Origin of the sequence: Rhizobium sp. CF142, assembly GCF_000281145.1 — a bacterium.
Taxonomy (GTDB): domain Bacteria; phylum Pseudomonadota; class Alphaproteobacteria; order Rhizobiales; family Rhizobiaceae; genus Rhizobium.
The window spans coordinates 1-56834 of record NZ_AJWE01000006.1 but is presented as its reverse complement, the minus strand read 5'-3'; the positions used below and the strand labels follow the sequence as shown (position 1 = coordinate 56834).

Sequence of the window (56834 nt, the reverse complement as noted above, 5' to 3'; positions counted from 1 at the left end):
TGTACTTCTTCCGAAATAGAAGGTGTCTTCCAATCGTTCCAATGACAGCATCAAAATTACGCACTTGCGGTCTTTTAGCGGCCATCTCTATGCAATTGAACGGTCACGGCGGCCAGCTATCGCACCGTTATTCGAAAGTGTTCACGCCCTCCGCGCAATCGGGCTGTTTTGCCGTACCAGCGCCATCAGCATCGGACCAAGCGAGAACTCTCCTCGCGCTCCCTTACGGGTCAGGTCACGCAGATAACCGCCTGGTGAGTTGATATGGGTTGCCCGTTCCAGCATGCAGGCGATAACGACAGCGGCATTTTCCCGACCAAGGCTTTCGCAAGCTGCCTGATAGGTCTCTGGAGTGATCCCAAGCATGGACCGTACGGTGACGGCAGCGGTCATGAGATCTCGCCAGCCCCTGATCGATCCTCCCTGAGCATAATCGTTGATTTGAGGGCAGGCCTGCAGGATGAGGGCAAGAGGGAATATCTTCTGGGTCCCGTTCAGATGAACCGTCCCGGATGCAATCGGTAGCGTTTCCACTTGCACCACCGGTAAAGATTCTAATTCGAGAGAGTCTATCTCTGAATTCTGTATGTGCGGTTCATTTTGGACCACACTGGCGGTCGTTTTTTTGAAATTATCGAAGTTCGTCAACAGATTGACGATGTCGGTGCGTAGTTCTTCGAACTTCAGCCGCACGCTGTCCAGATCGGAAGCTTTGGGATTGCGAGGCAGGCATGCGAGGTGATGGGTATAGGCAGCCTCGATCTCGTCCCAATTGCCGGGAACGGCGTCCCCGATTGCGGCATCGATCAGTTTGCGGACATCGCGGCGGCAGATCGTCAGTCGCTCGCGCGCTCGCCGGAGTGCTATCCGGTCGGCTTCGATCTTTTGAGCCATGGCAGCCAGTTCCTCGCTGCGGGCAAGAAGCGGCGCCAGGCTGAAGCCATAGGCATCCTCCAGTTCACCGGAGGTCTTGCGGCGGGCAAAACGTTTTCCGTTGGCACTGTCCTTGCGGATGATCAGCCCGGCGTCGACAAGAGCCGCCAGGTGCCGGCGCAGCGTGGTGACTGCAATACCGTGCGCCCGCACTATCAGCTGCCGGTTGGATGGAAAGACGACCATGCTCGCCTCACCGGAGAGATGGTTCTCAGGATAGAAGGAGAGAAGGGCGTTCAACACAGCGAGTGTGCGGTCAGAAATGTCGAGCAGTGGACGTGCTTCGCAGACGTCGCGAAACACCTTCCACTTGTCGACGGACTTATCTGGTTTAACTGATTCGGCCTGAAGCTGACCTCTCATCAAGGCAAGCGACATCGGCCGCCGCCCGAAAGGCGTCGTCACAAATCCCGTATTCATCGTGGTTCACCTTATACAAAGGCAAATCATCGGCGCCCGCCAAAACGGCGTTCAAAAACCTTGACAGCGATTCCGGGAAGTGCGATTCTCTAGGTGCTAAACGAGAGAAGAGGGCTTCCGGATGTTTGTTCGGGGGCCTTTTTCTTTGCCTATTGGCTCCTTTTCCTAACAGTCAAATCCTCGTCAGCGGCTTAACCCGCCAACGGTTATCGTTGTGGCCTGACGGCGCCGAACTCGTCGAAGAGCTCATCCAGCCGGGTGGTGAGATAATCGGCAAATTCAGGCACCATGCGCTCATCGAAAGTGATACGCGTCTTGTTGCCGGAGCGCTCGATTTGCGCTGCCTTCTGTCCTTGCCGTGTTTTCCAGATATCTCCGGCAGCTTTCTTCGCATCGCGCGCTGCCATTTTCGACAGCACACGCTGCAGGCGCTGATCACTGTCGAGATCGGCAAAGGCATCATCCTCAATGATCGCCTCGACCTTCTTCGGTGAGGAAGAGACAGCATCGACAAGTGCCAACCATCGGGCGCGGCCTGCCTTCGGTGCCGGCCCGATCGCAAGGATCACTGTCTGCGGTACGCCACGGGCGACCGAGATGTAACGGCTGAGATCGGCCTTGTCGGTCGAGAGTGCCGCTATAATGACATCACGGGGGTAGCCTGCTTCTTCCAGACGATGGGCAAACAGCGCCTTCTCGATGAAGGAGAGATCCTGCCGGTCGAGATTTTCCTTGCCCTGGGCAATCACCAGTTCGTTGTCGCTCAAGCTCTGGACGATCGCCTTGACCTTGAGCCCAAGCTTTGCCGCGGCACGCAGACGGCGACGGCCATAGGCAATCTGGTAGTGCCCTTCCACTTCAGGGTCGGGACGTACCAGGATCGGCACCTTCTGGCCGTGTTCGGCAATGCTTGTTACCAGTGCATCGAAATCGACATCGCGCTCGACCGGGATACGGTCGCTGATCGAGGAATTGGAAATATCCGCTGGGTCGATTTCAAGAACGGAAAACCCGGAGGAAATCTGCGCCTGCAGCCGGCCGGCGGCACGCGCAGCTTCCGTCATTTCCTGCAGCGATGCACCCATGGCCGAGACGGCGCCGGTGCGAACGCGGTCCGGGTTCTTCTCGACGCCGGCGGAAGGGGCCGGCGTATCAGTCTTGCGCATGAAGATCGAATTGACGGTATCGCGTCGGCTCATCAATTCTCTCCTTTCCAGTCAAAAGCGGGCAAGCCGGAAGAGCGCAGTTGGGAGCTCCCAACACGCTTTTGGGCTACCGATAGATGGAGGGATTTTTGCCAGGCGCTCACACGGCGGCTCCCTCTGTTGGGAGCTCCCAACAGGCCGGGTGTACCGCTGAAACCTAATAGACCGGTATCGGTCAGGGAGAACGTCACGTGCGCCCCCATGCTTGCCGGATCAGCGTCTCGACCTCGCCATTGACAGCATCAAGGGCTTCCATCGCCCGGTCATAGGTCGAGCGTGTCAGGTTCTCGCGGCCGATCTCGTAGAGCGTTTGCTTGGTGAGGCCAGCATCAGAGACCGCTGCCGATTTCACCATCGCATTGATCATGACGTGATCGTCGAACAGATTGCGCAAGAGCGCCGCGACCTTTGTCTGCGGCGCATCCTGCGGCTCGTAGCGAGTGAGCAGATATCGAATGAAATCGTAATTGAGCTCGCCGCCGGCTTCGCGCACGACGGAGAGAAGGTCATGCGTCATCAGCAGAAACTGGCTCATGGAGGCCACGTCCAGCATCTGCGGGTGCACGGTCACGATCATCGAGGTTGCTGCGCAAAGGCCGCTCAGCGTCAGGTAACCAAGCTGCGGCGGGCAATCGAGGACAACGACGTCGTAGTTCTCGGCAACATCGTCGAGCGCCTTGGCGACGCGCATGAAGAACACGCCTTCGCCATCCCGGGAGCCGCGCATCAGCGCGCGCGGCGTCGTATGCTCGAACTCCATGAGTTCGAGATTACCGGGGATGAGATCCAGGCCGTCGAAATAGGTATTGCGCACGACCTCGGAGAGGGGACGCCGCTCCTCATCGTAACGGATTGCCGCATAGAGCGTCTCGTTGGAACGGACATCGGTCTCGGGCATGACGCCGAGCATGGCGGACATGCTGGCCTGTGGGTCGAGATCGAGAGCGAGCACGCGGTAGCCTTGCAGCGCAAGATATTGCGCAAGATGCACCGATGTCGTGGTCTTGCCCGATCCGCCCTTGAAATTGGTGACGGCGATGACCTGGAGATGTTCGTTCTCCCTGCGGCGCGGCAGGAAGTCATACGCCTCGCGACCGCGCGCAGAGGCGGCAAGCAAGGCACGCAGCTCATTGAGCTGGCGCAGAGAATAAAGGCGCCGGCCGTTGCTGCTGACATCGGGCTGCGGGCCTTCGCCGGCAAGCGTCATCTTTCGCAAGGTTGAATCTGAGACGCCGATCAGCTTGGCCGCCTCGCCGGATGTGAAGCGGCGCAGCGTCTTGCTCGCGGTCGGCGGAAACAGGGCTTCGCTGATCGCCTGCAACTGCGAACTGATCGTCGACGCGTGGGCGCCGATCGTCTCATCGACGCTACGCTGAAGGGTCCGAGAAGTCCTTTGTGGCTTGCTCACGCTCTAATCTTTCATCACGGAAAAACACCAGAAACGGCTGTTTATCCGTGACGATTACCGATCGCAGCGATTCTGGCAAGCTACTCCAACAGAACAGGGCTGTAGCGGCAGCGGCCACGATCATGAGTTTACGACAGAAGGAATACAATTTCCCCTGATATCTCCGCCAGTTAACAGAAATCCGGCTCGCCTTGCAAATCTGTGCCATCCACACATCATTTTTTCGATCGATGCGGCAAAGCTGATATTTTGATCCCGCAGACGGCCTCTGGCGCATCCCATTGAGAAGAATCAGCTATTACCGATTCCTAATCTTTGCCGGCAAAGGATCTGATCACGAAGGGCGAGGCGGCCCTGTTGCCGCGATCCCCTGGGCGTTGACGAAGACGGAAGGCGCGCTTGTGTTTTCGACATCCGGAAGATGAGATCGCGCGAGGCAATGCCCGCCTGGAAAGTGAATACAAGCGAAAGGCTGCCTGACGCCGTTTTCGACGACAGGACGTCCCAAAATCGAACAGGGGTGTGACGGAATCGATCTGCGAAATAGATTCCGTATCGATGAAAAATGTGAGAAAAAACAGCGAGTTGAAAACGCACCAATCAGGCTATCCGAAGCTCGCAAAGATGGCTCTTTCGAGCCCATCTTCATACACCTTACTTATAAAGCATCCGGGACGTTTCTGCAATGATCGGCATACTTCCATCCCCGGCAGACAGCCGGGGAAGCCATGCATGTATGATGCCGTTTGCCCTAGCCGCGGAATGTGTAGCCGGCAATCGAGGCCGGTTTCATCTCAATCGAGAAGCCTGGCAGGGTTGGCGGCATATAGGCCGCGTCCTTGATGATGCAGGGATCGAGGAAATGTTCATGCAGGTGGTCGACATATTCGATGACGCGGCCATCCTTGGTGCCTGACACCGCCACATAATCGATCATCGACAGGTGCTGCACATATTCGCAGAGCCCGACGCCGCCGGCATGCGGCCAGACCGGCAGGCCGAATTTCGCCGCCACCAGCAGCACGGCCAGGACCTCGTTCAGCCCGCCCATGCGGCAGGAATCGATCTGGACGATATCGATCGCGCCTTCTGCGATGAACTGCTTGAACATGATACGGTTCTGGCACATCTCGCCGGTCGCTACCTTGACCGGGGAAATGGCCTGGCGGATCTTGCGGTGGCCGGCAACATCGTCGGGGCTCGTCGGCTCTTCGATGAAGAAGGGCTTGGCGAAGGCGAGTTGGCTGACCCAGTCGATCGCCTGGCCGACCTCCCAGACCTGATTGGCGTCGATCATCAGGTAGCGGTCCGGGCCGATCACCTCGCGGGCGATCCTGAGGCGGCGGATATCGTCCTCAAGGTCGCGCCCAACCTTCATCTTGATGTGGTTGAAGCCGACATCGATCGCTTCCTGGCAGAGCCGGCGCAGCTTCTCGTCCTCGTAGCCGAGCCAGCCGGCCGAGGTCGTGTAGCAGGGATAGCCTTCCTTTTCGAGCGTGGCGATGCGCTCGGCCTTGCCGGCTTCGGCCTGTCTCAGGATGGCGATCGCCTCATCGCGCGTCAGCACGTCGGTGAGGTAGCGGTAATCGACGATATCGGCGATCTCTTCGGCAGGCATGTCTGCAACGAGGCGCCAGACCGGCTTACCGGCCTCCTTGGCAAGCAGATCCCAGACGGCGTTGACGATCGCGCCGGTCGCCAGATGGATCGCGCCCTTTTCAGGACCGATCCATCGAAGCTGGCTGTCGCTGGTCAGATGCCGCCAATATTTGCCGGGATGGGCCAGCACCTCTGAAAGTTCGGTGCCGACGACGAGATGCCGCATCGCCTCGATCGCCGCACAGCAGATGTCGTTGCCGCGGCCGATGGTAAAGGTCAGGCCGTGGCCTGCAAGACCGTGCTTGTCGGTTTCCAGGATCACATAGGCGGCGGAATAATCCGGATCCGGGTTCATCGCATCGGAACCATCGAGGCTTTGCGAGGTCGGAAAGCGAAGGTCGAAAACGCGGAGGTCGGTGATGCGGGTCATGATGTTCTTCCCGTTGAGGGGCCGGCATCCTTCCTTGGAAGAAGCCGGCCATGCGAAAGCTCAGATCGTCCAGCCGCCGTCGATGGCGTAGGCTTGGCCGGAGGTGTAAGTCGCACCGGCGAGGTAGACGGCGAGATCGGCGATCTCCTCCGGCGTGCCGAGGCGGCCCATTGGCTGGCGGGCGATGAAGGCGGCGCGCGCCGTGTCATAATCGCCCTGAGCGCGCATGCGGTCCTGCAGCGAGGGGCTTTCCACCGTGCCGGGGCAGATGCAGTTGCAGCGCACGCCTTGCGTCACGTAGTCGGCAGCGACGGACTTGGTAAGCCCGATCACGGCAGCCTTGGTCACACCATAGGCAAAACGGTTCGGCACGCCTTTGATGCTGGATGCGACCGAGGACATGTTGATGATCGCGCCATCCTTGCGCTCCAGCATGCCCGGCAGCACCGCGCGGATGGTGCGGATCATCGCCTTGACGTTGAGATCGAAGGCAAATTCCAGATCGGTATCCTTCATGTCGAGCACGGAGCCGTTATGGACGGTACCGGCGCAGTTGAAGAGCACATCGACGGCGCCGATTTCGGCCACCAGCGCCTTGACCGCCTCGTCTTCGAGCACGTTGAGCTTGTGGGTGGAAATCTTGCTCTCCGCCGCAAGGGTCGCCAGCGCGTCGGTATTGATGTCGGTGGCATGCACCTTGGCGCCGGCAGCGGCGAAGGCAAGCGCGGAGGCGCGGCCGATGCCTTGACCGGCTGCGGTGATGAGGACGGTCTTGCCGGAAAGATTGCTTGTCATGTCATGGCCTCTTTGGGGATTTTTCGCGCGCTGGCGTGGTAATGAAATCTATCTCAAAAGGATCGGTCGGGATGAAGGCCGCGTTCGGCCACGTGCCTTGCAAGGCGCTGTCACCTTTGTGCAGGCAATCACGATGCCCATGCATTGCATGGCCTTCCTCCCTCTCCCGTTATCTTATTTTTGGCTCGCCTTGGCGAGCCTTTCCGGGGATTGCGATCGTCCGGCGTGAGAATATGCCGAACAATGTCCTCACATTTAATTTGTCTGTTTATAGACAAACAGACGATATCCTCATGGTCAAGCGCGAACTTTTTCTTTTCCGTCTGCCCGTGTGCGTATATGCAGAATGATATTCACAGGAGGGAAGAATGGAGACCGACGAGTCAGATCGCTATCGCGCTCCGGCGCTCGACAAGGGTCTTGATATTCTCGAACTTCTGGCAAGCGTCGACAGCGGCCTGACGCAGGCGGAAATCGCCAAGCGGCTGGAGCGCAGCCCGAACGAATTCTACCGCATGCTCGACCGTCTCGTGAGGCGCGGCTACGTGACGCGGCTCGATGGCGACCGTTATTCTCTCACCTTGAAACTCTTCGGCCTGGCGCAGCTGCATGCGCCGGTGCGCCGGCTTGCCTCCTATGCGACGCCGCTGATGCGCGATCTCGCTCAGCGCTCGCGCCAGGCAAACCATCTTGCCGTATTCGACCGGGGTGCTGCCGTCGTCATCGCCCAGCAGGAGGCGCCGGACTATTGGGGCCTGTCGATCCGCGTCGGTTCCCATATCAGCCTCTTCGACACCGGCTCCGGCCACGTGCTGCTTGCCTTCCGCAGCGACGAAGAGCGCGAGATGATGATCTCGGAACATGTGCGCAGCCGCAAAGACGCCGATCTCGGCCCGGAATTTTACGAGCGGCTGAACCAGATCCGCGAGCGCGGCTATGAAATGATGGCAAGCGTCCAGACGGCAGGCGTTTATAATCTCTCGGCACCGATCCTGGGACCGGACGGGCGCGGTATTGCGGCGCTGACCTGCCCCTACATCGCGCTGGTGAACGCGCCGGCAGCGCCCGATATCACCCAGGCGATCGGTATGGTGCAGAAGACGGCGGCCGAGCTCTCGGCGCTCGCCGGCGCAACGATTGCCGTGCCGGGTTAAGATCCAGCAGAATTTTTATTTGAATAATCCATTCACCAAAGATAGGTTGCTGCCAACCACTCTTTGGAGGAGAAGAGCGTGTTCATCGATACCCATCTGCACGTCATCGACCGGTCGGCGCTGAATTATCCCTGGCTTGCCGATGTGCCGGCCCTCGACCGCGATTTTCTCTACGAGACCTATGCGACCGAGGCCAAACGCTGCGGCATCACCAAGGTGCTGCACATGGAGGTGGATGTCGATCCAGTCATCATGCAGGCCGAGACCGACTATGTCAGCCGCCTCGGCGATCTGGTTGCTGGCGCGATCGTCTCCTGCCGGCCGGAAGAAGAAGGTTTTGCCGCCTATCTGGAGCGCCAGAAGGCCGATCCCTTCGTCAAGGGCTTTCGCCGCGTGCTGCATGTGGTGCCTGACGATGTCTCGGAAGGTACGCTCTTCCGCGAGAATCTCAGAAGGCTCTCCGGCGCCGGCCTGACCTTCGACCTCTGCACGCTGCCGCATCAGGTCAGCAAGGTTGTGGCGCTCACTGACGCCGCCCCCGATGTGCAGTTCGTGCTCGATCATTGCGGCAATCCGGATATCAAGTCGAACGCCTTCGAGCCCTGGAGCCGCGGCATTGCCGAAATCGCCCGCCGGCCGAATGTCGTCGCGAAGATTTCCGGCATCGTCACCAATGCCGATCCGGCAAGCTGGACGGCGGAAAACCTGCGGCCCTATATCGAGCACGTCATATCGAGCTTCGGCTGGGATCGTGTGGTCTGGGGCAGTGACTGGCCTGTCTGCACGCTGGCGAACGGCCTTTCTACCTGGGTCGCGGCCACCCAGGCGGTGCTGTCAGGCACCGCGGAAACGGAGCGTTCGAGGCTCCTTCACGGCAATGCACAGCGTCTGTGGACGCTCTGAGTTTCACTCAGCCTCGCCCTTTTAGGGTTCAATTCTGCCGGATTCTCGCTTGAAGTGATCTGTCGCTACGTGCAATCCGTAGGGGCTCTCGGATGGCGCGATGTTTTGGCCCAACCTAAACTACATCCAAGCAATTGCTAGGTTGAACTAACTCGGCTAAAAGTTGTTGTTACCGGGCGTGTAAGTTGTCGGTCCGGTTTTCGCAGGAGGGAATATCAGATGAAAGAAGAACCGCATTCCGTAGATGTTCACGTCGGCAAGACGATCCGTATACAGCGCCTGCTGAGAAAGGTTTCTCAGACGGAGCTGGGCGATCGTGTTGGCGTGACCTTCCAGCAGATCCAAAAATACGAAAAAGGCTCCAACCGCGTCTCTGCCAGCATGCTCGTCGAAATCGCCGGCGCACTCAGCGTCGATGTCAGAACATTCTTCGACGATCTGACGGCACCCGCCGCCAACGCAAACGATAATCCCGCTCCGAGCGAAGAATTCATCATTTCGCGTGAAGGCGTCCAGCTCAACGCTGCCTTTTTCTCGATCAAGAACGAGCAGCTCCGCAAGAAAATCCTCAAGCTCGTCCAGGCGATTGCCAGCACCGAGCAGGCTGAAGTCGACGCTGCTGAATAACGCGTCGGCCTGATTTTCTAGCGCTCCGTCGCACCCTGCATCAGGGCTAATGGCGATCGATCACGATCAGATTTTCGCCAGCGTCCTTCATTGCGATCTTGGCTTTGCTGCCGACGAGTTTTTCGAGGTTCGCATCGAGTTCCCTATCCGGATCGATGCCGTCCCAATCGATGACGACCTGCAGCAGCGCCATGTTTGTCAGGTGCATGAGATTGCGCAGCTGAAGTTTTTCAGCCTCGTCCTTGGCTGCCGACAGCAGCCGGAAGAGTCTTGCGTATTCCCTGCCTGCACCTTGGTCCCTTTTTTCGAACATTGTTTTGGCCCTCGACAACAGTCATATCCCCACGCAGATTACCTTGGGCTTGGAACCGTTATTCGAGCGTTACAGGCTGCGTCTGCTGCGTGACTTCGGCCTGCAGCACTTCGAAATGCGAGGTCGCAGCAAAGCTCCAATCACGCTTCGCTGACGCAAACTCTCCCTTTTGCAGCCATTCCAGCACGAGCCTTGCGTCGGTACGCTTGCGTTCGACGCGATTGGCGCGGATCGCCGCCAGGATCTGCTCGCGCCGCGGTTTGCGGGCAAAGTGAGACTCTTCGACCACCTTGGCATAGGTCCGTTCCGAGAAATGCAGGAAGCGGCCAGCGAGCAGCAGCTTCTTGCGTTCGCTGATGGTAATCTCACCCTTCGCATAGAGACCTTCGATCGTGGGCTCGAAATCGACCCAGGGAACGGAAAGCGGCAGCCAGCCAAGTTCCTGTGGTGCATGGACGAGCGCCACTGCCTCGTCATCGATGAGATCGCCGGATTCGTAATCGTCGAAGATCGAGCCGATGCCGACCATGCCGAAGGCGGAGCATTCGGCAGCGCGCAGCGCGCCCATGCTGGAGCCTCCGGCAACGGCAACGCCCTTTTCCAAGGCAAAGAGGATTTCCTTGTGCCAGACGGAGGGCAGATCGCCAAAATAGCCGTCGATCAGGCCGATTGCGGTCGCCCCCTCCTGCACGGCTTTCAGAATGTCGCCGCAAGCGGCAGGCGGGCGGAAATCAATATCGGGATGCTGCTTGCGGGCATCCGCAATCTCGCTTGCAAGGCTCGGACCGACGAAGAGGATCTTCATGCCGCGGCCTCCCTGATGACGTTGACGGCGCGCAGGCCGAGCTGGATGTACTGGCCGCTGATATCGACCTCGAGGCCCGGCACGATGACGCGCACGACCGAAACCGGAAGGGTGGTGTGTGACAGCGGCACGGCGATGATCTGGCCGATGCCGGCAGCCCTCAGCCGGCCGGCAATGTGGCGGATCGTATCCTGGATCGTCATCGGGCGCTGCGGGCGCATGGGGAAGGGTTTCAGCGCCGCATCATTGTTGCAGAGATCGACGACCTGGCGCATGCCCGCGCTGCGGTCGATCCGCTGGTAGATCCTCGGCGAAAAATCGTCGCGGCTGCCGGCAATCGCTGTCAACCGGCTCTGGGCAGCCTCGGTGATGGCGCGAAGAGCTGCGCGTATTGGATCAGGATGGCAGCCGCAACCGCCGCAGACCTGGGCCCAGCGGGCATCGACGCGATCAGAGAGATTGCCGGGAATGATGACGGCAAGAAAAGCCGGGACACCGATATCGGTGGTCATGTCGATTAGCAGCAAGCGCATGCCGGCTTGGCGGATGCGATCGACCAAGACGTCAATCACGGCATCGCCGAAGGCGAGCGGATCGATGCGGTTCTGCTTGAGCTGTTCAGGGGATTTGAGCTGGGTCAGCGCCCAGGCATCGCGCTCGACAAGTTCGCAGAGTCCGTGCAACACGGCTTCGGCAGGCGTATTGCCCGAGGCCAGGCCGTCACTCGATTGTTCGAAGCCCGGCGGGCGTTCGCCGCGATGGTCGAGGCCGACCAGCCACCAGGGCACGAAAGCGGTGCTGCCCGAAAGAAGATCGAAGCCGGAGCACCAGGGGATTTGACTATCGCCGATCTCGTCGGGCGCACAGCGCGCCACGCTGTCGAGGTCGATCATGGCGGCCCGTTCGGCCTTCATGGTATCGAGGCTGGCGAGCGTCAGATCGGCAGGCGCAATTTCAGCGATGCGGGTCTCGATCGCCTCCATGGCGGCAGAGGTCATCGCCGCTTCCTTGTCGATACCCTTGCCCTGGAAGACCGACAGCGTGTGGCTGTTCGGCCTTGTGGCGAAGGCAACCGGAATGTTCAGCACGTCGAGGCCGGTCAGCAGTCCGACGCGGGTGATGCCGAATTCGCGCAGATGCGGTTTGATCGCCGCAAAGGTCTGCGCCGGAGTCATCGACCGGTCGTGGTAGCTGTTGATGCCTGCCGATGATCTGTTGAGGTCAGCGGCAAGCGTTTCAAGGTCGGCCAAAGCAGACATGCTGGTCGATTCCTTAGCGGAACCTCAGTGCATGCGTCAGGCTTTCAAGGCCATTTGCCGAAACGTTGAGTTCGTCCTGCTTGACGGCTGCCTTGGCAGCAGCAGAGAAACGGAGTGCGGGAGCCTGGATTGCAGCGTTGGTTTCAACGGTTTTCATGATCTCTCTCCAAATGGTTGGGCGGCTGACCGCCGTTAACCATTCAAAAAGAACATTGCCTGCGTCATTTAAGCGTTACAGGCTTCGTTAAAAGGCCGTGTATCAGGGAAGACCGGCGAGTTGCAGGCCCTTTATCAACGGATCGGTGAAGGCCGGATCGCGATCGGGGACGAAATGACGGATCTCTTCGCTACGGAAATCGGGGAAATTTTCCAGCACGACCCGAGCGTAGTTCCTGGCTTTTGCGGCATCGCCCGCCATGGCATGGGCAGCTGCGAGCAGGCGCGCCGTCGCCTGTTTTGACTTTACCGGCTCCAGCGCATCGATCGCCATTTCATACTCTTCGCGCATGAAATGGATGCCGCCGAGGTTCCAGTAATAATAGTCCGGTGGCAGCGGATTGAGCTTGAAGGCAGCGCGGCTGAGCTCGAGGGCCCGATCGAAATCGCCGTCATGGGAAAGTGCGTCGGCGAAATCGGCCAGGATGTCGGCATCGTTGGGATTGAGATCCTGAGCCTGCTGGAATGAATCGAGGCTTTCATCGAACCGGCGGCGATAGAGCGCCACGAAGCCGAGTTCGCGATAGGCCCGGCCGCTGTTCGGGTCGGTCTGCCGCGCCATCCTTGCGGCGCTGTAGGCTTCGTCCAGCAGTTCCCGATCGCGCATCCCTCGGATCAGCCATTCCATGCCGAGGGCGCGAGACATGCCGGCATGAGCCGGCGAGAAATGTTCGTAACGGCTGAGCGACGACTTGAACCATTTGCGCGCCTGGCGCAGGTGCTGCAGGTCGGTCTGCGAAATTAGCCGCTTGCCTTCGAGATAGAGGCGATAGGCGGAAGCCGGCACGTCGCCGAGCGGCATCGCCAGTTCGTAGCGCTCGATCGTATCGGCAAGCGTCATCACGATGCGCCGGGTCAGCTGGCTGAAGGCTTCGCTGATCCTCTGCATCGCAAAAGGAATTTCCACCGCCCAGAGCACTTCGGAGGTCGCCGTGCGCGTCAGCCGGCAGGTAGCATAGACATCCTCGTCGCGGCTCTGGATCGTCACATAGACGGCATAGTCGAAGGACAGGTCGAGCGGACCGATGGTTGGGCGCGTCGGGTCGAGCGCGCGGCTCAGCATTTCCAGGCTCGTATGCGCGGCAATCACCTTGAAGCCGCGCTGCTGGCTGAGGCCGATCGTGACATCTTCGAGCAGCGCTCGGCCGACGCGCTCCATCAGCGGATCGGTAAAGATGCTTTCGGGCGGCAGGATGACGATGCGCGGCTGGCCGGCCGGATCGATCAGCAGTTCCGACACCGGATGCGGACGTTCCGCCGCCGCCGGATGTGCTGCGGCCAGGATGCCGAGTTCGCGGGCAAGGGCCGTCGTCGCCTCGTCCGGCTCAATATCGAAATCGTCCTTGAGCTGGCTGCGGCATTTCAGATAGGCCTGACGCGCCGCCGGCAGGTCGTTCATGCGAGCATGGGCGCGCATCAGCGCCCGGCAGGCGATCTCGTTGGCGGGATCGAGCTCGATCAGCCGCTTGGCGAAGGCGATTTGTTCCTCGTCCGGGCGCTCGTCTTTAGTTTCCAGCAGGCGGACAAGATGCGCTGAGCGCGCTTCGTTAATCCGCTGGCGCTCGAACGTCAGCCAGTCCTCGGCACCCTGTGTTGGTGATTTGACGCTTTCGAGCAATTCTCCGAGCAGGATGCTGCTTTCGTCCGGCCCCAGCATATCCTTCTGCTTGAGGATATTGAGGTCGATCTCCCAGCCGGGCGCGAGGCCGAGATGGGTGCGCGTGGCAGTAAGCAAGGGCGGCAGGCCTTCGGGAATGCTCTGTTCGATGCGCGACAGAAGCTGGCGTAGGCTGCCGGCCCGTTTTTCGGGAAGTTCGGATTGCCAGAGCTGGCATCGGATGGTTTCGCGGTCGACCAGCGGTTCCGACGACAGCGCTAACATTGCCAGCAGGAAATAGGACTTTTCGGGCAAGGGAAGCTCAGTCCCGGCGGCCAACAATCGCGGCCTGCCGAGCAGACATAATCTGTTCGCTTTCACTTCCCCGGTTGACCCGTCCATCACGGTTCTCACCTTCAAAAGCCGGAACGCTTGGAACGGACCGACCGATTACATGATGTTAGAGTGAATAGCGGGCAACGGGAAGCGCTTTTGCTTTGCTGGAGGAAGATTTTCATCGAATATTTACGCTCCGGCCGGTGCTTGCTGCCAACACACTTTACGAATACTGCATATGGCCGTGAGACGCCGCTCTATTTCGGAGCATCACCCCGCCATGCGAACCGGCGCTGCCGCCATGTATTCGTCCAGTGCCGCCGCTTCCTCGACCGCGCTCGACCCGGTCGCACGCAAGCGTCGGTCGCCGGAAAAACCTAGTCCCACTTCGGGCCCCAGTCCGGATCGACGACGCGATGATTGCGGTCGATGGTTTCGATGCGGGCGACTTCGTCAGGCGAAAGCCTGATCGAGCTTGCCTTGAAGTTCGAGCGGATGCGCTCCGGCCGGCCCGATGTGGGGATGGTGCAATAGCCCTTGGCGAGTTCGAAGGCGATCGCCACCTGTTCCGGCGTCGCATCGTGTTTTTCACCGATTGCGCGCAGCACCGGCTCGTCGGACAGAATGCCACGGGCGATCGGCAGGTAGCAGGTGACGAGAATTCCCTTTTCCCGGCAGTAGTTTGTGAGCTTCTTGTTCTGCAGGATCGGGTTCAGCTCGAACTGGTTGTTGGCAATCCTGCCCTTGCCGAGCAGTGCTTCGGTCTCTTCCAGAAGGGCGATCGTGAAGTTCGACACGCCGATCAGCTTCGTCAGGCCGCGGGCCTGCGCTTCGGCAATCTGGGTGATGTAGACTTCGAGCGGAATGCGGCCATTGGGCGAGGGCCAGTGGATCAGCGTCAGGTCCACCTGATCGACCTTGAGCGCTTCGAGGCTCTTTTCCAGCGAAGGAACGAGTGCGCCGGGACCGAAATTGTCGGTCGAGATCTTCGTCGTCAGGAAGACCTCGTTTCGGTTCAGGCCAGAGCGGCGCAGTGCTTCACCGACTTCGAATTCGGTGTCATAGGTTTGCGCGGTATCGAGATGCCGGTAGCCGGTTTCGAGCGCGCAGAGGATCGCATCGATACCATCCTTGCCGTTGCGCCCAAAGGTGCCAAATCCCATCAACGGAATAACATCATGTTTTTGCAAATCTATTGCCTCCAATTCGCCTCGCTCCTCCAGCGAGCTTACGGAGCTTTGCAATAGCTTGAGGCTGTGTCCAGCGAAAAACGCCGATAGAATTTCGGGCAAATCCCGATGGCGGTTTAAAGAAAATACGGGCGTGAATTTGGGCGCTGATACGGCAGCCGGCCGAGGTCGGCTGCTGCATCATCCTCGCGGTTTGGCGGCCCGAAAAAACAAAGTCATCTTAGAAGGCCTGGGCAAGCCGGCGCAATGGTGTCGCGCTTTCGGCAGCGGCTTCGACGAAATCAAGACCGATATCGAGAACCGGGGCGCTGTGCGTCAGCCAGCCGACCGAGATCAGGTCGACGCCGGAGGCGGCAATGGCAGGCGCGGTTGCCGGCGTCACGCGGCCGGAGGCTTCGGTGATCGCCCGTCCGGCAACGATGCCGACGGCCTCGCGCAACTGATCGGGCGTCATATTGTCGAGGAGGACGGCATCGACCCCTTCGCCCATGGCCTCGTGCAACTGATCAAGCGTGTCGACCTCCACCTCGATCTTGACCATGTGGCCAACGCCGGCCTTGGCGCGGCGGATCGCTTCTGCCACGCCTCCGGCAATGGCGACGTGATTGTCCTTGATCAGCACCGCATCATTGAGCGCAAAGCGGTGGTTCATACCGCCGCCCGCCCGCACGGCATATTTTTCGAGCGCCCTAAGGCCGGGCGTCGTCTTGCGGGTGCAGACGACGGAGGCCTTGGTGTTGCGGATCGCCTCGACGATGCCTGATGTCACTGTGGCGATGCCCGAGAGATGGCCGAGGAAATTCAGTGCCGTGCGCTCGGCCGTCAACAGCCCGCGCGACGGGCCTTCGATGGTGGCGATCAGGCTGCCTGGGTCTACGGCGGCACCGTCAGACAGATGCCGCCTCATCGTGATGGCGGGATCGACGAGCTGGAAGGCAAGGTCTGCGGCGTCGAGACCAGCAACCACACCCGGCTGGCGGGCGGCCATGACGACCGTCGAGCGATGCTCTTCCGGGATGACAGCTGCCGAGGTGATATCACCGGCAAGGCCGAGATCCTCGGCAAGGGCTGCGCGCACTAACGGCTCGACAATGATACGCGGAAGGGAAGCGAGGTTCATCTCAGGCACTCCTTGCAAGGGGATGGGAAGCGGTCGCCCGGGCAATCTCCAGGACGTCACTCAGCGTCATTTTCCGCCGTACGGCTTCGGCCCGCTTCAGCGGAAAATCGGTGCGCGCATGGGCTCCGCGTGATTCCGCTCGAAGGCTCGCGAAGACGGCAATCAACAGCGCAACGATCGCCGGATCGGAAGCCGGCCCCTCGGCCTCGACTAGCGGCAGCAGGCTTGCGATGGCGCCATGGATGGCGCCCGCATTGCGCAATACGCCGAGATGGCCCGAGACGATCGGTCGGACGGGCGAAGGATCGGCCGCCGCGGGCAGCGTTACTACGGATTTAGCTGTCGAGGATTTTTCGGTTGGGGTCGCAAGAATGTCACGTGCCGCACGCATTCCCATGATCGCGGCTTCCAGTAGTGAATTGCTGGCGAGCCGATTTGCGCCGTGCAAGCCGGTTGAGGCCGCCTCGCCGGCAACCCAGAGGCCTGCAATGGAGCTGCGGCCGGCAGCATCGGTCGCTACCCCGCCCATGTGATAATGGACGGCAGGGCGCACCGGGATCAGCTGACGCGAGGCATCGAGGCCGGCTTCCCGGCACAGAGCGTCAATGACCGGAAAACGCGTGGCGAAACGATCGCCAAGTGCTGCGCGCGCGTCGAGGAACACCCTGCCGCCACGCGCGAGTTCGGCGCTGATGGCGCGGGCCACCACATCGCGCGGCGCCAATTCAGCGCCCGGCACGCCGGCCATGAAACGGTCGCAGCCCTCATTGACCAGTACTGCACCCTCCCCGCGGACAGCTTCGCTCACCAGCGCCAGTGGTCGGCGGCGGGAATCAAGAGCAGTCGGGTGGAACTGCACGAATTCCATGTCGGCAAGTTCGGCTCCGGCGCGCGCCGCAAGCATGATGCCCTGCCCGAAATTGCCGGTCGGATTGGTCGTCGCCTCATAGAGCCCGCCAATGCCGCCGGTCGCCAGCACGATCCGCCGCGTCGGAAGGATGACGGCGCCATTCTCGCGGGCGCAGACGAGGCCGTTGACACCGCTCTCATCCGTCAGGATACGGCGAGCCTCCAGCCCTTCGAGCACGGTGATGGAGGGTGTCGCGGTAACGGCTGCGACCAGTGCACGGACGATCGCCGCACCCGAGCCGTCGCCTTGCGCATGCACGATGCGGCGGCGGCTATGGGCGGCCTCAAGCCCCAGCGAAAAGCTGCCATCCGCCGTCTTGTCGAAGCGGACCCCTGCCCGCTCCAGCGCGACGATCGCGGCCGGCGCCTCGGCGACGATGCCGGCAGCGATAACGGGATCGCAGAGCCCGTCGCCGGCGGCGAGCGTATCGGCCAGATGCAGGTCGGCGCTGTCATCGGCGCCGAGACTGGCGGCAATGCCGCCCTGCGCCCAGGCGCTCGACGTTTCAGAGCCGAGAGCGGCGCGGGTGACGATGACAACGGGCTCAGGCGCAAGTGTCAGCGCTGTCATCAGTCCTGCAAGGCCGCTGCCAACGATGACGGTGCGGCCGGTGAGTTGGTCAGCAATCTCGCTCATATTGCCAGCATCCTCTCGACAGCCCGGCGGGCAGCGACAGCGACCGCGGGATCGACGGTCACTTCGTGGCGGTTTTCTTCCAGTGCCGCGCGGATATTGGAAAGCGTAATGCGCTTCATGTGCGGGCAGAGATTGCAGGGGCGGATGAATTCGACATCGGGATGATGCACGGCGACATTGTCGCTCATCGAGCATTCGGTGAGCAGCACGACGCGGGCCGGCTTCTTCTGCCCGACATAATCGGACATGACGGCGGTGGAGCCGGCGAAGTCAGCCTCAGCAACGACATCCGGCGGGCATTCGGGATGGGCAAGCACCGTCACGCCGGGATGGTTTTCCCGCAACTGGCGCACGTCCTCCGCAGTAAAGAGCTCATGGACCTCGCAATGACCATGCCAGGCGATAATCTCGACATTGGTTTCCTTGGCGACATTCTGGGCAAGATACTCGTCCGGGATCATTAGCACCCTGGGCACGCCGAGGGATTCAACCACCTGTTTGGCATTGCCCGAGGTACAGCAGATATCGGAGGCGGCTTTGACGGCAGCCGACGTGTTGACATAGGTGATGATGGGCACGCCGGGATGAGCCTGGCGCAGCAGCGCGACATCCTCGGGCGTGATCGAGTCCGCCAGCGAACAGCCAGCACCCATATCGGGGATCAGCACTGTCTTTTCGGGGTTCAGGAGCTTTGCCGTCTCGGCCATGAAATGCACGCCGGCCAGCACGATCACGTCGGCATCGACCTCGATTGCTTTTCGCGCCAGAGCCAGGCTGTCGCCGACGATATCCGCCACGCCATGGAAGATTTCCGGCGTCTGATAGTTATGCGCCAGGATGACGGCGTTGCGCTTGCGTTTCAACTCGAGGATCGCATCGACATCGTCCTGGAACATCATCCATTCGGCTTTGGGAATGACGCGGCTGACGCGATCATACAGGGAAGACGCGGATACAAGGTGGTTCATGGCCGGCTCCATCAATTATGCTCTATTTGAGCATATCATGCGCAAAGAGATATTCTCACGGTGAGCATATGTCAATTGCGGGAGAGCGGTAATTTCGTTCCGGCGAGCGCGCGCTCTTCGAGAATGGTCTGGCGGAAGCGGAAAAGTTTGGCCGGCCGGCCGCCGGTTTCGCTCGTCGCCTCGCCGGTTTCCTCCACCAGTTCCTGCTGTTCGATCAGGCGGCGGAAGTTCTGCTTATGCAGCGTCAGGCCGGCCAGAGCTTCGACCGCCCGCTGCAATTGCAGGAGCGTGAAGCTCTCGGGCATAAGTTCGAAAACGACAGGGCGGTATTTGATCTTGGCGCGAAGCCTTGCAATGCCGGTTGCGAGAATCCGTCGGTGGTCGGCAAACATCGGCCGGCCGAGATTGTCGTTCTTGCTAGCGCCGGCTTCCGTAACAAGGCCCGCCTCATAGAGCAGCTCGTAACGCTGCAATGTCAGGTCTTCGTTCCAGCCGCCGCCATCGAGTCCGAAGGTGAAATCGGCGCGGCGGTGGCGATATTCGCGCCTGGCAGGATCGGCATCGGCCCACAGGCGCAGGCGTGCGATCAGCTTGTCCATGACCGCCGGCCGCCCGTTGCGATGGTCTTCCCAGGGGAAATATTCATACCAGCCGTGCCAGCCCGGCCGTCCGGCGCCAGTCTGTTCGTAAACGAGGCCGAGATAGCTGATCGAGATGGTGCGTCCGCCCTGGATATCGTTGTTCCGGTCGCGGTCGGCAAATGTGTAGAGCTGCTCAAGAAAGCCGACGGGATGGGCGGTCTGTTCCTGGATCCATTCGCGCAGGCCAGATTGCAGCGTGCGATGGCCCATTTCGAAGGGGCCGGACGGAAGTGCATCGCCACTCTGGATCGTCATGACACGCGGTTCATCGCCCGTCACCGCGACGAGAACCGCGATCAATTCCGCATGTGCAAAGCCTATCGTCACCAGAGCCTGAGAATCTGTTCCTGATGGCTCTATTCTCTGACATAGGCCGGCATCGATGCCAATGGCGGGTTCCCCTTCTCCCCAGCGACCGGGGACCCTCTACCCCTCGGCTTCTAGCCGATGCAGGAAATTGCGCAACTCGGCCTCGTCGATGCCGACGAGATGGCGTTTTTCCGGATAGGCTCCCGAGCGGATATCCTCGACAAATTCGCTGAAGGCCGCGATGCGCTCGCGCTGTAGCCGGTCATATTCGGCGGCGAAGTTGCGATAGACCTTGGCGTGGCGCGGGGTATGGTCTCTGGTCGTGCCGAGCACGTCGTCGGCGAAGAGATATTGCGCATCGCAGCCGCGCCCGGCGCCCATGGAGATCATCAGCATCGAGGTTCGGTTGGAAATCGCCGCTGCGACATCGCCAGGAACGACCTCGATCTCGGCTGCGAAGGCACCGGCATCCTGAAGCGCTTTCGTCTGGCGCCAGACATCGAAGGCGCTGGCAGCCGTCTTGCCGACGGCGCGAAAACCGCCGGTCCAGGTTGCCTTGGAAGGGATCAGTCCGACATGGCCGCAGACGGGAATGCCCTCGTCGCGCATGCGTCTGATAGTCTGCAGGCTTGCGGCGCAATAGACCGCGTCGCCGCCCGCCTTCAGCGCCTTGAAGGCCTCGCGTATATAGTCCTCGGCCGAGACGTGGTCGCCATATTCGAGGCCGGGAATAGCAAAGGGTGTCGGGGCCGCCTCGCGAAAGACCGGTCCGAGCAGGGCCGGCGGCACGGAGACCATGTCGATGCCGGCTTTTTCCGCCGCTTCCGCCTCATCAAGCGAGGTGACGCGCAGCATTGTGAGCTGCCGTTTTCCCTTGAGCGCCAGGATGTCGGCGACCGTGGCGCGGTTGTGCTTTTTCATTGCAGTATCCTTTGTGCCAGTATTTGGGAGGCGATCAGGCGGCGAGAAGCGTCTTCAGCTTGACATTACTGGCTGTGAGCGCGGCTGGGTTTGGATGGGCGCGTGCGGCAATCAGCATTTCCGCCAGCCGGATATCGCGGGCGACCGTATTGCCTGGCCCGATGCCGCTTGCGGCGATCAGCCGGCCCTCGGCATCGAGATGGAAGAGGATGAAAGCCCCCTCGCCGAGATCGCGGCGCAGATGGGCGACCGCGCCATCGGCAAGCCCTGTTATCTGCAACGTCATCTCATATTGATCCGACCAGAACCACGGCACGGCGGAGACCGGCTCATCGGCACCGAGCATGTTGGCGGCGGCAAGCGTGCCCTGTTCCTGCGCATTGCGCCAGGATTCCAGCCGCACGCGCCGGCCGCCATAGATTGTGAGCGGAAAGGAGCAGCAGTCGCCGGCAGCGAAAATATCGGGGGCGGACGTGCGAAGCCGGTCATCGACGGCAATGCCATTGTCGATAACAAGTCCGGCCGATTCGGCAAGCTCGGTATTCGGCCGGGCGCCGATGCCGACTAGCGCCAGATCGGCCTCGATCGCCTCGTCGTTGGAAAGCCGGATGATGGCCTTGCCGCCCTGTTCCGTTAGGGATTCGATGGAGACACCGCAGCGCAGATCGACGCCCTCGGTGCAGTGGCGTTCGGCGACAAGATGGGCAATGTCTTCGGGAACACCACGTTTCAGCACCCGCTCCAACCCTTCGACGAGGATGACATCGGCGCCGAGCTGGCGCGCGGTTGCCGCAACCTCCAGGCCGATGAAGCCGCCGCCGATGACGGCAATCCGCTTACCCGGCTGCAGCACGGCGCGCAGCGTCACCGCATCATGATACGTGCGGAGCGACCGGATATGGCGACTTTCAGCCGGCGCATTGGGAAAGGCGCGCGCACTGGCGCCCGTCGCAAGCAGCAGCCGATCGTAGCTGAGGTCGCTGCCGTCGGACAGGGTAACAATATGGGCCGCGGCGTCGAGGCCGGTCGCAGTCACACCCCTCAGCAGGCGGATATTGCCGGTCTCATAGCTTTCTCGTGCCGCGATGAATTTCGGATCGACATTGCCGACAAGGCCGGCCTTGGAGAGGGGCGGGCGCTCATAGGGCGCATGCGGCTCGGAACCGACGAGCGTGATTTTGCCGTCAAATCCCTTTTCCCGGAGCGCGAAGGCGGCACGCGCCCCGCATTCCCCTGCGCCAATGATGACGAAATGGGCCATGGCAAACCTCAGATCGCAATGAAGACGGCGCCGTCTTCGATCTTGACGGGATAGGTCTTCAAGTTGATGCAGACGGGAGCCCCCTTGGCTTCGCCGGTCTTGTAGTTGAAGCGGCCATTGTGCTTCGGACATTCGATGATCTCGTCCATGACGAGGCCGTCGGCGAGATGGATCTGCTCATGGGTGCAGAGCCCATCAGTCGCAAAGAACTCATCGTCCGGGCTGCGATAGACCGCGAAGGTGCGCCCGCCATGGTCGAAACGGATGACGTCTTCCTCATCGATCTCGTCCTTGCCGCAAACCTCGATCCAGTTTCCGCTCATCTCTTTTCCTCCCTCGATCTTGTTCTATTGAGCCGCCTATTGGGCTGCAGGCGCCAGTTCGGCGTGGAATTCCTCGCGATAGGGCCGCGCCGTTGCCGGCAGTTCCCGCTTCAGGAAATAGTCTTCGTTGCGAAGCTGGCGCAGGAAAGCCGGGATCATTTCCCGGTAGCCGGACCAGATCGACGGATTGGGCGCCGGCAGGTCATGCTTGATCATCACATGCAGCTTCGGCAGCGCGTGGTAGGGCACCATCGGGAACATATGGTGCTCCACGTGATAGTTCATGTTCCAGTAGATGAAGCGGCTGATCGGGTTCATGTAGACCGTGCGGCTGTTCAGCCGGTGGTCGATGACATTGTCAGCAAGCCCGCCATGCTGCAGCAGGCCGGTCAGCACGTGATGCCAGGCGCCGTAGAGGCGCGGCAGGCCGATCAGCATCAGCGGCAGGATCGAGCCCAAGTAAATGGCGAACGCTATGGTGACGGCGTAGACCGCGAGCCAGATACGGGCAATGCGGATCGCCTTCGGCTGCTCCATTTCGGGGATAAAGGTTTTCTCCTCGGCGCTGATGACGCCCGCCGAATTTCTGACCATGTCGATGACGGCATGCCAGGCATCGAGAATGCCGAAGAAATTGAGCACCAGCCGGAAAAGATCCGGCGGGCGCATGACGGCAATCTCAGGGTCGCGGCCGACAATGACGGTGTCGGTATGGTGGCGCGTATGGCTCCAGCGCCAGGTCACCGGATTGCGCATGATCATGAAGCAGGCGATCTGGTAGACGACATCGTTCATCCAGCGCGTCTTGAAGGCAGTGCCGTGGCCGCATTCGTGCCAGCGGCTGTCGGAGGCCGAACCGTAGAGCACGCCATAGGCCAGGAAGAAGGGTACGGCGATCCAGGAGCCCCAGAAGAAAATGCCGAGCGCGGCAAAGATCACCATGCTGCCGAGCCAGAGCGCGGTGTCACGGATCGCCTGGTCGTCGGAGCGCTGCATCAGCTCCTTCATTTCTTTGCGGGCAATATCGGTGTGATACCATTCCGCGGCTGCCAGCCCGGTTTCGACCGCCGTGCGGCCGCTCTCTCCCAAGAGGCTGTAATCGCGCTTTGTTGCCTCGCCAGCCATGTGTTCCTCCTCATCAGCTCTTGGATCAGGAGAATAGGTTGACTTCGAAAGGCGCTCAATGCAGGCTTGATATATTCTATCAAAAGCCATCAAAAATGGCTTTCATTCATGATTGAAAACTATCAGGAATTGCTATGCGCCGCCCGACCATCTCCGATCTCGCCCAGGCCTCCGGCGTCAGCGTTGCGACTGTCGATCGCGTGCTGAATGGCCGCCATCGGGTGCGCGAGGAAACGGCGCGGCGGGTCTATGATGCCGCCCAATCGATCGGCTATCATGCGGTCGGTCTGATCCGCCAGCGCGTCTTCGAGGATCTGCCGCAATATCGGCTGGCCTTTCTGCTGCAGAAGCCGACGCAGCCGTTCTACCAGGCCTTCGCCCGCGAGATTGAAACGGCGGCGCGCAATGTCACGACTGCGCGGATCCAGACGCAGGTGGAATATCCATGCGCAGCGACGCCCGCCGCCATCATCGAAAAGATCAAGCTGCTCGGCGCCCGAAACCAGGCGGTCGCGCTTGTCGGGCCGGATTATCCGGCCGTGACGGCAGCGGTCGAGGAATTGAAGGCGCGTGGCATTCCGGTCTTCTCACTGCTCTCGGATCTCGCGACCGGGGTGCGGGACGCCTATGTCGGCGTCAACAACCGCAAGGTCGGCCGCACCGCGGCCTGGATGATCGCCAAAGCCGCCCGCCGGCCTGGCAAGGTTGCCTGCTTCGTCGGCAGTCACCGTTTTCATGGTCACGAACTGCGCGAAATGGGCTTCCGCTCTTACTTTCGCGAGGAGGCGCCGGATTTCGAGGTGGTCGAAACGCTGATCAATCTGGAAACGCCCGAAATCACCCATGAGGCGACGTTGACGCTCCTGCAGAAACATCCCGATCTCGTCGGCCTCTATGTCTGTGGCGGCGGGATGGAAGGGGCGATCTCGGCATTTCGTGAAGAAGGGATCGGCGGCCGCATCGTGCTTATCGTCAACGAGCTCACCGCCGACAGCAAGGCCGGCCTTGCCGACGGCATCGTCACCATGGCGATCGGCACGCCGCTGCCGGCGCTGTGCAAGGAGGTGGTCTCGCTAATGACGGGCGCACTGGAAAATGGCGAGATCGCCATTCCCGGCCAGTCCTTCCTGCCCTTCGAGATTTTTCTGCCGGAGAATATCTGAAATGATGGAATTCTATCATTAGTCCGGAAAATCTAGCAGCGATGATAGAGTTTGATGCCGTGCAGTGGATGGATTGGCCAGCGAATTCCAGTAGAGATTCGATCAGACATTCATAATGCTTCTCACTCACGAGGGGCGAGGAGGAGACTTCGCATGGCATCCATCCGTTTCGCGCTGAACCATATGGCGACGCCCTCGCTTTCGATCGAGGATTTCTTTGCGCTTGCCGCCTCACTCGGCATCGATGCGGTGGAGATCCGCAATGATCTCACCGGCAACGCTATTCTCGATGGCACCAAGCCTGACGTCATCAAGGCGGCCGCCGCCCGCTATGGTGTTGCAATCATCTCCATCAATGCGCTGCAGCGCTTCAACGAATGGAACGCGACGCGTGAGCGGGAAGCTCGCGAGCTGATCGATTATGCCCGGGCTGTCGGCTCGCAGGCGCTGGTGCTGGTTCCCAAGAATGACGGCACGGGACGCGCCGATGGCGAACGTCAGGCCAATCTCCGCCGCTCACTCGAAGAACTCCGCCCGATGCTCGATGCCGCCGGCATTGTTGGCCTCGTCGAGCCGCTCGGCTTCGAGATCTGCTCGCTGCGGTCCAAGGCAGAAGCGGCGGATGTTATTGAGACGCTGGGCGCGCAGCCGACTTTCCGGCTGGTGCACGACACGTTCCACCATCACCTCGCCGGTGAAACGCCCTTCTTCCCGCATCTGACGGGGCTGGTGCATATTTCCGGCGTCAGCGATCCCGCCGTTTCCGTCGCAGATATGCGCGATCCGCACCGTGTTCTCGTCGATGCCGATGACCGGCTCGGGAATGCCGCCCAGATCCGCGCATTGCTGCAGGCAAACTACAAGGGGCCTTTCTCCTTCGAGCCCTTCGCGTCCGAAGTTCATGAGCTCAAGGATCCCGGCGCTGCGTTGAAGGCAAGCATGGATTATCTCGCGGCGAAGGTCTGAGCGACTATTAGCGGCCGCGGAAGCGGCGCTGGTAGGCAGGGTCGTAGAGTGAGCTTTCGCGGAAATCGTCTGCTCCGAGCGAGCGGCCGACGAAGATGATGGCCGTGCGCTCGATCGGCTCCGCCGCCACCTTTTCCTCGATATCGGCGAGCGTGCCGCGAAGGATACGCTCGTCCGGCCAAGTGGCTTTCACGACGATGGCGACCGGGCAATCGGCGCCATAGAGCGGCGTCAGTTCCGTAACGACCTCAGCCAGTGCGTGGATGGCGAGATGGATCGCCAGCGTTGCACCCGTCGCGCCGAACTTCGCCAAGGTTTCCTCGTTCGGCATCGGCGAGGCGCGGCCCGATACACGCGTCAGCACGAGGCTTTGCGCCACGGCGGGGATCGTCAGCTCGCGGCCGAGTGCTGAGGCCGCTGCCGCAAAGGCTGGAACCCCCGGCGTCATCGTATAGGCGATGCCGTGCTTCTCCAGCCGGCGGACCTGCTCGGCCACCGCGCTCCAGACAGAGAGATCGCCCGAATGCAGCCGCGCCACATCCTGGCCGGCATTTGCGGCATCAAGATATTCGGCTTCGATCTCGTCAAGCGACATCGGCGCGGTATCGATGATGCGCGCCCCCGGCGGGCAATATTGCAGGAGCTCGGGCGAGACGATGGAGCCGGCATAGAGGCAAACAGGGCATTTGCCGATCAGGTCGCGTCCGCGCACCGTGATGAGATCTGCTGCACCCGGTCCGGCGCCGATGAAATGAATCACCATTCTTCTATTCCTTGATCCAGCGCCACTGCGTGACGGGCATGGCCGGCCGCCAGCCGCTCATGCCGCCGACGGGGGCGGCGCGCGCGATTTCGATTTTCGTCAGCAAGCCGCCACGTGCCGCATATTCGGCCAAGAGCATCGCTTCCATTTCCAATGTCACGGCATTGGCAACGAGCCGCCCTCCTCGCTTCAGTGCCTTGATCGCCGCATCCATGACACCGGCCTCGCTGCCGCCGCCGCCGATGAAGATCGCATCCGGTGCGGGCAAGCTGGCGAGCGCAACAGGTGCCGTCCCCTCGATGAGGGCAAGTTGCGGCACGCCGAATGAGACGGCATTGCGGGCAATGCGGGCAGCCCGTTCCGGCGCCTGTTCGATGGCGATTGCTTTGAGCGACGGATCGGCCAGCATCCACTCGATACCGACAGATCCGGAACCGGCGCCGATATCCCAGAGGAGTTCGCCATGGCGCGGCGACAGCGCCGAGATCGTGACCGCGCGGATCTCCCGCTTGGTGATCTGTCCGTCATGCTCGAAGAGCGCGTCGTCGAGACCCGAGGCATAGGGCAGGATGCGTGCTCCCGGCCCTGCCACAATTTCGATCGCGCAGACATTCAGAGGGTCGATCGTGTTGAGATCGAATCCCGATGCCATCATACTGCGGATGCGCTCCCGCCTGCCGCCGAGGGCTTCCAGAACCGTCAGGCGTGTTTCGGCAAAGCCGTTGGCGACAAGCAGGTCGGCGAGCGCCTGCGGCCCCTTCTCGTCCGAGGTCAGCGCCAGAATATGCCTGCCGGCATGCAGATGCGGGCGGATGAGATCGAGCGGGCGTCCGTGCAGCGAGATACAGGCCGTCTCCTGCAGCGGCCAGCCGAGACGCGCCGCAGCAAGGCTGAACGCGGAGGGTGCCGGGATGGTGTGCATCTCGTGTGCCGCGATGCGGCGCGACAGCGTCGCGCCGACGCCGTAAAGGAAGGGATCGCCTGAGGCCAGCACGACGACCGGCATGCCACGCCGAGCTACGATCGCCTCGACCGATTTTTCGAACGGGCTCTGCCAGGCGAGACGCTCGCCTGTGATCAGCGCGTCGGTAAGTTCATGATGACGGGCGCCGCCGAAGACGGCGGGTGCGGCAGCAATCAGGCGCTTTGCCTCTTCGCCGAGTCCGTCTGGACCATCTTCGCCGATGCCGATAAGAGTGAGCCAGCGCGGGCCGGATTGGGAAGTGTCAGACATGGAGAAGACCCGTATCCTGATCCTCGGCGGAACCAGCGAAGCGCGCAGGCTTGCCGAAGAACTTGCCACACGGGAAGATTTCGACATTCTCCTGTCGCTGGCAGGCCGCACGCAGGCTCCCGCCCAGCAGCCGGTTCCCGTCCGTATTGGCGGCTTCGGTGGTGCGGAGGGGCTTGCGAGCTTCCTGACGGGAGGAGGCTATCACCTGCTGGTCGATGCCACCCATCCCTTCGCCGAACGCATTTCGGCCAATGCCGCCATTGCTGCTGAACGCACCGGTATCGACGCGCTTGCCCTCGTTCGCCCTGAATGGGTGCCCGAACCGGGCGATCATTGGCATAGCGTCGCCGATATTCCGGCGGCGATCGCAGCCCTTGGCCCCGTGCCGCGCCGCGTCTTTCTGGCGACCGGGCGTCAGGGCGCCCATCACGCCGAGGTCGCCCCACAGCATTTCTATCTGGTGCGCAGCGTCGATCCCGTCGATCCGCCGCTTGCCCTTGCCGATGTCGACTATGTCCTCGACCGTGGCCCCTTCACGCTCGAAAGCGAAATCGACCTGATGCGGAAGTATCGTATCGATGCCGTCATCACCAAGAACAGCGGCGGCACGGCGGCCTATGCCAAGATCGAGGCCGCCCGTCTGCTCGGTATCAAGGTTGTCGTGATCGCCCGCACGCCCGCTGCCATCATGACGTCGGTCGAAACGGTGGAAGCAGCGCTCGAGGCAATCGATCATTTCGTCTCCCCGGCCATGAAGCGCGGCGTATAGATCAGATCCGGCTGTCCTTCACGGGCAATCACCCGGGTCTCGGGCGAACCGATGATCACGCAGGTCGCCATGTCGGCAAGAGCGGCATTAGCCTTTTCAAGCGGCTGCACGGTGATCCGTTCGTCGGGCCGCCCAGCCGCACGTCCGAAGATGACGGGCGTGGTTGCCGGTAGATGTTGGCGCAGCAGTTCGAAGGCCGTGCTAAGCTGCCAGGGTCGAGCCTTGCTGATCGGATTATAAAGGGCAATGACGAAGCCGGCTTTTGCCGCAAGCGCCAGGCGGTTTTCGATGATGGCCCAGGGCTTCAGATTGTCCGACAGCGACAGCGCACAGAAATCATGCCCGAGCGGTGCACCGACGCGCGCGGCAACCGCCAGCATGGCGGTGATGCCGGGCAGAACGGTGAGATCGACGCCGCGCCATTCCGCCGGCCCCTTGTCGATCGCTTCACAGACGGCGGCGGCCATGGCAAAGACGCCGGGATCGCCGCCGGAGACGACGCAGACATCAGCACCTCTGGTGGCGAGCGTCAAAGCAGCCCCTGCCCGGTCCAGTTCCTCGCGATTGTCGGAAGCGTGACGGGTCTGATCGGCGCGCAATGTCAGGCGATCAAGATAGGGACCGTAGCCGAAGAAATCAGTGGCCGTTTCCACGGCGGCCAGCGCTTCCGGGGTCATCTGCTCCGGATTGCCGGGACCGGTGCCGATGACGAATAGCCGCCCGCTCATCGGTTGGCCTCCCAGCCGGGCACCAGCACCAGCGAGAAATAGGGCGCATCGCCCTCGCCCCGTTGGGCAAGCTTGACCATTGCGGCATTTGCCATGGTGCCGCGTTCGACATAGAGCGCGTCGCCAAGACGTCCGGCCGCCTCCAGAGCACGGCGGATCTTCGGCAGGTTGCGGCCCACTTTCATAATGACGGCAGCCTCGGTATCGGCGAGGCGGCGGGTCAGCTCCTGCTCGCCCATCGTGCCCGGCAGGACGGAGAGCACGTCGTCGCCCTGGACGATCGGCATGCCCGCCAGCGACCAGCAGCCGGACATGGCGCTGATGCCGGGAATGACTTCAGTCGGATAGCGCTGCGACAGCCGCACATGCAGATGCATGTAAGAACCATAGAAGAGCGGATCGCCTTCACTGAGGACGGCGACCGTGCGGCCTGCCTCGAGATGAAGGGCAACGGCATCGGCGGATGCATTGTAGAAATCTGTGATGCGGCTCTGGTAGATCGGGTCGTCTTTGTTGAGTTCGGTCGTGACAGGATAATAGAGCGGCAGAAGCTCAATGCCGGGCTTCAGCAAATGTTCGACGATTGCCTTGCCATTGCCGCCTCTGCCCTGCTTGGCGAAATAGGCAATCACGTCGGCACCCTCGATGGCGCGCACCGCCTTGACGGTCAGGAGCTCTGGATCGCCGGGTCCGGTGCCGACGCCGATCAGACGGCCGCTCATAGGCCGGGCCTCGAAAGCGCATTGATGGCGGCGGCCGTCATAGCGCTGCCGCCGAGCCGGCCGCGTACGATCGCATAGGGAACACCATAGGAATTTTCGGCAAGCGCATCCTTGGATTCGGCAGCCCCGACAAAGCCCACCGGCATGCCGATGATCGCCGCCGGCTTCGGCGCGCCGTCGCGCAACAATTCGAGAAGATGAAAGAGGGCCGTCGGTGCGTTGCCGATCGCAACCACGCTGCCGGCGAGCCGGTTGAGCCAGAGATGGATAGCGGCAGCCGAGCGGGTATTGCCGGTCTGATGGGCAAGCTCGTGGGTGCGCGGATCGTGCAGAGTGCAGATCACCTCGTTCTGAGCCGGCAGCCGGGCCCGCGTCACGCCATGCGACACCATCTCCGCATCGCAGAAGATCGGGGCGCCATCCTGCAGGGCGATGCGCGCGGCATGGACGAAATCGGGTGAAAAGACGAAGTTCTGTACGGCTTCGACCAACCCGCAGGCATGAATCATGCGGACAGCAATATCGGCTTCCTCTGGCGAAAAACGCGAGAGATCGGCTTCGCTGCGAATGATTGCGAAGGAGCGCTCGTAGATTGCGTCTCCGCTGCGGATATAGTCGTAGTCTGGCATTGCTATTCCTGTTGCAGCGCCTCGGCGAGGCCGTTGGGCCCAAGCCTCTTCAGGCAATCGGCACTCGACTCGCTGGCGCCTCTTTTGTCTTTGATCAGCCGGGCGAGCCTCTCTATAGCGAAATCGATCCGTTCGCCAGCAATCCTTGCAGCCGGTCTGTCTGCCGCGAGCCCGTTGACGATGAAGTCGTAACCTACGGCCGAACCGACAATCGCGAGAGCCGCGCGCCGATGCGCGCAACCTTTCGCACAGCCGGAGAGGTGAAGCTTCAGCGAGCCGTCGAAGAGCGCGGGAATTTGGTCGATCAACTGGTTGGCGAGAGCTCTGGTATCGTAGAAGGCCGAGGCACAGGCCCCTGCCCCGGCGCAGGCAGCGATCTGCTCGGTCGGCTCGTTCGCCGTGACGCTGAAGCCATGATCGACGGCTACTTTTTGAATAGTCAGCATTGCCGTCTCGGCCAGACCAATCACGAAGAAACCACGATCCGGAGCCAGCCGGATTTCCCTTGCGCCAGCGCTTTCGGCTGAAGTGAGAAAGGAGAGCAGATCGGCGGCCCTTGCCTGACCGAACTTCAGGCGCACCCCGAATACCGTGCTGCCATTCCCCAGTCTCGTAACACCGACGAAGGACGATTTCCGTTGCGCGGAACAGGTAGATCGGATGCTATCGATCTGCGGATAATGGGCGCGCAGTATTGCTGCGTCGATGTCGCGGGCGCGAGCGCGCCTGCCGCGCGTAATCAGCATCTGGAGCAAATCGCCGACCGCATTGACGGTGGCATCCGCATTGCCGAGGGCCAGTGGCGTCGCGCCCGCATCATCGCCGGCGATTGAGACCAGCCATTGTCCGGCGGGTTGTGCTGCGATGCGGATATCGGCAACGAGCGCGGAAAGTGAAAACTCACCGCCCCCATCGATCAGGATGGAGAGTTTCGGAGCAAGGTGCGGAGAGCTCAGAAGGTCGCCGAGCTTGCTGCGCAGTTCCGCTTCCATGTCCGCCGCATCGGCGATCTCGTCGGCATCGACGCCGTGCAGCGGCGACATCTCAATCGCAACGCCCTCAGGCACAATGATGCCGGCGGCATCGATCTCCGCCGCCAGCGGCCCGACGGAACCGGTCTCAAGACCCCGGATCTGCAAATTGCCGCGGGCGGTGATTTCAAGAATACCGTTTCCATGTCGCGCCGCTGCCGAGACCAACTGCCGGAACTGGGAGATAGTGAGTGCGCCGCCCGCTGGCCGCAGGCGAACGAGCAGACCATCGCCGGTTTGCATGGGGGCTGCGAGCGCCGGGCAGGCGCCACGGTGCATGCCTGTTATATCAGGGCTTTCTGCTTCCAAGATCTTGCCGGCAGCGCTGCGCATTCAACCATCCTTTGGCCCATGTCTTACATGATCGCGCCGGATGCAGCAAAGCGAGATCGGGGTTGGATATGGGGACGGCTACTCTTCGAAGTCCCGTCCCTTGCGCAGGAGATAGATATCCATGATCCAGCCATGCCGCTCGCGCTCTTCGGCCCGGAGCCGGAGGATGTCGTCAGCGATATCGCCAAGCCGGCCCGAGCGGATCACTTCGTTCTCCGTGCCGAGATAGGCGCCCCAGAAGATCTCCGCCTCGGGATCGTCGATCTTCGAGAAGGCCTGTTCGCCATCGAGCATGACGACGGTGCTCTCACGCGTCAGCCCCGTTTCAGCCAGCCGCCGGCCGGTGGTGATCTCGACCGGCTTGCCGACGAGATTGACAGGGATGCGATGGCTTGCGGCCAGCGCCTGGATGCTGGTGATGCCGGGAACGACATGATAGTCGAAGGAGCAGGCACCGGTGTTGCGCACCCGTTCGACAATGCGGATCGTGCTATCATAGAGGCTCGGATCGCCCCAGACGAGGAAGGCGCCGGCACCGTTTTCCGGCAGGTCGCCGATCAGTCCTTCATAGATATGGGCGATCGCAGCATGCCAGTCGTCTACGCTCTGGACGTAACTCCGGTCCTGGGTCACGCGCTTCGGTACCTCGAATTCAACGATGCCCACACCTTCGCGGGTCAAATATCGCTCGCAGATTTCCCTGCGAACCTCGGCAAGATCCGCCTTCGCGGCACCCTTGGTCGGGATGAACACGACGTCTGCCGCGTTCATGGCGTTGATCGCCTGGATGGTCAGATGTTCGGGATTGCCCGTTCCGATACCGATGATGTGGATATGCCGCACGCTTTCTGCCTCGCGATTTCCAGCGGTTTGTGCCGCCAAAGCAAGCCTTTGGCAAGGGCGGACCCGGAAGTTGGCCGCGGCCAACTTTCTATCTGTGTGGTTAGCGAACCGTTTATTGTCGCTATCCCCGAATCATGTCATCTTCGATACGCTTTTTGACGCTATGTTGACAGAAAAGCGCTTTAAGAAGGGGCAAGTGTTTTGGACAACATTAGCGTATCGACGACGGACGTTCGCATCGAACGGCACGCCATGCAGCTTTCACGCCAGCTGAAGCTGCTGCGAGAAAGGCTCTTCCCGCCGCTTTCGCAAAAGACGCTGCGGACATTCACCTCGGGTGAGGCGGCGCAGATGATCGGCGTCTCCGATGGCTATCTTCGCCAGCTTTCCTTGGACGGTAAGGGTCCGCAGCCGGACGTCTCGCAGAATGGCCGCCGCTCCTACACGCTCGGCCAGATCAACGAGTTGCGCCAACATATGGCGAAGATCAAGCCGAAGGATGCGCTCTCCTACCTGCCCTGGCGCCGCGACAGCGAGAAGCTGCAGACGATTGCGATCACCAATTTCAAGGGCGGTTCGGCCAAGACGACGACGACGCTTTATCTGGCGCAGCATCTGGCGCTGGAAGGCTATCGTGTTCTGGCGATCGATCTCGATCCGCAGGCCTCGCTCTCCTCCCTGCTCGGCGTTCAGCCGGAATTCGATCTCGGCGATGGCGACACGCTCTATGGTGCGATCCGCTACGATGCGCAACGACGCCCGTTGAAGGATATTATCCGTAAGACCTATTTCGACGGTCTCGATATGGTCCCGGGCAATCTCGAACTGATGGAGTTCGAGCATGAAACGCCGCGTGCCTTGAATGATCGTCAGAAGCCGGAGGAGCTATTCTTTCGGCGCGTCGGCAATGCAATCGCCGAGGTTGAGGCGGATTACGATATCGTCGTCATCGACTGCCCGCCACAGCTCGGCTATCTCACGCTCGGCGCCGTCTGCGCCGCCACCTCGCTTCTCATCACCATCCATCCGCAAATGGTTGATGTCGCCTCCATGTCGCAATTCCTCTTGATGACGTCCGACCTCTTGTCGGTGGTGCGCAAGGCCGGCGGCGACCTGCAGCATGATTTCATCAAATATGTCGTCACCCGCCATGAGCCTTTTGACGCGCCGCAGTCGCAGATCGTGGCACTCTTGCGCAGTCTCTTCGGGGATGATGTGCTGACGGCGACCATCCTGAAATCGACGGCAATTGCCGATGCGGGCCTGACCAAGCAGACCCTTTATGAAATTGAAAAGGGGCAGGTTCGCCGCTCCACCTATGACCGGGCACTGGAATCGGTTAACGCCGCCAACGGCGAAATTATCACCAGCATCCATAAAGCATGGGGCCGCACATGAGCAGACGAGATCGACTGAAGGGATTGTTCACCGACACGGCGCAGGAGTTGGCCGCGGCCAACTTCGAGGAAACCGCTGCGCGCGGTGCAGCCGGTCCGGTGCGCACCATGGCCCTGACACTCGGCCGCATGGAGGAAGAGAGCAGGGCGATGGAGGAGGCCCTGCTGTCAGGCGAACATATCGTCGAACTCGACCCTGAGCTGATCGATTCGTCCTTCATCCGCGATCGCCTCGCTGATGAGCCGCTCGATCTCGAAGACGAACTCGTGCAGTCGATCGCCGAGAACGGCCAGGAAGTGCCGATCCTGGTGCGGCGCAATCCGCATCACGACGGGCGCTACCAGGTCGCCTATGGCCATCGCCGCCTCCAGGCCGTCAAGCTGCTCGGCCGCAAGGTGCAGGCGGTCATCCGCAAGCTCGACGATACAGATCTCGTCATTGCGCAAGGCATCGAAAACTCTGCGCGCCGCAATCTCTCCTATATCGAGCGCGCCGCCTTCGCGCTCAATCTCGAACTGAAGAAGTTCGATCGCTCTGTTATCATGAAGGCGCTCTCGACCGACAAGACGGAACTGTCGAAGCTCATCTCCGTGGCAAAGGCTATTCCCCCCGATATCATCCAGGCCGTCGGTGCCGCACCTGGCATCGGCCGTAGACGCTGGATGGCGCTTGCCCAAGACTGGACCGAGGCTGCCGTTTCACGTCTGACCAAGCTGATTGGTTCGTCCACATTCAACGCTGTGGAGAGCGATCGCCGTTTCGAACTTCTTGTGGCCGAACTCTCCAAGAAAGATGAGGTCAAACCCGAGAGTGTCGAGTATGACTGGAAGCCTGCAAGCGGGGGCAAGATCGCCGGCCGCATCAAGAGTTCCGGCACATCCTTCACCATCGCCCTGAAGACCGGTGACGCGCCGGATTTCGGTGCCTATCTTTCGGACCGCCTCGACGAGCTCTATGAAGCCTACAAGGCCGGAAAGCCGGGAGGCGGCGGGAAGTAGGCCGCAGAGGGAGCTCCGAGCCGGAGCGGGGATCGCGACGAAGCGCACTGGTCGATGGTACGACTTCACCTGACAGTTGGAGCGATTGTTCCGCGCATCGACAAAGACATATGATCCTATCCGAAAAACCGGGTGAAAACCTTGAGCTGGCCAGCCATGACGTTGTTCGCATGCTTCCGTCATGCGATAACTGACGGAAGCAAATGAAGGTTTCGCTTCCCTTTGTGAGAATCCATTAAGCCTAACAATGCGCTACGATATAGACGCTGCAACGCTCCAGACGCTGCTTCCGGCCATCGCCGGAGCCGAGGATGCACTGGCGCGGCTCGATGAGCGGGCGGCCCGTTCCCCGGTGGGACAGGGCTTTGCCGCGCGCAGCCATTTCTTCGATGCAGCCGGCGCGCTGTGGGTGGCGGGCGAGCTCGTGCATATCGAGGATCTCGTCCTGCACGATGCCCATATGGACAGCCGCGCGCCGAGCCATGAGCTGACGATCGCCCACTCTGTCCTGCGCACACGGCGGCGGATCGAGACGGCCGATTCCGGCTGGGCGCTCAGTGCGACGGGCCTCGGCGTGCTGACCGCGAGCCCGCTGGAAGGGGAGGAGATGGCGCCGGAGTCGACAGGTCCAGCACCCATCGGGCACGAACCTGACGATGAGGATGAAGAAGCGCCGCTTGCCGCCGAAATCGCCGAGCTCGATGCTCTGCTCGCCCGCTCGCAACAACTTCTCGACCGTCATGCCGGAAAGCCTGTTGCGGAAGAGCTGGAGGGAGCGGCGCCCTTGCAGCGCGATGACGATCCGCTCGGCTTGTTCGGCGACGACGAATGGAACGAGGAGGAACGGCTTCGGGAATGGCGTGGTCTGATCGCGCTCGTCGAGGACCTGCCGCCCAGCCTAGCCGCAGCCATCCTCTTCGACGCCTGGGAACGGATCGAGCCGCTGCGCCGGCAGCATTGGCTGGGTGGCCTGCTGATTGCCAGTAGCCTGCGTCTCAGAGGCAAGGTCACCTCGCATCTCTTTTCTTTTCACACCGGACTGAAGCAGATTCGTCACGAACGCCGGCGCTCGCGTGATCGCGTCGCACGCCTGCAGGCTTTTCTCGATGCGATGCGAGAGAGTGCGATCACCGGCCTCAAGGAGATCGACCGCCTGTCGCTGGCGCGCACGCAGATGGAGCTGCGCTTTCGTGGCCGCCGCTCGAACAGCAGCCTGCCACAGCTTGCCGACTTCATCCTGTCGCGGCCGATGGTGTCGGCCGCCATGATCGCCCGTGAGCTTGGCGTCACGCAGCGCGGTGCGCTGAACCTGATCAACGAGATCGGCATCCGCGAGATCACCGGCCGTGGCCGCTACCGGGCCTGGGGCATCATTTGATCCGACAGCCGATCTCAGGCTGTAGCTATATCGGTTTGTGAGAAATCATTACCTTTATAGAGCAAAGGTTCCTGTGTGACGCTGGCAAGGGCATAAGAAAAGCAATCGCCGAAATTCAAGCCGGCTGGATGACGTCCCTTACCGAAGCGACGCCAAGCACGGCGAGCTTGATCCGTCTGGTCGGCGTCAACTGCAATGATCTCGACGCTGGCTTTATAAAGCCAAAGATCGAGTTCACTACCGCCTCCTTCCCCAAGCCGCGTTTCGAGAACCATGGCCGCCTCGAGAAGTGTAGCTGCCGAGATCAGGCGAACCGGATCGTCTGCTATGCGCTGTTCGAAAGACGCTGCGTCAGGTTCGTTAAGGGCGATTGCGACAATGGCCGAAGTGTCGATGACCATCAGATCGGCAGCCCGTGGTCATCGTAGCCGATAATATCGTCTGCGCTGCGAGTATCTGCAATCGCCATCGCACTCCAGCGCTTTCGGCTGGCCGCAAGATCCTCAAGGAGGGCGGCTTTGCGAATATCGGCTCCAGAGCGACGAAGGCGATCTTCGAGTGCCCGTCGTGTCGCGACGGTAATCGTTTCGCCGGTTCGTTCCGCTAGCAGACGGGCTAACCTCTCCGTCTCCGGGTCTTTGATACTTAAAGCCATGAGAAGGCTCCCAGGTTCCTACTTGTCGACAATCTACCTCATATAACACTTGCAGTAACCGATTGCACTATTAGGTATGTGAAGTAAGACAAACGAAAACGGCCGGGCATCAAGCCCGGCCGTTTCCTTTAGGGTGAGCACCCGATCCGCCATCCTGTCACAGATTTCGAACCGGGCGCTCTGCGCTTCCATTGCCCCCAGAAGCGCGATCCTTATTCCCGCTCGCCCGTGAAGTTGAGCAGAAGCTGGAAGATGTTGACGAAGTTCAGGTAGAGCGAGAGCGCGCCGAAGACGGCCAGCTTCTGGTTCGATTCCTGATCGTAGTTTTCCGAATACTGTTCCTTGATGCTCTGCGTGTCGTAGGCGGTTAGACCGACGAAGACGACGATGCCGATCACCGAGATGGCGAATTGCAGGGCGGACGAACCCAGGAAGATGTTGACGATACCGGCGATGATGATGCCGAACAGGCCCATCATCAGGAACGAACCCATCTTCGAGAGGTCACGCTTCGTCGTGTAGCCATAGAGGCTGATTGCGCCGAACATGGCAGCAGTGATGAAGAAGGTCTGCGCGATGCTCGTCTTGGTGAAGACCAGGAAGACGGAGGCGAGCGACAGGCCCATCACGGCGCAGAAGGCCCAGAAGGTCATCTGTGCGGTGCTCGACGACATCGACTGGATGCGGAACGAGAAGAAGAACACGAAGGCGAGCGGTGCCAGCATCACCACCCACTTGAGCGGCGTCTGGAAAATCGGCACGTAGAGCGCCGGGGTCGAGCCGACGATGAAGGCAACGATGCCGGTGATGACGAGGCCGAGCGCCATGTAATTATAGACGCGCAGCATGTGCTGGCGCAGGCCTTCATCAAAAAGAGCCTGTGTCTGGGCGCCGGAGCCGTAACCATAACGGGGATTGATCGGGTTCATAAACTGATCTCCTCGGTTGAACTAGTAGAGCGATCGGGCCAGCCGTTCGGCTGCCTGATCGAGATTGGTGCCGCTGTTGTCGGCGATAAGCGCGTAAGCAACGTCGCCGATCTGCCAGTAGGCGGCTTCTGTCTTTTCAAGGGCAACGTGGCTGACCGGCTTCACCTCGAAGGCGCCCGGCCGCACCGCAAAGAGCGACAGGCGCTTGCCGTCGGTCTCCTCGATTGCCATTTCGACGCTCGGGCCAAAATCCGACGGGAAGATTTGCACATCGGCAACCTTCCAGTCCTTTGGCAGTTCGGGCATCACGATTGCGGTCGCAGCGCGGATTTCCTCTGCGCTGTAGGCCGGCGCCGTCTGCGACGGGATGGTTTCACGAAGCGCTGCCGTGCGATAGGCGCGCACTGCATCCTCGACATAGGCCGGTGCTGGAACAGAAGCTGCGACTTCCGTTGCCGTAAAGGCGCCGAAGGAATTATGCGCCACCCAGCCGGCGGCAAGCAGAACACCGACAGCAGCGATGCGCTGCACCGAATGCAGGATGCGACCATAGGAAAGACCGCGTTCCAGCTTTCGGGCGGCATCGCGCGTTTCGGGGCGGCCAAAGGCGCTTTCGCCGGCCAGCGCCAGGCGCAACTCGCCCTTCATGCTGAGATCGGCCATGACCTTGGCGGCGATCGCCGGATTCTCCGACAGATAGGATTCCACCTGGATACGCCGTGCAACATCGAGCTCGCCGTCTACATAGGCGTCGAGATCGGCATCGATGATTGGATCAATCGCCTTCATTGCCGTTCCCTCCAACTAATTTCAGATGCGCAATGCGCGGCATCTTCTCTTCGAACTCGCGCAACTGGGCGCGAGCGCGAGAAATACGCGACATCAGCGTGCCGACAGGAATGCCGAGCGCATTGGCCGCTTCCTGATAGGACAGATCCTCGATCGCCACGAGATGCAGCGCTTCACGCTGCTCTTCCGGCAGATCGAAAAAGGCGTTGCGCACCTGCTGCAGGCGCACCGCATGCTCCTGTCCGGCCGGCAGCGACTGCTCCGCCTCGACCGCCGCCTCGTCATGGCGGCGCGTCAGCGAGCGGGTCTGCCGCACGCGGTCGATATGCGCGTTGTGCAGAATGGAAAGCAGCCAAGTGCGCAGGTTTCCGCCGCTGCGGAAGCTCTTGCGCTTCTCGAAGGCCCGGACCAGCGCGTCATGCACAAGATCCTCCGCCTCGTCCGAATTGCGCACCAGCGAGCGCGCGTAGCGACGAAGCGCTGCGAGCTGACCGATGACATCGAAGGGGCGTTCTTTCCGTTCCATGATTGAGTATACGAAAGCATCGCAGATTTTATTCCGAGGCGACGCAGATTTTTTTGTATAGGCCGGAAAGGGAGTGCCGGTTTTCGGGCAACGTCAAAAACCTCCGCCATTTGCCATGGCGGAGGTGGTGTCTCGCAGCCTTAATACAAGGGATCAACCGTTAGGCATGATACCCCGGGGTCAGCCCTTGGGCATGATCCCCGGCTGGTCGGAAGGGAATTTCGCAATGTCCTGGACGCTGACATTGAGATGTTGGGCAACGAGGGCGGCCGGCGTATGCGTGAGCCACGAAGAGAGCCCGACTTCCTGATATTCGGCGACCTTGAAGACGGCGACGAATTGCAGATCGGTCTTGCCAGTATTCTCAATGATATGGCCCTGGCTGCGTTTGACATAACCAATATCGCCGGGTCGGAAATCGGCGGTCTGGCTGCGCGGGCCGGCGTCGAACACCGTCATGCGGCCTTCGCCCTTGATCCAGTACTGCCATTCGTCGGCATTCGGATGCCAGTGCATTTCACGCACGCCACCCGGCTTGATCGTCTCGATCGCCGCAGCGATCGTCTTGGAGACCTTGAAGATGCTGCTGTCGGCAAGCTGGATCGTGCCCGACGCATTCTGCTTCAGCGGTGCCGATGCCGTCAGCCGGTAGGTGAAAGGGTAGGGCGGCAGGCCAGCAGAAGCAACGGCTTCCTGGTCAGCCGAAAGCGGACCTGGTTCCTTGCCCTGGAAGATCCAGAGATCCTGCAACGGGATGTTCTTGAAAATGTCCTGCGGCACGCCGAAGTTCTTGGCAAGCAGCTCCGGCGACGTATGTGCCAGCCAGTCGGTCAGGAGCAGCGTGCCGTATTCGGATTGGTCGCCCTCGTCGAAGACGAGGACGAATTCGGCGCCCTCGGGCCCAAGGCCCTGCAGTGAATGCGGGAAACCGGCTGGAAAATACCAGAGATCACCTGCCTCGACGTCCTGCACATAGGGGCGGCCCTGCGGATCAAGCACGGTCACCCGGCAGCGGCCATTGGTCATGATCGCCCATTCGGAAGCCCGGTGCCAGTGCATCTCGCGGATGCCGCCGGGACCAAGGCGCATGTTGACGCCGGAGACCGCTTCGGAAATTGCAAAATCGGCCTTCGTCACCTGCCGTGCCCAGCCACCGTTCTGGATGCGCTTGGGCGCATTGTTGAATGATCCCCAGAAGAGCTGCATGTCGCCGACATCAGTTGCCGGCGGATTGCCGAATGAAGGAAACTGGTCGTTGATGGCAGGGTTCTTCGGGCCGGGATCGGAAAGGCCGGCTGGATTGGCGTTGATCGCACCCTCGGCCGGCTGGTCGGGATTGCCGAAACTCGCCGCGCGCGCAGCACCAGCCGCAAGTGCCGTTCCGCCCATCGCTCCGAGGGCAAGGACCGTGCGTCTAGAGAGAGGTTCCATTGTTTTACTCCTTTCGTGTCGATTGGGTGGATTATTCCGCCGGGGCATCTGCGCCGGCGATGGCGGGTCGTTTGCGGCTGACGAATTCGCTCAGCTTTTCCAGGTAGAGGTAGACGACCGGAGTGGTGTAAAGCGTCATCACCTGGCTGATGAGCAGACCGCCGACCATGGCGTAGCCGAGTGGCTGGCGCAGTTCCGAGCCGGTGCCGTGGCCGAGCATCAGCGGCAGGCCGGCAAGAAGTGCCGCCGCTGTCGTCATGATGATCGGGCGGAAGCGCAGGAGACAAGCCTGACGGATTGCGTCTTCCGGCGACAGTCCCTGCTCGCGCTGGGCGGCGATGGCGAAGTCGACGATCATGATGCCGTTCTTCTTGACGATGCCGATCAGCAGGATCACGCCGATCAGCGCGATCACGGTAAAGTCGAAGCCGAAGGCCCAGAGCATGGCGAGAGCACCGAGGCCCGCGGAGGGGAGCGTCGACAGGATCGTCAGCGGGTGGAAATAGCTCTCGTAGAGTACGCCGAGGATCAGATAGATCACGGCAATCGCTGCAAGCACCAGCAGCGGTTCGCTTGAGAGCGAGCTCTGATAGGCCTGAGCGTTGCCCTGGAACGTGCCGATGACGGTTGCCGGCTTGCCGAGATCGGCTTCAGCCTTGCTGATCGCGGCAACCGCCTGGCTGAGTGCGGTCCCCTTTGCAAGGTTGAAGGAGAGTGTAACGGCCGGAAACTGGCTCTGGTGGTTGACGGCAAGCACGGCCGTCGGTTCCGTCGTCTGCTTGACGAGCTGGTTTAAGGGAACCTGCTCGCCGGTCAGCGGCGATTTGATGTAGAGGCCGTTGATCGCCAGCGGCGACTTCTGGAACTGCGGCGCAAGCTCGAGAACCACATGGTAGCTGTTCAGGTCGGTGAAATACTGGGTGACCTGGCGCTGGCCGAAAGCATCGTTAAGCGTATCGTCGATCATCTGTGGCGCGATGCCGAAGCGCGATGCCTGGTCACGGTCGATTGTAAGCGTCACGGTGGCGCCGCTATTCTGCTGGTCGGTGGCGACATCGGTCAGCTCCGGCAGCGTCTTGAATGTGGCGAGCAGCTTGGCTGCCCAGTCGTCCAACTCGTCGGCATTGCCGTCCTGCAGCGTATATTGGAACTGCGTGGCCGAGGCGCGGCCGCCGACATTGATATCCTGCGCCGGCTGCAGGAAGAGTTCTGCACCCTGCATCTGCGCGAGTTTCGGACGAAGCCGGTTGATGATTTCGCTTGCCGAGGCATCGCGCTGGTCTTCAGGCTTTAGCGTGATGAACATGCGGCCGTTATTGACGGTCTGGCCCGCTCCGCTGCCGACGGCCATGCCGACGGTCGCAACCCCGGGATCGCTGGCAACGATATTGCCTGCCTCGAGCTGGTGGCGCGACATTTCAGCGAAGGAAATATCCTGCGCGGCTTCGAGTGTACCGGTGATCAGGCCGGTGTCCTGGATCGGGAAGAAGCCCTTGGGAATATTGACGAACAGGAAGCCGGTTGCCGCAAGCGAAGCGATGAAGACTGTCATGGTCAGCCGGTGATGGCGCAGCGCGATATCGAGCGTGTAGCGGTAGGCGGCAAGAAGCCCGTCGAACGCCTTCTCGCTCATTGCATAAAGCCTGCTATGGTTGGCGTCTTTTTCCGGCTTCAGGAAGCGTGAGCTCATCATCGGTGTGATGGTCAACGAAACAATCGCTGAGACGACGATCGTCATCGTCACTGTGATTGCGAACTCCCGGAATAGCCGGCCGACAATGCCGCCCATCAGGAGCAGCGGAATGAAGACGGCGACGAGCGAGATACTGATCGAAATGATGGTGAAGCCGATTTCGCGCGCGCCATCGATTGCCGCCTGTTTCGGCGTTTTATCCATTTCCATATGACGATGGATGTTCTCCACCATCACGATCGCATCGTCGACGACGAAACCGACGGCGATGCTCAAGCCCATCAGTGAGAGGTTGTCGAGGCTGAAGCCAGCGACATACATCAGCGCCAAGGTTGCGAGAAGCGCCAGTGGCACGGTTACGCTCGGGATCACCGTTACCCAGACATTGCGCAGGAAGATGAAGATCACCATGACGACAAGGGCGATGGTGATGACAAGCGTCGTTTCGACATCTGCCACCGAGGCGCGGATGGTGGTCGTCCGGTCGCTGAGGATGGAGATGTGGAGTGCCGCTGGTGCGATCGCTTGCAACTGCGGCAGGGCAGCGCGGATCGCGCCGACCGTATCGATGATATTGGCGCCCGGAAGCTTGAAGATCGGCAGGAGGATAGCCCTCTTGCCATCGGCCCAGGCCGCCAACTGATCGTTTTCCGGTCCGTCGATCGCCTGGCCGATATCGCTGATGCGGACCGGAGCGCCGTCGCGATAAGCGACGATCGAAGCGTTCCAGGGCGCGGCCTTCAGGAGCTGGTCATTGTCGTAGATCGTATAAGTGTGTTCCGCACCCTGCACGCTGCCTTTCGGCGCGTTGCTGGTGATGGATGTCACCGCACTGCGGATATCCTCAAGGGAAAGTCCCATCTCGGCGATCTTGCCGGGATCGATCTGCAGGCGCACGGCCGGCTTCTGCTGTCCGAAGATCAGAACCTGCGAAACGCCGTCGATCTGGCTGACATGCTGCGCGAGTACGCTTTCGGCAAAATCGTCGACTTGCGTCAGCGGCAGGGTATCTGAAGTGAGCGCAAGAACCATGACCGGTGGATCGGCGGGATTGACCTTACGATAGGTCGGCGGCGAGGGCAGGTCCGTCGGCAATTGTCCTCCGGCTGCGTTGATTGCGGTCTGCACGTCCTGGGCGGCGCTGTCGACGTCGCGCGACAGATCGAATTGCAGAGTGATCGCGCTCGAGCCGAGCGTACTCGTCGAGGTCATCTGGGTGACGCCGGGGATCTGCCCGAACTGCCGCTCCAGCGGCTGGGTTACCGCCGATGCCATCGTCTTCGGATCGGCGCCGGGGAGCTGTGTCGAGACCTGGATCGTTGGAAAATCGACTTGTGGCAGAGGTGCCACCGGCAGGAGAGGGTAGGCGACGATACCGATGCCGAAAAGGCCTGCCATCATTAGCGAGGCGGCGATCGGCCGCTCGATGAACCAGGAGGAGATCGACATGGCCTATTCCTTGCTGGCGGCTTGCGTGGCGGCCGCCTGTTGAATGCTGACATGAGTGCCGACATCCAGCCGATACTGGCCCGACGTGACGACCTGTTCGTTGCCGGAAAGGCCCTTTTCGATGACGGCGCGGCCGCTCTCGATCGGCCCGGGGGTGACCTTGCGCACGGCAGCCGTGCCGGCGGCATCGATAACGTAGACGAAGAAGCCGTCCTCTCCCCGCTCAAGTGCTGCGGAAGGAATGGTCACGGCCTTCTGGAGCGTCTGCTGCTTGACCCTCAGCGTCACGAATTGACCAGGCCAGAGCGCATCATCCTTGTTCTCAAAAATCGATTTAATGCGGATCGTGCCGCTTGCCTGATCGATTTCGTTGTCGATGAGCGAGAGCGTGCCTGACGCAAGCTGCTGCGACTGGTCCATCGACATCGCCGTCACCGCGACCGGGCCGGCCTTCAGCGCGTTGCGCACTGCATCGAGATCGTCCTCACGCAGCGTGGAGATGACAGTGATTGGCTGCGTCTGGGTGACGGTGACGATCGGGGTCGTATCGGTCGTCTGGACTTCGTTGCCGGGATCGACCCGACGTATACCCGTGCGGCCGTCGATCGGTGAGCGGATCTCGGTATAAGAGAGCGACACGTCAGCGGCCTCCTTGGCGGCCTGATCCTGCGCAAGCTGTGCCTGTGCACTTGCCACCATGCTTTGCTGCTGCTCGACGGTTTCCTGCGTGACGATCTGCTGCTGGCCCAGTTTCTGGTCCTTGCCGAGCAGATATTGGGCGTTGGCGAGATCGGCCTGGTCCTGCTTGATCTTGGCGGCAGCCTGATCGTCGGCTGCCTGGAAAGGGCGCGGGTCGATGATGGCGAGCACATCGCCCTTCTTGACGGCCTGTCCCTCGACAAACATCACGCTCTGGAGCTCTCCGTCGACACGCGTCGTGATATTGACCGTATAGTTCGCCTGCACCGTGCCAAGGCCGTCGAGATAGACAGGCACGTCGGTAACGGCAGGCGTCGCGACCTCGACTGGCACCGCCGGCGTGCTAGGCTCCGGTGCGGCAATGGTCGGCTCCGTCCCTGCAAACCAGAAGGCTGCGGCCGAACCGCCCGCAATGGCGAGAATGGCGGCAGCAGCGAGGATCGCCGGTTTCGGGCGACGACGGGGTTCAATCACGGTACGGATGGATGTCACTGCCGGCTCCATAGACTAAAGGTTGAATTATGCTGCAACGGCCGCCGGCATCGGGCGGCCTCCGTATCTGTCTCCTGAATTGACGGGCTGGTGCCGAAGCCGGGGGTCAGACTGCCGATTATCTGCAGCCTGACCGGCGCTTCTGTGTCCTGCCGATCAATTCTGTGGGAGAAGGCTACGTCCGGGCGGGCATCGGCGCATCTATACGCAGGTCTAGTCGCCGTTCCCCATAGGTATACGCTCCCGCATCCGGGTAGCCGGCGGCGCGCAGAACGACCGGCGCGAAAAGCATTCGCACCGGCTCACTGCACCTGTTCGACACATTGAAGACGAAGAGGCCGGCGGTCTCGCTCAAGGGAAAGAACCTGGTCTTCGCCGAGCCGACGTTGATTGCCGAGATCGAGTTTCGCGGCTGGATGCATGACGGGAGCCTGCGTCATGCGTCCTACAAGGGACTGCACGAAAGTACGGCACAACGCCGCTGTCTTCGACCTGTCCGACGGGCTGCCGTGACAATGGGTCGAGATCGGCCCCCCTCGATCCGCAGGCTCGGACCTGTTACTCAGCCACTCATGATCGCCTCGACCTACCAGCTTTTTCTTTTTGACTTTGACGGCACGCTGGCCGACAGCGGCGCCTGGATGGTCGGCGCGCTCCGTCAGATGGCCGATCGTCACCGGTTCAGGAAGCCCACCGATTCCGAGATCGATTATCTTCGCGGTCTTTCCAATCGCGAAATCCTCAAATGGCTGGGGATCCCAGGTTGGCGGCTACCCTTCATCGCGCGCGACATGCGCAAACTCGCCGGCACTGCAACCGTCGAGCTCTTCCCGAGCACGGAGAAACTCCTTTCGGAACTCGCCGCGCAGGGTGTCTCGCTCGCGATCGTCAGCTCGAACAGCCGCGTCAACATCGAGCGCGCCCTCGGTCCGTCGGCCGGCCTGTTCACGCATTTCGAATGCGGTGCCTCTCTCTTCGGCAAGGGCAAACGGATCAGACGTGTGTTGCGAGCGACCGGCCGAGCGCCAGCCGAGGCCATCGTCGTTGGCGACGAGGTGAGAGACGTCGAGGCAGCGGCCAGCCAGGGTGTGGCGTCAGCGGCGGTGACCTGGGAATACGCTCGGCGCGAGGCGCTCGAAGCCGCTTCTCCGACGCATCTGGTCGAGACGGCAGATGATCTTGTCCGCCTCGCTCGGGCAAAGGGTCAGTCGCAATCCTAGCAGGGGAAATCGAGGCTGGCGCGGCACTTACGAGTTGTTGCGCAACTCAGCGCGCGGGCCGACGGCCCGCAAGACAAGGGGAGGGCTATAGCGATCTACCACATGAGCATGAAGCCGATCGCCCGCAGGGGCGGCCGCAGCGCCGTCGCCTCGGCTGCCTGCCGTCAAGCTCTGCCTTTTTCAGAGCAAGCTCGACGGTGAAGGCAAAGACCTCGCCGAGCCGCGGCCGGCAGGAGGCAAGCCTAATTTCCGCATCGTTCAGCCGGTTGCGATAGCTCACCCGTTCGACTTCCATGCCGCCTTGTGCATCGATCGCGGGACGGCTGAAGGCACGATCATTCGCGGCGCAACAGACAGAGGTTGGCCTGGGCCGCGCGGCCCTCAATCGCATATTGGCATGCGCACGCCCGAAATCTGTCCGCTGCAGCGCCGCGACAGCATAGCCAACAGCGTCGAAGATCGGAATCCGTCCATGCCGCGATCGATGTACCAAGGCTTATTCGAAGGAATATCGAGCGTCGCCCGGTCAGCCGGCTGAGGCCGGGTGTGCGTCGGCGGCCGGCGGGTTCTTGCGGAAATCGGGATGCAGCGGTCCGAAGGGCATGGCGCCCATGCAGGCGACAAGCGCGAGGCCGGCGATCGCAGAACAGAAGGACAGGACGAAGATATCGGCATAGGCAAGCACGCTTGCCTGCGCATGGATATCAGCCGCAACTGCGGAGAGGGCTTCAAGACTCCCGCGATGGCTTGTCCCCAACAGCGTCTCGAGCTTAGCCAGTACGCCGTGAAGATTGCTCGACGATCCCGAGATCGGCCCCGTCAGGATATTGGAATGGTACTGCTCGCGTTGTCGGAACCAGGTGTTCAAGAGGCTCAGGGCCAGTTCGACGCTACCGAGCCGGATCACCTGGATATAGGCGGATACGGCCGTCGAGCGTTTCGGGTCGGAATTTGCGATCAGGTAGACGACGGTTGCGAAGAAGGCGGAGGATTGCCCGGCCGTATGGAGGAGCACGACCGGCAGGAAGTTAAAGGGCGCCCATGTAATGGAGAGGTTCGATCCCCAGAGAGAGCCGAGCGCCATCGCCGATAACCCCATCATGATGCAAAGGCGCGCATCGATCCGGCGCAGCAGGAAGATCGCAAATGCGATGAACAGAAAGACCGGAATGACCGCGCCGAAGATATAGAGTTGAGATATGGCGATCGGCCGCAATCCGACGACTGTCTGTAGGAAGCCCGGAATGGAAATCGAGGCGCCGGAACTTGCAAAGGTAAAGGCGATGATGATCGCATAGCCGATACCGATATTGCGCGACAGGATCACGCTCGCATGCGCCCAGGGATTGGCGACGATACTCTCATTGATGAGGAAGCCGATGAAGAGAATCGTGCCGCCTGCCAGCAGCGAGGTGACGATGCCGGAATTGAACCAGTCCAGCCTGTTGCCCTGATCGAGACCGACATAAATCATCGTCATCGAGCATCCGAGCAGCATCATGCCGCCCCAGTCGGCATCCTTGAGCAGGCTTGAATTGATCTCTTCTTTGGGAGCACCGATGATGAGGAGAAGGGCGATGATCGGCGTGACGATCACATCCTGCCAATAGGCCCACTGCCAGCCGAGATAATCATCATAGATGCCGACGAGCACGAAGCCGAGATTCTGCGATAGCGGAACGCGAAGCGCGTAGATCGAAAGGCCGATCAGCCAGTATTTCATGTCGAGATTGCGGAAGATCACCATGATGGTGGCCGGAATGAAGACGCCGAGCAGAAGGGCTCGCGCCGCGTGCAGCGCAAAGAGTGCGCCGCCGTCATGGACCATGGGAATAATGAGCGAAATGCAGGCATAGACCAATGTCGTCGGGATCATCACCCGGCGCACACCGAAAACGGTGGCAAGCCAGGCGACCGCCGATGAAATGAGGATTTGCGGTGCGTTGGCGACGGTACTGAGCCATGAGGCTTCGTCGAAGCCAAGCGAATAGGCGCCACGGAGATCGGGCAGGCCGACAGCAAAGACGCGCGTATCGAAGCCTACCACGAAGGAGGCGAGCAATAGGGCCGCGACGATAAGAAACGGATGGCTGGTCGTCGTGCCGCTGGTCAGCGGACCAAAGGCGCGTGGAGCCGCGCTCATTGGTCCAGGTCCGGCTTGGTATCCACCGTGACGACGGCCGACATTCCGGGCTTCAGCCGATCAACCAGCGGCTGGCCGGGATCGAAGACGATCTTGACCGGGATGCGCTGGACGACCTTGGTATAGTTTCCGGTCGCATTGTCGGGCGGCAGCAGCGCGAAGATCGAGCCGCTTGCCGGAGACAGGCCGATGACCTTGCCGTGCAGCGACTGGCCGGGGAAAGTGTCGATGGTAATCTCCGCAGCTCGCCCCGGCGTGATCCGGGAAAGCTGTGTCTCCTTGAAGTTCGCGGTGATATAGACGTTCGGAAGCGGCACTTCCGACACGAGGCTGGTGCCGGCCGCGACAAAATCGCCTTCATGGACGAGCCTGCGGCCAATGACGCCATCGAAAGGCGCGTAGATGCGGGCATAGCCCTGGTGGATCAGGGCGGTATCGAGCGATGCCTGGGCGGCATTCACCTGCGCCTGCAGCAGCGGGGATTGTCCGTTGAGAACGTTCAGCTGGGCCTTTTGCTGCGCGATCGAGGCTGCCGTCGATTTGACCGAAGCCTGGGCCTGCAGATAGGCGGCCTGCGCCTGCTGCAGCAGCTGTTGCGAGGTCGCGCCGCCAAGGCTGGTCTGGCGGTGGAACTCCTGTTCGGTCTGGGTCTGCTGTGCCAGGGCCGATGCGTTCTGCGCTTCAGCCACTTGCACGACGGCCTTTTGTAATTCGATCTGGTTTGCGAGATTGGCAAGCGATGCGTTTGCGGCTGCAAGATTGGCCTTCGAGGCGGCGACCGCGGCGTCATATTCCCGCGGATCGATTTCGGCGAGCAACTGGCCCTTCGTCACCGCCTGATAGTCGGTGACCGGGGTGCTCTGGACGATGCCGCTGATCTGGGCGCTCAGCGTCGAGACATCGGCGCTGACCACGGCATCGTCCGTCGATTGATGCGATGCGCCCGCCACCCAACGGTTCCAGTCGACGCTCACGATGGCCACTCCGGCGCCCACGAGCGTGATGGCGAGAAGGGGAATGGCAAGCCGTCTCAACGACACCACCGCTCCCGGGGAGGGCGCAGCCGGCGCGGCGGGAGCTTCCGGCGGCGGCAAGCGCGCTGGCTCGGATGGGCTAAGGCTGGTGACGGTGATCTGCTTGGCCATGCGCGCCTCACTTCTTGCTGTGGTCAGCGGAAACCTTTGCGCGGACGCGAACCGGGGCCGGGACGAAGGAGACGTGGCCGGTGCCATGGACCTGTAGCCAGTAGCCAAGCGCCATGAAAACCGCGCCGCCGATGAGGTTGCCGAGCGTGACCCAGATGAGATTGTGGACGGCGGCAGCAAGCGTGATGTTTGCGGGATGCTCGCCCATCAGCGCCATCGAGAAGGTGAACATGTTGGCGACGCTGTGTTCGTAGCCGGCGGCCACGAAGATCGTAATAGGCCAGAAGATCAGCATAATCTTGGCAGCGGCATTTTCCGTGCGTCCAGCCATCCAGATGGCGAGGCAAACAAGCCAGTTGCAGAGAATACCGCGGGCAAGAAGCTCCAGCGATCCTGCCGACATCTTGGCCGAGACAATCGAAAAGAACGTCTGGCTTCCGTCTCCGAGAAGCACACCGCCGCCGGCCAGATGGAAGAGGCCGGCGAGCACCACGGCGCCGATCAGGTTGCCGATCCAGGCCGCGATCCAGACAAGCAGCATATCGGCAACACGGCTGCGCCGCGTCAGAACGGCAAGCGGCATATACATCGCCGTTCCTGTGAAGAGCTCGCTGCCGGCAAAGACGACGATTGTCAGGGCAGAGGAGAAGACCACCCCCATGACGAGATGCGCCCAGGCCGGATCGGCATGAGCGCCGGCGGTAAACATGATGATATCGCCGAAACCGATATAGGCGCCGGCCATGGCCGCCCCGATCAGGAAGGCAGGAAAGTGGCTACGGACCTCTTCGGCTTTCTCTTCGCCGGACTGGGCAAAGTGATCAATCGAATCCTGATACATGACAGTACCTCGTCTCTCTGATGATCGAACCGGGCTTCGTCCCGGACGCTCGAGAAGGTAGTCGCGCAAGCCGCATTGCTGAATCATACCTACGTCTAGGCTGCCTCCGGGCAGGCCGGATATGTGTAGTCAGGCTCATAACCTGAATGCCGCAGCTTCAGATCCTGTCCCCTCCCGAACGAGGTGGACAAGACGCTCGGACCGCAAATAGCGAGGGTCGGCGCGATCGGTAATCACGAGACGGCCCCGCAGATCGGCAGGAGAGAGCCGGGAGGCCTCGTCGATCTGGGTTTCGACCCCTGAAGGACGCATATATGGCGTCCCATCCGATTCGGTTTTGGTCAACAATCGAGCCATCTCACCCCCTTGCTCCAGCGCAGCAGCGGTTTGCGAGCGGCCATGAGGTGCGTTCGTCCAATTAATCGCGCTAAAGCGGGATACCCGGAAAGGGATTTCCCGAATTTTTCACTTTTTTTCTTTTCTCGGCTACTGACACGTTGGCCGACGATGTACTGGGCGGTCCTCCAGTTGGCTTCTACGACCATTCTCAACCCCACATGCTGGACAGTGGCACCGCGGCCAGCTTGTCGCCGAACGGCACAACATCTGTATTATCGTATAGGACGACGCCGAAGGCGAAACGATCTCCGCAGGCCTCTGCAAGTGCGCGGAGCCCTCCGAAATCGCCCGCCTTGACCGTGGCGCTGGCCTTGACCTCGATGCCAGCGATCATCCCGTCGTCACGTTCCAGTACGATGTCGACCTCGCGCATGTCCCGATCTCGGAAATGATATGGTGTCAACCGCAGGTCCGACGCCGTCATTAGCTTCAGAACTTCGGAAAACACGAAGCTCTCCAGCAGCGCGCCGAATGTTCCGCGATCCGCCTTCACTCGCTCGAAGGTGAGCCCGCGCACACTGGCCAACAGACCTGAATCGAGGAAATGCAGCTTGGGCGTCTTGACGATACGCTTCAGCGTATTGGTGAACCAAGGCTGTACCGTTGCGACCAGGAACACCTGTTCGAGCAGTCCGACATAACGCTGCCCAGTCTTGTGACTGACGTTGATGCTGCCACCAAACTGCGAATAGTTGACCAATTGGCTTGTATGTTCGGCTAATAGCCGCACGAACTTCGGCAACTCGGTCAGCTTCTCCACATCGGCAATGTCCGGGAGATCTCGCGTCAGGATAGAAGTCAGATAGGACCGTGCCCAATCTTGCCGTCGTCGTTCGCTGTTGCGGCTGATCGCTTCGGGGAATCCCCCGAGCAGAACGAGTTGGACCAAGTCGTCTCCGATGATAGAGTTCCGCGGGCTCTTTAGATTCCCGTCGAAAAGGTGCTTCAGAAAGGACGGCGTCCGGCCTTCGATCTCGGCCCTTGCCAGCGGCAGCATTCGGATGGTCTCCATTCGCCCCGCCAGGCTGTCCGCAATCCGCGGTAAAGTCAGCACATTTGCCGACCCGGTAAGCAGAAACCTGCCCGGACGATAGTCCTCATCGACTGTCTTCTTGATCGCCAGCAGCAGGTCTGGCGCACGCTGGATCTCGTCGATGATGGCGCGATCCAGGCCGCGAATGAAGCCGGCAGGATCGGATTGGGCGGCTTCGAGAACCGTCTGATCGTCGAGGGTGATATAGGTTCGGCCGGCTTCTCCCATCTTTCGGACAAGTGTTGTCTTGCCGGCTCGGCGCGGTCCTACGATGAGGGCGACCGGAGTATCCGAAAGGGCTTCCTCCGCCCGCTGCTCTACAAACCTCTCGAACATGTCTTCCTCGAATCTCGGACGATTGGAACTATCGTTCTCGGCTGATTGGAAGTCAATGGCTCGCTAATTGGAACTTGCAAGGGGCAATCTGGAAGGAGGAATGCTTCCGAACGACGGTTGCCGCGCACCTCCGCAGCGGAGAGACCAACACCGCCCTGGTGCCGCGCACGATCTCCAGCTCTTCGACAGCGGGCACGACAGCCTCGATGAATGGCTGCGCCGCCGGGCGCGGGCCAATCAGGTTAGCGGCGTATCGCGAACCTATGTGGTTTGCGAGGACGATCGTGTCGTCGGTTATTATTGCCTGTCATCGGGAGCGCTCGTAGTTGTTGACGCGCCGGGAGCAGTCCGGCGCAACATGCCCCATCCTCTTCCCATAGCGGTGCTTGGCCGTCTGGCCATCGATCGCAACTGGCAGGGAAAAGGCATCGGAGCCGCGCTGTTGCAAGACGCCGTTCTGCGCACCGAACAGGCAGCCCACATCATGGGTATTCGAGGCCTTCTGGTTCACGCGATATCCGACGAAGCCAAGGCCTTCTATGAGCATTATGGATTTGCGGCCTCGCCCTCGAATCCCATGACCCTGGTGTTGTCGTTGAAAGCTCGATAGGGAACGTGTGTCTGAAATGGAGCGTGCCCGCCTACGCGCGTGATGCGGTGCTGATGGCTCGCCTGGCCGAACGGTTTCCGAGCGAAATTCCTAAGGTCTTGGCAGCAAACCAAGACATCGGCGCTGCGCGGTTGCGATGGATGATCGTGCAATGCTGAAAAAAGAGGCCGCCTCCGAATACGGAAGGCGGCCATTTGCGGATCCTCGGGCAATCCGTGCTTCGGGCGGAGGGGAGGGACACCGGGAAGCCTTAACCGAGATTTCTATCGCCTGTCAGGAGGAGGCTTCAGGCGATGGGAAGAACGATACGCCCATCTCGAAGCGGGGGGAACTAAACTTACGTATTGGCCCGCCTAGACCAGCGCGCGATTTCATCCGGTCCGGCCGCACCCCTATTCTTTTCGTCGATCGGCGAGCCCTCGTCGACGATGTCAGGCAGCGCCCGCGGTCAGCTCCCATGAACTGCGCTGCCGACAGCAACCTTCAACTTCGAACAGGATCCATCATGAAAACCAGTCTTCTTACCCTCCTCACAGCCGGCATGCTGGCCGCCCCTGTCGTTGCAAACGCCGCCCAGGCCGATGTCGGCAAGCTGGATTGCGACGTTTCCAAGGGCATCGGTGTCATCGTCGGCTCCAAGCAGGATCTCGACTGCACCTACACGCCGAGCGCTTCCGGCGATGCTGGCCAGCACTATGTCGGCACGATCACCGATTTCGGCCTTGATGTCGGTACCGTGGAGAAGGGCCGGATGGTCTGGCTCGTCTTCAACGCCACGCGCGAACCGGTTGCCGGCCTGGAGGGCAATTATGCCGGTGTCACGGCCGATGCCAGCGTCGGTATCGGCGGCGGCGCCAATGTGCTGGTCGGCGGAACAAGCAAGACCGTCTCGCTGCAGCCGGTTTCGCTTGAAGGCGATGTCGGCGTCAATCTGGCCGTCGGCGTCACGGCGCTGAAGCTGCAGCTGGCAGATTGAGCCTGCCGGGGACCGGCTTGACAGCGCAATTCCGGTCAGCCGGTCCCGGATTTTCTCTAAGTTTTGAGAGGCGAGGCGAAATCATCGCTTTTCCACCATTGCACAGCTGATCAATTGTCGACAGATCGCGTTCGGCGGTTGTTTATGACGGTTCCGTGACAGAGTATGTCCCCCGCTGATTTGCAAGGGGAACATGGAATATGAAAGAGAAGAAGCGGGTCTACGAGGCTCTCGTAGACGGCGCAATGGATGGGCTTGTGGGCGATGCGCTTTATGATTTCGTCCGCAAGCGCTGTCCGAAAGCCTCCAGCAAGAAGATCGTTCGCGCCTCGCTGCTGGCGCTCAGCGATCCTCATCTAAAGGACCGCAATATCCTCGATGTCATCTATGCGCTGGCGATCAAGCACCGGCTGGATGACACAACCGTCGAGGACGAGCATGACGAGGAGGCCGAGGAACAGAAGAAGCCCTCCGACGCGGTCATCAAGGACTAAACTCCGATTTCCTGATATTGCGAGGACGAGAAAGCCCTCGATCCGAGGCACCGGCCTCGTCAGGCGGCGCTATCCGAAAGTTCTTCGAGGATTGGGCAGTCGGGACGGTCATTGCCGTGGCAGGCATGAACGAGATGCTCGAGTGTGTGTCGCAACTCCGTCAGCTCGCGGATCTTCCGGTCAATCTCCGAAAGTTTTGCCTCGGCGATCCCCTTGACGTCGGCGCTTGCCCGGCTTTTGTCCTCGTAAAGCGCCAGCAACTGACGGCACTCCTCGACCGAAAAGCCGAGGCCGCGCGAACGCTGCAGAAAGCGCAGCTTGTGTACGTCCGAGGCCGCATAGTCGCGGTAGCCGTTTCCGCCCCGGTCAGGACGGATCAGGCCGATATCCTCATAGTAGCGGATGGTCTTTGAAGGCAGGCCGGACCGTTCCGAGGCTTCGCCGATATTCATCGCTTGATTCCTTTACAGCTTTTCGACCCTCAGTCTCAGCGCATTGCCAATGACGGAGACAGAGGAGAGGCTCATTGCGGCCGCTGCAATCATCGGCGAGAGCAGCAGGCCGAAGATTGGGTAGAGTACACCGGCTGCCACCGGAATGCCGAGCGCGTTATAGCCGAAGGCGAAGCCGAGGTTCTGGCGGATGTTGCGCATCGTCGCCTCAGCCAGCCGTCTTGCGCGAACGATCCCGTTGAGATCGCCCTTCACCAGTGTAATGCCTGCGCTTTCCATCGCAACATCGGCACCCGTGCCCATGGCGATGCCGACATCGGCGGCTGCCAGCGCCGGTGCATCATTGACCCCATCACCAGCCATGGCAATGACGGCGCCCTTTGCTTTCAGTTCATCGACGAGCGCCTTCTTGCCCTCGGGCAGCACGTCCGCGCGTACCTCGTCGATCCCGAGGCTTTTCGCCACGGCACGAGCCGTGCGCTCATTGTCGCCGGTCGCCATGATGATCTTCAGGCCGCTGTCATGCAGCGCCTTGATGGTGGCCGCCGTCGTTGGTTTGATGCGGTCGGCGACGGCGACGAGGCCGGCCAAAGTACCGTCGAGGACGACGAACATGACGGTCTTGCCTTCGCCGCGGAGCGCTTCGGTCTGGTCCGAAAGCGCTGCCGGATCGATGCCGAGATCGGCAAGCAGGGCGGCATTGCCGAGCGCGACGGATGTGCCGCCGACCGTGCCCATTACGCCCTTGCCGGTCTTTGCCTCGAAACCTGTGACCTCCTGAAAGGTGATGCCGCGTTCTTCGGCCCCTGAGACGATGGCTTCTGCAAGCGGGTGCTCAGAACCGCGTTCCAGGCTTGCGGCAAGCGCCAGCAGATGTTTTTCATCAACGCTGCCCAAAGCCACAACGTCCGTCAGCTTGGGTTTGCCTTCGGTCAACGTGCCGGTCTTGTCGACGATCAATGTGTCGACCTTGGAAAAACGCTCCAGCGCTTCCGCATCCTTGATCAGGACACCTTCCTGCGCACCGCGTCCGGTGGCGATCATGATCGACATCGGCGTTGCGAGGCCGAGTGCGCAGGGGCAGGCGATGATCAGAACGGCGACGGCGGCGAGCAACCCATTGGCCAGGCGCGGCTCCGGCCCGACAAAGGACCAGACGAGGAAGGCTGCGATGGCGGCGGCAACGACGGCCGGAACGAAGATCGCCGACACACGGTCGACGGCGCCCTGAATCGGCGCGCGCGAACGCTGCGCCTTGGCCACCATATCGACGATGCGCGAAAGTGTCGTATCGGCACCGACCTTTTCGGCAGTCATGATCAATGCGCCGTTCTTGTTCATCGTGCCGCCGGTCAGCGCGTCACCCTTGGCTTTTTCAACCGGAAGCGGTTCACCCGTGATCATCGATTCATCCACGGTCGACTGCCCTTCGGTGACGGAGCCATCGACCGGTACGCGTTCGCCGGGGCGCACGCGCAGCCGGTCGCCGGTCTGGATCTCATCGACAGGCACGTCGCGCTCACTGCCGTCGGCATCGATGCGGCGCGCAGTCTTTGGCGCAAGATCGAGCAGGGCGCGAATTGCAGAGCCGGTACGCTCGCGGGCTTTCAATTCCAGCACCTGCCCGACGAAGACGAGCGCCACGATGACGGCAGCCGCCTCGAAATAGACGGGGACAGAGCCGCTATGACCTCGGAAACTGTGCGGGAAGAGGCCCGGGGCCAAAGTCGCCACGACGCTGTAGAGATAGGCCGTGCCGACGCCGAGGCCGATCAGCGTCCACATGTTGGGGCTGCGGTTGACGACCGATGCCCATGCCCTACGAAAGAAAGGAAGGGCCGCCCAGAGGATGACGGGTGTCGCCAGCAACAGTTCGACATAGCTCGCCAGCGGCTCGCCGAGCGCTTCACGCGGCCAGGACAGGCCAAGCATCGGGCCCATGGTAAGGATCAGGAGCGGAATTGAAAGAACGGCGCTGACCCACAGGCGCCGGATAAAATCCACGAGTTCCGGGTTCGGGCCCTCGTCTTCAGGCGGAATGCCCATCGGTTCCAGCGCCATGCCGCATTTCGGGCAGTCGCCGGGATGGTCGCTGACGACTTCGGGATGCATCGGGCAGGTGTAGAGCGTGCCCTTCGGCATGGCGGCTGCCGTTGGCTTTTT

Annotated in this window: 53 protein-coding genes and 2 pseudogenes; 15 read left to right on the top strand and 40 right to left on the bottom strand. The window is 61.1% G+C overall.

Annotated elements, in window-relative coordinates:
* Positions 1-141 precede the first annotated feature (141 nt).
* The 5 genes from repC to PMI11_RS00495 all read right to left on the bottom strand — a co-directional run bounded on the left by repC (position 142) and on the right by PMI11_RS00495 (position 6790).
* On the bottom strand, positions 142-1353 hold the full coding sequence (repC, locus tag PMI11_RS00515; RefSeq protein WP_007812139.1) for a plasmid replication protein RepC: 1212 nt from the start codon (positions 1351-1353) through the stop codon (positions 142-144).
* A 206-nt stretch (positions 1354-1559) separates the two neighbouring features.
* Positions 1560-2552 carry a plasmid partitioning protein RepB gene (gene repB, locus PMI11_RS00510; protein ID WP_007812137.1) on the bottom strand — a complete coding sequence of 331 codons (993 nt, stop codon included), beginning with the start codon at positions 2550-2552 and terminating at the stop codon, positions 1560-1562.
* 193 nt (positions 2553-2745) lie between these two features.
* Positions 2746-3966 carry a plasmid partitioning protein RepA gene (gene repA, locus PMI11_RS00505; RefSeq protein WP_007812135.1) on the bottom strand — a complete coding sequence of 407 codons (1221 nt, stop codon included), beginning with the start codon at positions 3964-3966 and terminating at the stop codon, positions 2746-2748.
* Positions 3967-4717: 751 nt separating this feature from the next.
* Entirely contained in the window at positions 4718-5995 is a 1278-nt protein-coding gene (locus PMI11_RS00500) for an L-fuconate dehydratase (RefSeq protein WP_007812133.1), read from the bottom strand.
* A 60-nt stretch (positions 5996-6055) separates the two neighbouring features.
* The gene (locus tag PMI11_RS00495; RefSeq protein WP_007812130.1) at positions 6056-6790 is read right to left on the bottom strand and encodes an SDR family oxidoreductase; all 735 of its coding nucleotides are present in this window, start codon (positions 6788-6790) and stop codon (positions 6056-6058) included.
* A 368-nt stretch (positions 6791-7158) separates the two neighbouring features.
* Between PMI11_RS00495 and PMI11_RS00490 the strand changes: the two genes are divergently transcribed.
* From PMI11_RS00490 to PMI11_RS00480, 3 genes are all read left to right on the top strand, one after another.
* Positions 7159-7944 carry an IclR family transcriptional regulator gene (locus PMI11_RS00490; RefSeq protein WP_007812128.1) on the top strand — a complete coding sequence of 262 codons (786 nt, stop codon included), beginning with the start codon at positions 7159-7161 and terminating at the stop codon, positions 7942-7944.
* Between the two features lie 78 nt (positions 7945-8022).
* Complete coding sequence (locus PMI11_RS00485) at positions 8023-8847, top strand: amidohydrolase family protein (RefSeq protein WP_007812125.1); 825 nt, start codon at positions 8023-8025, stop codon at positions 8845-8847.
* 219 nt (positions 8848-9066) lie between these two features.
* Positions 9067-9474, top strand: coding sequence for a helix-turn-helix domain-containing protein (locus PMI11_RS00480; protein ID WP_007812123.1), 408 nt, complete (start codon positions 9067-9069; stop codon positions 9472-9474).
* A 46-nt stretch (positions 9475-9520) separates the two neighbouring features.
* Here the strand turns inward: PMI11_RS00480 and PMI11_RS00475 are convergent, their stop codons facing one another.
* The 14 genes from PMI11_RS00475 to PMI11_RS00415 form a co-directional block, all read right to left on the bottom strand.
* The gene (locus PMI11_RS00475) at positions 9521-9787 is read right to left on the bottom strand and encodes a hypothetical protein (RefSeq protein ID WP_007812121.1); all 267 of its coding nucleotides are present in this window, start codon (positions 9785-9787) and stop codon (positions 9521-9523) included.
* A gap of 58 nt (positions 9788-9845) precedes the next feature.
* Positions 9846-10592: a TfuA-like protein gene (locus tag PMI11_RS00470; RefSeq protein WP_007812118.1), complete on the bottom strand. Its 747-nt coding sequence runs from the start codon at positions 10590-10592 to the stop codon at positions 9846-9848.
* Positions 10589-11851: a YcaO-like family protein gene (locus PMI11_RS00465; protein WP_007812116.1), complete on the bottom strand. Its 1263-nt coding sequence runs from the start codon at positions 11849-11851 to the stop codon at positions 10589-10591. Before PMI11_RS00465 ends, PMI11_RS00470 begins: the two co-directional genes overlap by 4 nt.
* Positions 11852-11864: 13 nt before the next feature.
* Positions 11865-12008 carry a hypothetical protein gene (locus tag PMI11_RS37630; protein ID WP_007812114.1) on the bottom strand — a complete coding sequence of 48 codons (144 nt, stop codon included), beginning with the start codon at positions 12006-12008 and terminating at the stop codon, positions 11865-11867.
* A gap of 102 nt (positions 12009-12110) precedes the next feature.
* The gene (locus PMI11_RS00460; RefSeq protein ID WP_007812111.1) at positions 12111-14066 is read right to left on the bottom strand and encodes a BTAD domain-containing putative transcriptional regulator; all 1956 of its coding nucleotides are present in this window, start codon (positions 14064-14066) and stop codon (positions 12111-12113) included.
* 311 nt (positions 14067-14377) lie between these two features.
* Positions 14378-15190 carry an aldo/keto reductase gene (locus tag PMI11_RS00455; protein ID WP_051034515.1) on the bottom strand — a complete coding sequence of 271 codons (813 nt, stop codon included), beginning with the start codon at positions 15188-15190 and terminating at the stop codon, positions 14378-14380.
* A 220-nt stretch (positions 15191-15410) separates the two neighbouring features.
* Entirely contained in the window at positions 15411-16310 is a 900-nt protein-coding gene (gene nadC, locus PMI11_RS00450; RefSeq protein ID WP_007812107.1) for a carboxylating nicotinate-nucleotide diphosphorylase, read from the bottom strand.
* A 1-nt stretch (position 16311) separates the two neighbouring features.
* Positions 16312-17856, bottom strand: a complete 1545-nt coding sequence (locus PMI11_RS00445) for an L-aspartate oxidase (protein WP_007812105.1) — start codon at positions 17854-17856, stop codon at positions 16312-16314.
* A complete protein-coding gene (nadA, locus tag PMI11_RS00440) occupies positions 17853-18824 on the bottom strand; it encodes a quinolinate synthase NadA (RefSeq protein WP_007812103.1) in 972 nt (323 codons plus the stop codon). Before nadA ends, PMI11_RS00445 begins: the two co-directional genes overlap by 4 nt.
* 71 nt (positions 18825-18895) lie before the next feature.
* A complete protein-coding gene (locus PMI11_RS00435) occupies positions 18896-19792 on the bottom strand; it encodes an NUDIX hydrolase (RefSeq protein WP_007812101.1) in 897 nt (298 codons plus the stop codon).
* A gap of 99 nt (positions 19793-19891) precedes the next feature.
* On the bottom strand, positions 19892-20695 hold the full coding sequence (locus PMI11_RS00430; protein ID WP_007812100.1) for a 3-methyl-2-oxobutanoate hydroxymethyltransferase: 804 nt from the start codon (positions 20693-20695) through the stop codon (positions 19892-19894).
* 34 nt (positions 20696-20729) lie between these two features.
* Complete coding sequence (locus PMI11_RS00425; protein WP_007812098.1) at positions 20730-21956, bottom strand: NAD(P)/FAD-dependent oxidoreductase; 1227 nt, start codon at positions 21954-21956, stop codon at positions 20730-20732.
* 8 nt (positions 21957-21964) lie between these two features.
* Complete coding sequence (locus tag PMI11_RS00420; RefSeq protein WP_007812096.1) at positions 21965-22279, bottom strand: MocE family 2Fe-2S type ferredoxin; 315 nt, start codon at positions 22277-22279, stop codon at positions 21965-21967.
* A gap of 36 nt (positions 22280-22315) precedes the next feature.
* On the bottom strand, positions 22316-23404 hold the full coding sequence (locus PMI11_RS00415) for a fatty acid desaturase family protein (protein ID WP_007812093.1): 1089 nt from the start codon (positions 23402-23404) through the stop codon (positions 22316-22318).
* A gap of 134 nt (positions 23405-23538) precedes the next feature.
* On the opposite strand from PMI11_RS00415, the gene PMI11_RS00410 reads away from it, so the two are divergent.
* On the top strand, positions 23539-24567 hold the full coding sequence (locus PMI11_RS00410) for a LacI family DNA-binding transcriptional regulator (RefSeq protein ID WP_007812092.1): 1029 nt from the start codon (positions 23539-23541) through the stop codon (positions 24565-24567).
* 153 nt (positions 24568-24720) lie between these two features.
* On the top strand, positions 24721-25533 hold the full coding sequence (locus PMI11_RS00405; protein ID WP_007812090.1) for a TIM barrel protein: 813 nt from the start codon (positions 24721-24723) through the stop codon (positions 25531-25533).
* Between the two features lie 7 nt (positions 25534-25540).
* Here PMI11_RS00405 and cobM read toward each other — a convergent pair whose 3' ends face one another.
* On the bottom strand, positions 25541-26296 hold the full coding sequence (gene cobM, locus PMI11_RS00400) for a precorrin-4 C(11)-methyltransferase (RefSeq protein WP_007812088.1): 756 nt from the start codon (positions 26294-26296) through the stop codon (positions 25541-25543).
* 4 nt (positions 26297-26300) lie between these two features.
* Positions 26301-27530 (bottom strand): bifunctional cobalt-precorrin-7 (C(5))-methyltransferase/cobalt-precorrin-6B (C(15))-methyltransferase, encoded by a 1230-nt coding sequence (locus PMI11_RS00395; protein WP_037070493.1) that lies wholly within the window; start codon positions 27528-27530, stop codon positions 26301-26303.
* On the opposite strand from PMI11_RS00395, the gene PMI11_RS00390 reads away from it, so the two are divergent.
* Positions 27529-28299, top strand: coding sequence for a cobalt-precorrin-6A reductase (locus PMI11_RS00390; protein WP_007812085.1), 771 nt, complete (start codon positions 27529-27531; stop codon positions 28297-28299). The genes PMI11_RS00395 and PMI11_RS00390 overlap by 2 nt on opposite strands.
* On the opposite strand, the gene PMI11_RS00385 is transcribed toward PMI11_RS00390, so the two are convergent.
* The 5 genes from PMI11_RS00385 to cobF form a co-directional block, all read right to left on the bottom strand.
* Entirely contained in the window at positions 28263-29027 is a 765-nt protein-coding gene (locus tag PMI11_RS00385) for a precorrin-3B C(17)-methyltransferase (RefSeq protein ID WP_007812083.1), read from the bottom strand. The two genes, PMI11_RS00390 and PMI11_RS00385, sit on opposite strands and share 37 nt — an antisense overlap.
* Positions 29024-29749: a precorrin-2 C(20)-methyltransferase gene (locus PMI11_RS00380; RefSeq protein ID WP_007812081.1), complete on the bottom strand. Its 726-nt coding sequence runs from the start codon at positions 29747-29749 to the stop codon at positions 29024-29026. Before PMI11_RS00380 ends, PMI11_RS00385 begins: the two co-directional genes overlap by 4 nt.
* Positions 29746-30378 (bottom strand): precorrin-8X methylmutase, encoded by a 633-nt coding sequence (locus PMI11_RS00375; RefSeq protein ID WP_007812079.1) that lies wholly within the window; start codon positions 30376-30378, stop codon positions 29746-29748. Before PMI11_RS00375 ends, PMI11_RS00380 begins: the two co-directional genes overlap by 4 nt.
* A gap of 2 nt (positions 30379-30380) precedes the next feature.
* Entirely contained in the window at positions 30381-31742 is a 1362-nt protein-coding gene (cobG, locus tag PMI11_RS00370; RefSeq protein ID WP_007812077.1) for a precorrin-3B synthase, read from the bottom strand.
* Between the two features lie 78 nt (positions 31743-31820).
* A complete protein-coding gene (cobF, locus tag PMI11_RS00365) occupies positions 31821-32585 on the bottom strand; it encodes a precorrin-6A synthase (deacetylating) (RefSeq protein ID WP_007812075.1) in 765 nt (254 codons plus the stop codon).
* Positions 32586-32786: 201 nt separating this feature from the next.
* Here cobF and repA (PMI11_RS00360) point away from each other — a divergent pair, with 201 nt between their 5' ends.
* From repA (PMI11_RS00360) to PMI11_RS00350, 3 genes are all read left to right on the top strand, one after another.
* Positions 32787-33983, top strand: a complete 1197-nt coding sequence (gene repA, locus PMI11_RS00360; RefSeq protein WP_007812074.1) for a plasmid partitioning protein RepA — start codon at positions 32787-32789, stop codon at positions 33981-33983.
* A complete protein-coding gene (gene repB / locus PMI11_RS00355) occupies positions 33980-34981 on the top strand; it encodes a plasmid partitioning protein RepB (protein WP_007812072.1) in 1002 nt (333 codons plus the stop codon). The genes repA (PMI11_RS00360) and repB (PMI11_RS00355) overlap by 4 nt, the downstream gene beginning before the upstream one ends.
* A 247-nt stretch (positions 34982-35228) precedes the next feature.
* Entirely contained in the window at positions 35229-36359 is a 1131-nt protein-coding gene (locus tag PMI11_RS00350; RefSeq protein ID WP_007812071.1) for an RHE_PE00001 family protein, read from the top strand.
* A 14-nt stretch (positions 36360-36373) separates the two neighbouring features.
* Here PMI11_RS00350 and PMI11_RS00345 read toward each other — a convergent pair whose 3' ends face one another.
* The 8 genes from PMI11_RS00345 to PMI11_RS00310 form a co-directional block, all read right to left on the bottom strand.
* Positions 36374-36760: a type II toxin-antitoxin system VapC family toxin gene (locus tag PMI11_RS00345; protein WP_007812069.1), complete on the bottom strand. Its 387-nt coding sequence runs from the start codon at positions 36758-36760 to the stop codon at positions 36374-36376.
* A complete protein-coding gene (locus PMI11_RS00340; protein ID WP_007812068.1) occupies positions 36760-37014 on the bottom strand; it encodes a type II toxin-antitoxin system VapB family antitoxin in 255 nt (84 codons plus the stop codon). The genes PMI11_RS00345 and PMI11_RS00340 overlap by 1 nt, the downstream gene beginning before the upstream one ends.
* A gap of 212 nt (positions 37015-37226) precedes the next feature.
* Positions 37227-37943, bottom strand: coding sequence for a Bax inhibitor-1/YccA family protein (locus tag PMI11_RS00335; protein WP_007812066.1), 717 nt, complete (start codon positions 37941-37943; stop codon positions 37227-37229).
* A 21-nt stretch (positions 37944-37964) separates the two neighbouring features.
* The gene (locus PMI11_RS00330) at positions 37965-38732 is read right to left on the bottom strand and encodes an anti-sigma factor family protein (RefSeq protein ID WP_007812064.1); all 768 of its coding nucleotides are present in this window, start codon (positions 38730-38732) and stop codon (positions 37965-37967) included.
* Positions 38719-39258 (bottom strand): sigma-70 family RNA polymerase sigma factor, encoded by a 540-nt coding sequence (locus tag PMI11_RS00325; RefSeq protein WP_007812063.1) that lies wholly within the window; start codon positions 39256-39258, stop codon positions 38719-38721. The genes PMI11_RS00330 and PMI11_RS00325 overlap by 14 nt, the downstream gene beginning before the upstream one ends.
* Positions 39259-39438: 180 nt before the next feature.
* Positions 39439-40689 carry an oxalate decarboxylase family bicupin gene (locus PMI11_RS00320; RefSeq protein ID WP_007812059.1) on the bottom strand — a complete coding sequence of 417 codons (1251 nt, stop codon included), beginning with the start codon at positions 40687-40689 and terminating at the stop codon, positions 39439-39441.
* Between the two features lie 31 nt (positions 40690-40720).
* Positions 40721-43831 (bottom strand): efflux RND transporter permease subunit, encoded by a 3111-nt coding sequence (locus PMI11_RS00315; RefSeq protein ID WP_007812057.1) that lies wholly within the window; start codon positions 43829-43831, stop codon positions 40721-40723.
* A 3-nt stretch (positions 43832-43834) separates the two neighbouring features.
* The gene (locus PMI11_RS00310) at positions 43835-45022 is read right to left on the bottom strand and encodes an efflux RND transporter periplasmic adaptor subunit (protein WP_007812055.1); all 1188 of its coding nucleotides are present in this window, start codon (positions 45020-45022) and stop codon (positions 43835-43837) included.
* A gap of 317 nt (positions 45023-45339) precedes the next feature.
* Here PMI11_RS00310 and PMI11_RS37895 point away from each other — a divergent pair.
* From PMI11_RS37895 to PMI11_RS37165, 3 genes and pseudogenes are all read left to right on the top strand, one after another.
* Positions 45340-45535 (top strand): annotated as a pseudogene (locus tag PMI11_RS37895) (ATP-dependent DNA ligase); the annotation flags it as partial.
* 2 nt (positions 45536-45537) lie between these two features.
* Complete coding sequence (locus tag PMI11_RS00305) at positions 45538-46242, top strand: HAD hydrolase-like protein (RefSeq protein WP_348257787.1); 705 nt, start codon at positions 45538-45540, stop codon at positions 46240-46242.
* Positions 46243-46562: 320 nt separating this feature from the next.
* Positions 46563-46685 (top strand): annotated as a pseudogene (locus PMI11_RS37165) (IS5/IS1182 family transposase); the annotation flags it as partial.
* Between the two features lie 83 nt (positions 46686-46768).
* On the opposite strand, the gene PMI11_RS00300 reads toward PMI11_RS37165, so the two are convergent.
* The 4 genes from PMI11_RS00300 to PMI11_RS00285 all read right to left on the bottom strand — a co-directional run bounded on the left by PMI11_RS00300 (position 46769) and on the right by PMI11_RS00285 (position 52139).
* On the bottom strand, positions 46769-48385 hold the full coding sequence (locus PMI11_RS00300; RefSeq protein ID WP_007812051.1) for an MFS transporter: 1617 nt from the start codon (positions 48383-48385) through the stop codon (positions 46769-46771).
* Positions 48382-49530 carry an HlyD family secretion protein gene (locus PMI11_RS00295; RefSeq protein WP_007812049.1) on the bottom strand — a complete coding sequence of 383 codons (1149 nt, stop codon included), beginning with the start codon at positions 49528-49530 and terminating at the stop codon, positions 48382-48384. Before PMI11_RS00295 ends, PMI11_RS00300 begins: the two co-directional genes overlap by 4 nt.
* Positions 49531-49537: 7 nt before the next feature.
* Positions 49538-50371 (bottom strand): formate/nitrite transporter family protein, encoded by an 834-nt coding sequence (locus PMI11_RS00290; RefSeq protein WP_007812047.1) that lies wholly within the window; start codon positions 50369-50371, stop codon positions 49538-49540.
* A 547-nt stretch (positions 50372-50918) separates the two neighbouring features.
* Positions 50919-52139: an ATP-binding protein gene (locus tag PMI11_RS00285; RefSeq protein WP_007812046.1), complete on the bottom strand. Its 1221-nt coding sequence runs from the start codon at positions 52137-52139 to the stop codon at positions 50919-50921.
* A 100-nt stretch (positions 52140-52239) separates the two neighbouring features.
* On the opposite strand from PMI11_RS00285, the gene PMI11_RS36195 reads away from it, so the two are divergent.
* From PMI11_RS36195 to PMI11_RS00270, 3 genes are all read left to right on the top strand, one after another.
* On the top strand, positions 52240-52749 hold the full coding sequence (locus PMI11_RS36195; protein ID WP_081493197.1) for a GNAT family N-acetyltransferase: 510 nt from the start codon (positions 52240-52242) through the stop codon (positions 52747-52749).
* 505 nt (positions 52750-53254) lie between these two features.
* On the top strand, positions 53255-53725 hold the full coding sequence (locus PMI11_RS00275; protein WP_007812040.1) for a DUF992 domain-containing protein: 471 nt from the start codon (positions 53255-53257) through the stop codon (positions 53723-53725).
* Between the two features lie 200 nt (positions 53726-53925).
* Positions 53926-54219, top strand: coding sequence for a hypothetical protein (locus PMI11_RS00270; RefSeq protein ID WP_007812039.1), 294 nt, complete (start codon positions 53926-53928; stop codon positions 54217-54219).
* A 59-nt stretch (positions 54220-54278) separates the two neighbouring features.
* Here PMI11_RS00270 and cueR read toward each other — a convergent pair whose 3' ends face one another.
* Entirely contained in the window at positions 54279-54671 is a 393-nt protein-coding gene (gene cueR / locus PMI11_RS00265; RefSeq protein WP_007812037.1) for a Cu(I)-responsive transcriptional regulator, read from the bottom strand.
* 12 nt (positions 54672-54683) lie between these two features.
* Positions 54684-56834, bottom strand: a 2151-nt coding sequence (locus tag PMI11_RS00260; protein WP_007812035.1) for a copper-transporting P-type ATPase, incomplete at its 5' end; no start/stop codon positions are given.

Excerpts from the sequence above, each read along its gene's own strand:
- repC (WP_007812139.1), bottom strand. The coding sequence starts at position 1,353 with ATGAATACGGGATTTGTGACGACGCCTTTCGGGCGGCGGCCGATGTCG.
- repB (WP_007812137.1), bottom strand. The coding sequence starts at position 2,552 with ATGAGCCGACGCGATACCGTCAATTCGATCTTCATGCGCAAGACTGAT.
- PMI11_RS00500 (WP_007812133.1), bottom strand. The coding sequence starts at position 5,995 with ATGACCCGCATCACCGACCTCCGCGTTTTCGACCTTCGCTTTCCGACC.
- PMI11_RS00495 (WP_007812130.1), bottom strand. The coding sequence starts at position 6,790 with ATGACAAGCAATCTTTCCGGCAAGACCGTCCTCATCACCGCAGCCGGT.
- PMI11_RS00490 (WP_007812128.1), top strand. The coding sequence starts at position 7,159 with ATGGAGACCGACGAGTCAGATCGCTATCGCGCTCCGGCGCTCGACAAG.
- PMI11_RS00480 (WP_007812123.1), top strand. The coding sequence starts at position 9,067 with ATGAAAGAAGAACCGCATTCCGTAGATGTTCACGTCGGCAAGACGATC.
- PMI11_RS00475 (WP_007812121.1), bottom strand. The coding sequence starts at position 9,787 with ATGTTCGAAAAAAGGGACCAAGGTGCAGGCAGGGAATACGCAAGACTC.
- PMI11_RS00470 (WP_007812118.1), bottom strand. The coding sequence starts at position 10,592 with ATGAAGATCCTCTTCGTCGGTCCGAGCCTTGCAAGCGAGATTGCGGAT.
- PMI11_RS00465 (WP_007812116.1), bottom strand. The coding sequence starts at position 11,851 with ATGTCTGCTTTGGCCGACCTTGAAACGCTTGCCGCTGACCTCAACAGA.
- PMI11_RS37630 (WP_007812114.1), bottom strand. The coding sequence starts at position 12,008 with ATGAAAACCGTTGAAACCAACGCTGCAATCCAGGCTCCCGCACTCCGT.
- PMI11_RS00460 (WP_007812111.1), bottom strand. The coding sequence starts at position 14,066 with ATGGACGGGTCAACCGGGGAAGTGAAAGCGAACAGATTATGTCTGCTC.
- nadC (WP_007812107.1), bottom strand. The coding sequence starts at position 16,310 with ATGAACCTCGCTTCCCTTCCGCGTATCATTGTCGAGCCGTTAGTGCGC.
- PMI11_RS00445 (WP_007812105.1), bottom strand. The coding sequence starts at position 17,856 with ATGAGCGAGATTGCTGACCAACTCACCGGCCGCACCGTCATCGTTGGC.
- nadA (WP_007812103.1), bottom strand. The coding sequence starts at position 18,824 with ATGAACCACCTTGTATCCGCGTCTTCCCTGTATGATCGCGTCAGCCGC.
- PMI11_RS00430 (WP_007812100.1), bottom strand. The coding sequence starts at position 20,695 with ATGAAAAAGCACAACCGCGCCACGGTCGCCGACATCCTGGCGCTCAAG.
- PMI11_RS00425 (WP_007812098.1), bottom strand. The coding sequence starts at position 21,956 with ATGGCCCATTTCGTCATCATTGGCGCAGGGGAATGCGGGGCGCGTGCC.
- PMI11_RS00420 (WP_007812096.1), bottom strand. The coding sequence starts at position 22,279 with ATGAGCGGAAACTGGATCGAGGTTTGCGGCAAGGACGAGATCGATGAG.
- PMI11_RS00415 (WP_007812093.1), bottom strand. The coding sequence starts at position 23,404 with ATGGCTGGCGAGGCAACAAAGCGCGATTACAGCCTCTTGGGAGAGAGC.
- PMI11_RS00410 (WP_007812092.1), top strand. The coding sequence starts at position 23,539 with ATGCGCCGCCCGACCATCTCCGATCTCGCCCAGGCCTCCGGCGTCAGC.
- PMI11_RS00405 (WP_007812090.1), top strand. The coding sequence starts at position 24,721 with ATGGCATCCATCCGTTTCGCGCTGAACCATATGGCGACGCCCTCGCTT.
- cobM (WP_007812088.1), bottom strand. The coding sequence starts at position 26,296 with ATGGTGATTCATTTCATCGGCGCCGGACCGGGTGCAGCAGATCTCATC.
- PMI11_RS00390 (WP_007812085.1), top strand. The coding sequence starts at position 27,529 with ATGGAGAAGACCCGTATCCTGATCCTCGGCGGAACCAGCGAAGCGCGC.
- PMI11_RS00395 (WP_037070493.1), bottom strand. The coding sequence starts at position 27,530 with ATGTCTGACACTTCCCAATCCGGCCCGCGCTGGCTCACTCTTATCGGC.
- PMI11_RS00385 (WP_007812083.1), bottom strand. The coding sequence starts at position 29,027 with ATGAGCGGGCGGCTATTCGTCATCGGCACCGGTCCCGGCAATCCGGAG.
- PMI11_RS00380 (WP_007812081.1), bottom strand. The coding sequence starts at position 29,749 with ATGAGCGGCCGTCTGATCGGCGTCGGCACCGGACCCGGCGATCCAGAG.
- PMI11_RS00375 (WP_007812079.1), bottom strand. The coding sequence starts at position 30,378 with ATGCCAGACTACGACTATATCCGCAGCGGAGACGCAATCTACGAGCGC.
- cobG (WP_007812077.1), bottom strand. The coding sequence starts at position 31,742 with ATGCGCAGCGCTGCCGGCAAGATCTTGGAAGCAGAAAGCCCTGATATA.
- repB (WP_007812072.1), top strand. The coding sequence starts at position 33,980 with ATGAGCAGACGAGATCGACTGAAGGGATTGTTCACCGACACGGCGCAG.
- PMI11_RS00350 (WP_007812071.1), top strand. The coding sequence starts at position 35,229 with ATGCGCTACGATATAGACGCTGCAACGCTCCAGACGCTGCTTCCGGCC.
- PMI11_RS00345 (WP_007812069.1), bottom strand. The coding sequence starts at position 36,760 with ATGGTCATCGACACTTCGGCCATTGTCGCAATCGCCCTTAACGAACCT.
- PMI11_RS00340 (WP_007812068.1), bottom strand. The coding sequence starts at position 37,014 with ATGGCTTTAAGTATCAAAGACCCGGAGACGGAGAGGTTAGCCCGTCTG.
- PMI11_RS00335 (WP_007812066.1), bottom strand. The coding sequence starts at position 37,943 with ATGAACCCGATCAATCCCCGTTATGGTTACGGCTCCGGCGCCCAGACA.
- PMI11_RS00330 (WP_007812064.1), bottom strand. The coding sequence starts at position 38,732 with ATGAAGGCGATTGATCCAATCATCGATGCCGATCTCGACGCCTATGTA.
- PMI11_RS00325 (WP_007812063.1), bottom strand. The coding sequence starts at position 39,258 with ATGGAACGGAAAGAACGCCCCTTCGATGTCATCGGTCAGCTCGCAGCG.
- PMI11_RS00320 (WP_007812059.1), bottom strand. The coding sequence starts at position 40,689 with ATGGAACCTCTCTCTAGACGCACGGTCCTTGCCCTCGGAGCGATGGGC.
- PMI11_RS00315 (WP_007812057.1), bottom strand. The coding sequence starts at position 43,831 with ATGTCGATCTCCTCCTGGTTCATCGAGCGGCCGATCGCCGCCTCGCTA.
- PMI11_RS00305 (WP_348257787.1), top strand. The coding sequence starts at position 45,538 with ATGGGTCGAGATCGGCCCCCCTCGATCCGCAGGCTCGGACCTGTTACT.
- PMI11_RS00300 (WP_007812051.1), bottom strand. The coding sequence starts at position 48,385 with ATGAGCGCGGCTCCACGCGCCTTTGGTCCGCTGACCAGCGGCACGACG.
- PMI11_RS00295 (WP_007812049.1), bottom strand. The coding sequence starts at position 49,530 with ATGGCCAAGCAGATCACCGTCACCAGCCTTAGCCCATCCGAGCCAGCG.
- PMI11_RS00290 (WP_007812047.1), bottom strand. The coding sequence starts at position 50,371 with ATGTATCAGGATTCGATTGATCACTTTGCCCAGTCCGGCGAAGAGAAA.
- PMI11_RS00285 (WP_007812046.1), bottom strand. The coding sequence starts at position 52,139 with ATGTTCGAGAGGTTTGTAGAGCAGCGGGCGGAGGAAGCCCTTTCGGAT.
- PMI11_RS36195 (WP_081493197.1), top strand. The coding sequence starts at position 52,240 with ATGCTTCCGAACGACGGTTGCCGCGCACCTCCGCAGCGGAGAGACCAA.
- PMI11_RS00275 (WP_007812040.1), top strand. The coding sequence starts at position 53,255 with ATGAAAACCAGTCTTCTTACCCTCCTCACAGCCGGCATGCTGGCCGCC.
- PMI11_RS00270 (WP_007812039.1), top strand. The coding sequence starts at position 53,926 with ATGAAAGAGAAGAAGCGGGTCTACGAGGCTCTCGTAGACGGCGCAATG.
- cueR (WP_007812037.1), bottom strand. The coding sequence starts at position 54,671 with ATGAATATCGGCGAAGCCTCGGAACGGTCCGGCCTGCCTTCAAAGACC.